Consider the following 57671-nt stretch of genomic DNA (forward strand, 5'->3'; position numbering starts at 1 on the left):
GCACAAGCTGATATCGTGATCAGTTCTACAAGCTCTGAACAGTTTATGATTACGAACGAAATGTTAAAATCAGTCGCACCGCATCGTAAATCTGATTCTTTAGTACTCATTGATATAGCGGTACCAAGAGATATAGAACCGAATATCGATGCCATTTCTGATAGCTTTACGTATGATGTTGACGATCTGAAAGGGCTTGTCGACGCGAACTTGAGAGAACGTCAACAAGCTGCAGCGCAAATTGAACAACAAATTCCAGGTGAAATCAATGCACATAATGATTGGGTCAACATGTTAGGTGTCGTACCTGTTATTCGTGCATTAAGAGAAAAAGCAATGAACATTCAAGCTGATACGATGGACAGTATTGATCGCAAATTACCTGATTTATCAGAGCGTGAACGTAAAGTGATCTCTAAACATACGAAAAGCATCATCAATCAAATGTTAAAAGATCCAATTAAACAAGCTAAAGAGTTGAGTAATGATAGAAAAAGCAATGAAAAATTAGAGCTCTTTCAAAACATTTTTGCCATCGAATCAGCTACAGAGGAGAAAAAAGAACAGCAAGCTTCCGAAGCTAAATCAAAGGCTAAATCAGAAGTAGGTCATGGTCGCATTTTAAGTTTTGAATAAGCTTCTAGCCATGGTGATGCTATGCAAGAAACACTATTTTTTAGATTTCATGAACTTATCTTATTCGTATATTTAATAAGTATATTTTGTTATTTCTATGATTTTATAACGAAGAATCATAGAATTAGACAAGTAGGGTTTATCACACTGGGGATTGTTTGGGTTTTACAAACAATCTCTTTGTCTATTTATATTAATATGTACCGTCATGCCTTATTAGGTAATGTCTTTGATGTATTATTCGTATTGACATGGTTGATTATTTCAATATCGATTGTCATATCTGTCATTAAACATTTAAATATATCTATATTTTTATTTAATCTCATCGGTTTCATTTTACTAGCGTTAACGACGTATCAACCATTACAAGGTCAAGCTGAAGGCGACCAGTTAAGACTCATTAATGAACTCTTATTTGTACATATTGGATTAGCGATTGTAAGTTATGCTTTGTTTGCTTTCGCTTTTGTGAATGCCATACTGTATTTGATTCAATATAATAATTTGAAGCGGAAGCAATTCAGTCAAGTTTACTTCCGTATTGCAAGTGTAGCAACACTGGAAAAAACAGTGTTCTATAGTTCATTAATTGGTTTTGTCATGTTGATATTTAGTATTATTTTAGGTGTACAATGGGGTTTGAATACACTAGGCAATCCAATCTTCATCGATTCGAAAGTGATATTGTCTCTAATTATTCTACTGTTGTACGGCTGTTATATTATACTAAGAATATATAAAGTATTAACGAAACATAAACTGATATATCTTAATATTGCTTTGTTCTGTTTATGTATGATTAATTTATTATTTGCCTCACATGTATCAAGCTTTCACCATTTAGCAGGGTGAATCCAAGCTGTTAATTGATTCATTTTAAAAGATTTGAGAGGAAGTGATTTATAGATGCGTAAGCTGATCGTCGGTTCGCGTAGAAGTAAGTTGGCGCTTAGACAAAGTCAACAATTTATCGATCAGTTGAAAGAGATTCAACCTGATCTCGATATCGAAATCAAAGAAATCGTCACTAAAGGCGACCGCGTAATAGATAAGCAATTATCAAAAGTGGGTGGAAAAGGCTTATTCGTCAAAGAAATCCAAAATGAATTGTTCGATCATACGATTGATTTAGCGATTCATTCACTTAAAGATGTACCAAGTGAGTTACCAGAAGGCTTAACACTCGGCTGTGTGCCAGATAGAGAAAATCCTTTCGATGCTTACATTGCGAAAAATCATACACCGTTAGATCAACTTCCTGCTGGTAGTATTGTCGGTACAAGTTCATTGCGCCGCGGTGCTCAAATTTTAGCGAAATATCCTGACCTAGAAATTAAGTGGATTCGCGGTAACATTGATACGCGCCTAAACAAATTAGAAACGGAAGATTATGACGCGATTATTCTTGCTGCTGCAGGATTAAAACGGATGGGTTGGTCAGATGACATTGTTACTACCTATTTGAACAAAGAAACACTTGTTCCTGCCATTGGTCAAGGTGCTTTAGGAATTGAATGCAGAGCAGATGACGAAGAACTTATCACACTTTTACAACAGGTGCACAATCAATCTGTAGCGCGATGTGTGACTGCTGAACGCACATTTTTAAAAGCGATGAACGGTAGTTGCCAAGTTCCAATTGGCGGTTATGCGACAGAAGAGGATGATGGCACCATCGAATTTACAGGTTTGATTATGTCTACGGATGGTAAAGAACGTTACCAACAAACAGAGCGTGGTAAAGATCCAGTTGCAGTTGCTGAAAAAGTGAGTACGATACTTAAAGATCAAGGGGCACATAAAATCATTGAAGCATTAAATGATGCAGAATCATAAATAAGGGTGAGAATTATGAATCCAGTTATAGTGATGACACATTCTAGCAAAATTGAAAGCAATGACGCGTCTCTCATGCACAAGCCGTTTATTAAAATTGAGCCGCTTACTTTCAATCAAACGCTTCTCAGTGTACACTATGACTGGATTATTTTTTCATCTAAAAATGCAGTCAAATACTTTAAACCCTATCTTTCCCGGTCACATTACAAACAAGTGGCTGTCATAGGTAAAAAAACAGCAGCATATTGTGAAAAAGAAGGTATTGCCGTAGATTTCTATCCGGCTGATTATTCACAAGAAGGTTTCTTAGCTGAATGTCCGATTCGTGCTGGAGAAAGTGTGCTCATTCCTTCAAGTAAAGCGGCGCGTCCTTATCTTGTGGAACAATTGCGTGACCGCGAAGTAGCAGTTGAAAAGATTGATTTATATCAACCACAACCCGATTTGGAAAATATTAAAACAGTCGTTCAGCTCATAAAAAATAATGAGGTTGTTGCTGTGACTTTTGCCAGTAGTTCAGCTGTCAGATATTTCTTTGATTATCTCGATAGTGCATCACTTCAATTTAATCATTATATAGTCATAGGTAAACAAACATTGCATACCATGCATCAATATGGACAATCTGCGATACAGGCAGATGAGCCTACCATCGATGCAATGATACAAAAAGCGAAAGAAGGTAAGCAGAATAATGGATTTTGATAGACATAGAAGATTACGTTCTTCTAAATCAATGCGCAATTTAGTTAGTGAAACACACGTACGTAAAGATGATTTGATTTATCCTATTTTTGTCGTAGAACAAGATGATGTGAAAGAAGAAATTAGTTCTATGCCAGGTATTTATCAAATCAGTTTAAACTTATTACATGAAGAACTTAAAGACGCTTATGATTTAGGCATTCGAGCTATTATGTTCTTTGGTGTGCCAAATGAAAAAGATCCTGAAGGTCATGGGGCATACGATGAACATGGTGTCATTCAAGAAGCGACTAGAATTGCAAAACAATTATATAGTGATTTATTGATTGTAGCAGATACGTGTCTTTGTGAATATACCGATCATGGCCACTGTGGCTTAATCAATGAACAAACGAAAGATGTAGATAATGATAGATCTTTACCATTACTTGTTAAAACAGCGATTTCTCAAGTAGAAGCAGGTGCAGATATTATTGCCCCAAGTAATATGATGGACGGCTTCGTCGCTAGCATTCGTAAAGGTTTAGATGACGCAGGTTATGAAAATGTACCGATTATGAGCTATGGCATCAAATATGCATCTAGCTTCTTTGGTCCATTTAGAGACGCAGCAGATTCTGCACCACAATTTGGCGATCGAAAAACATATCAAATGGATCCAGCGAATCGCCGTGAAGCTTTGAGAGAGCTTGAAAGTGATTTACACGAAGGCGCAGATATGATGATTGTCAAACCTGCACTCAGTTTCTTAGATATCGTGCGTGATGTGCGCAACCACACGAACGTCCCTGTTGTAGCATACAACGTGAGTGGCGAGTACAGCATGATCAAAGCTGCAGCTCAAAATGGTTGGATCGATGAAAAAGCAGTCGTCATGGAACAAATTAAATCTATGAAACGCGCAGGCGCTGATATTATTATTACTTATTTCGCAAAAGATATTTGCAGATATATTGATGAAGGATAATAGAGGAGGGAGTCATTTATGTCACGTTATGACAAATCAATTGAAGCAATGAAAAAAGCAGAACCCCTTATGCCTGGTGGGGTGAATAGTCCAGTAAGAGCCTTTAAATCTGTGGATACACCCGCTTTATTCATGGAGCATGGTGAAGGATCTCGTATTTATGATATTGATGGTAATGAATACATCGATTATGTATTGAGTTGGGGGCCACTCATTTTAGGTCACAAAAATCCACGTGTGATTGAGAAATTGCACGAAGCGGTTGATCGTGGTACAAGCTTTGGTTCATCAACGTTAGAAGAAAATAAATTAGCTGAACTTGTCATCGAACGCGTACCTTCTATTGAGAAAGTCCGTATGGTATCTTCAGGTACTGAAGCAACACTTGATACACTTCGTTTAGCGAGAGGCTATACTGGCAGAAATAAAATTGTGAAGTTTGAAGGATGTTATCACGGACATAGTGATTCACTCTTAATTAAAGCAGGCTCAGGAATTGCCACACTCGGATTACCTGATTCTCCAGGCGTGCCTGAAGGTACAGCGAAAAACACGATTACAGTACCTTATAACGACTTAGATGCGTTGAAAGTGGCTTTTGAACAATATGGCGATGACATCGCAGGTGTGATCGTAGAACCTGTTGCCGGCAATATGGGTGTCGTACCTCCGAAAGAAGGATTCTTACAAGGTTTACGTGATATGACAAACGACTATGGCGCATTGTTAATATTCGACGAAGTGATGACTGGATTCAGAGTCGGATACAATTGTGCACAAGGCTACTTCGGTGTCATTCCTGATTTAACTTGTTTAGGAAAAGTCATCGGTGGTGGCTTACCAGTTGGTGCGTTCGGTGGTAAAAAAGAAATTATGGATGAAATTGCGCCGGTCGGTACGATTTATCAGGCTGGTACTTTATCCGGCAACCCACTCGCTATGACAAGTGGATATGAAACACTCAGTCAATTAACACCTGAATCATATGAGCACTTTAATAAATTAGGTGACATCCTTGAACAAGGCTTGAAAGATGTCTTCGCGAAACATAACGTACCGATTACCGTTAATCGTGCAGGATCAATGATTGGTTACTTCTTAAACGAAGGGCCTGTGACAAACTTTGATGAAGCCAATCAAAGTGACCTAGAATTATTTGGTAAAATGTACGGTGAAATCGCGAAAGAAGGTATCTTCTTACCACCATCCCAATTTGAAGGTACGTTCTTATCTACTGCACATACTGAAGAAGATATTAAACAAACCGTTGAAGCCTTTGATCGCGCGTTAAGCCGAATCGTATAAGAAAGAGAAAAACGTCTGAGTACTATTAGGATGGCTCAGACGTTCGTTTTATATCCAAAACATTTATGAATCGACTATTGGAAGTTGGGTTATATGAAAAAACATTTATGGTTGAATAATAGTTTGCTGTTTCTCATGGCGGTTGCTATCAGTCTTACACTGCACTTTTTACATGTATTACTTCCATTTATGTTTGGTCCAATTATAGCTGGGATTATCTGCGTTAGAGTTTTAAAATTAGAAGTCAATTGGCCATCTTGGATTAAACTACTAGGAATGATTTTACTCGGAGTTCAAATCGGTACGACCTTTACGAAAAGTGTCATCGGAGACATTAAAGATGATTGGTTCTTCATCGTGTTGATGACTGTATTACTCATCGTGTTATCATTATTAATCGCAACGTTATTTAAGCGGATAGCACAGGTTAATTTTCAAACCGCGATGTTAAGTGTCATACCAGGGGCGTTGAGTCAGATGTTATTAATGGCAGAGGAAGATAAACGTGCCAATCTCATGATCGTGAGTTTAACACAGACGTCACGTATTATCTTTGTCGTCATTTTAATTCCGCTGATTTCATTTTTGTATTCAACGCCTAAGGAACAAAGTAGTGCTGGCGCATATGTGCAAGCACCGTTGACTGACGTATTATCGTTACAACATGTGTTAATTATTGGTGTTTTGATTGCGTTGGTTTACGTATTGATGAAGAAAATTCATTTTCCAACGAAAGAACTGTTGGCACCGATCATCGTGTTAATTGGTTGGAATCTGACGACGAACATGACATTTGCGTTGGATAGTTATATCATCGCTGCCGCTCAAGTGTTATATATGATCAGTATAGGGGTCCAAATTGCTCACTTACTCGATCAAATGAAAGGGCGCATTGCTGTAGCAATTACCTTACAAAATGTATTATTAATCCTCGTGACTTTCGTCATGGTTAATATCATTAGTTATTTCAGCAATCATGACATTAATAACTTGTTCTTAAGTGCAGCCCCTGGTGGTGTGAATCAAATCGTCTTAGTCGCAATGGAAACAGGTGGCGACGTCGCGATGATATCGAGTTATCATATATTTAGAATCTTTTTCATCTTATTTATTATTGCACCCTTAATTCAATTTATTTTGAATAAATTGGCAGCACAACGACGGTAAAGTTAGGTCGAAGCACTTTACATGCATTAAAACCATTCTGCAGGCGCTAAAGGTTTGTCCGTATGTGCAGGATTATGAGGACAACTTTCTAAATGGCTGTTATATAGGCCGGCTGCTTCTAAAAACGAAAATACAGTGACTGGCCCTAAAAAGCTAAAGCCATATGATTTTAAAGATTTTGATAACTGCGTCGCACGCGCGTCGACAGTGATGCGATCTTCAGGGGACTGGTAATGCATGTTGATCGGTTCGTGCTCCACAGTTTCCCATAAAAAGTTACTAAAGCTACCGTGTTGTCGTTCGATTTCCAAATAACCTTTAGCCTGGTTAACAATGGCTTCTAGCTTTTTACGATTATGGATGATATTTGGGAATGACATGAGTTGTGAGATATCGTCTTGAGTCATTTGCGCAATGCGAATCGGATCAAACTGATAAAATGCGTCTTCATAAGCTGACTTTTTCTTTAAGATGGTAAGCCACGAAAGACCAGCATGTTGTGATTCTAGAGCTATCAGTTTAAACAGTTTTAAACTGTCATAGCAAGGTCTGCCCCAAACTTCATCATGATATTTTAAATATAACGGATCTTTGGTATTAAACGCACAAGGATTCATAAAAGTTAGCGCCTCCTCATTGACTTATTGCAGGATTCATTATACTATAATATCGTAATTAAATAATGCGTTTTGGGAAGAGTAACTATTGATTATTTCTCAGAGAGTACACATAGAGCTGAAAGTGTATAGATGATCTGTAGCGAAGGTAGCCCACAAGATTTCTAACTGAACTTGATAGAGATAAATTAGGTTAGAACGTGTTTTGAGCGTTAATCATAACTATGAGTGCTTGAGTTTATGTCGTGTTATTATGGATAGACATGCTCTTGAATTTAGGTGGTACCACGGAATATCCGTCCTATTATTAATTTAGTAGGACGGATGTTTTTATTTTTAAGGAGGCAAAACGATGGAGATGAAACCTAAATATAACCCGCAAGAAGTTGAAGCAGGGCGCTATCAACAGTGGGTAGACAACGGTTATTTTAAAGCAACAAGAGACGAGAATAAACAACCCTATACAATTGTTATTCCGCCGCCCAATGTGACAGGTAAACTGCATCTTGGACATGCATGGGATACAACGTTACAAGACATCATCACACGTATGAAACGGATGCAAGGTTACGATACGCTATATTTACCTGGTATGGACCATGCCGGTATCGCGACACAAGCTAAAGTGGAAGCGAAATTAAACGAACAAGGTATCTCACGCCGTGATTTAGGTAGAGAGAAATTTTTAGAACAAGTTTGGGATTGGAAAGAAGAATATGCGTCATTTATCCGTAAACAATGGGCTAAATTAGGCCTTGGATTAGACTATAGTCGTGAACGCTTCACATTAGATGATGGTTTAAGTAAAGCGGTACGTAAAGTGTTTGTTGATATGTATAATAAAGGCTTAATTTATCGTGGAGAATACATTATTAACTGGGATCCAGTTGCACAAACTGCACTTTCTGATATCGAAGTCATTCACGAAGACGTTCAAGGTAAATTTTATCACTTCAAATATCCATATGCGGATGGAGATGGATACATAGACATTGCAACCACACGTCCTGAAACAATGCTTGGTGATACGGCGATTGTCGTGAATCCAGAAGATGATCGTTATAAAGATGTCATTGGTAAGAAAGTCATTTTACCTATTGTTGGTAGAGAATTACCTATCTTAGCTGATGATTATGTTGATATTGAATTTGGTAGTGGTGCGATGAAAGTAACACCTGCCCATGATCCAAACGACTTTGAAATTGGTAATCGTCATGATTTAGAACGCATCGTTGTGATGGATGAATCTGGTAAAATGAACGATAAAGCGGGCAAATACGAAGGTATGGATCGCTTCGACTGTCGTGAACAACTCGTTGAAGATCTGAAAAAAGAAGGTCTCGTTATTAAAATTGAAGAACATGAACATGCGGTAGGCCATTCTGAACGCTCTGGCGCTGTCGTAGAGCCTTATCTTTCTACGCAATGGTTCGTCAAAATGAAACCTCTTGCAGAACAAGCGTTAAACAATCAAAAAACAGATCAACGCGTAAACTTCGTACCTCCACGTTTTGAAAAAACTTTCAATCGCTGGATGGAAGAAATCAGAGATTGGACGATTTCACGTCAACTATGGTGGGGTCACCAAATTCCAGCTTGGTATCACAAAGAAACTGGAGAACTCTATGTCGCTGAGGAAACACCTGAAGATATTGAAAATTGGGAGCAAGATGAAGACGTATTAGACACATGGTTCTCTAGTGCGCTCTGGCCATTCTCTACACTCGGTTGGCCAGATGTTGAAGCAAAAGACTTCCAACATTATTATCCAACGAATGCACTGATTACGGGTTATGACATTATCTTCTTCTGGGTTGCACGAATGATTTTCCAAGGTGTGGAATTCACTGAGCAACGTCCATTTGAAGATGTCTTATTACACGGACTCGTGCGTGCGGAAGATGGACGTAAAATGAGTAAATCACTCGGCAACGGTGTCGATCCTATGGATGTCATTGATGAATATGGTGCGGACAGCTTGAGATACTTCTTAGCAACAGGTTCTTCACCAGGTCACGATTTACGTTATTCTACTGAAAAAGTTGAAGCCGTATGGAACTTCATTAATAAAATCTGGAACGCAGCACGATTCAGTATTATGAATATTGGTGATGACTTTAAAGTGGAAGATGTCGATCTTTCTGGTCAATTATCACTCGCAGATAAATGGATATTGACTCGCTTAAATGAAACGATTGAAACAGTGACTGATCTCAGTGATAAATATGAATTCGGTGAAGTTGGTCGTGCACTTTATAATTTCATTTGGGATGAATTCTGTGATTGGTATATCGAAATGAGTAAAATACCTATGAATGGCGACGATGAAGATCAAAAACAAGTGACACGTTCTGTATTGACTTACGTGTTAGACCAAACAATGCGTATGTTACATCCATTTATGCCATTTGTAACTGAACAAATTTGGCAAAACTTACCACATGAAGGTGAAACAATCGTAACGGCAGAGTGGCCACGCGTAAGAAAAGAGTTTATATTTGAAGATAGTAAAGAAACTATGGAACAACTTGTAGAAATCATTAAATCAGTAAGACAATCACGTCAAGAAGTTGAAACACCATTATCTAAAGCCATTCCTATTTTTATTCAAGCTAAAAACGACCAAGTCAAAGCAACATTGATCGATAACCAAAATTACATCGACCGATTCTGTCACCCAAGTGAATTAGTGATTGAAACATCTATTGATATACCAGAGAAAGCAATGACTTCAGTAACCGCAGCGGGAGATGTCGTGTTACCACTTGAAGGCTTAATCGACATGGACAAAGAAATTGCACGTCTTGAAAAAGAATTAGACAAATGGCAAAAAGAATTAGACCGTGTAAACAAAAAATTAGCAAATGAGAACTTTGTTAACAAAGCCCCAGAAAAAATCATTAACGAAGAACGTGAAAAACAACAGAATTATCAAGAAAAATATGATGGTGTTAAAGAAAGAATTAATCAATTGAAAGCATAGGAGTTTTAGTCATGAATTACCTAGATAGTTTATACTGGATACATGAGAGAACTAAATTTGGCGTTAAACCTGGAGTCAAGCGTATGGAATGGATGCTTGAAAGATTGGACAATCCACAACACAACATCAGAGGTATTCACGTTGGCGGTACGAATGGCAAAGGATCAACAGTTGCTTACCTCAGAGCTGCATTAGTAGATAATGGTTACGAGGTCGGTACATTTACTTCACCATTTATAGAAACTTTTAATGAACGTATTAGTTTAAATGGCGTTCCTAGCTCAGATGATGAAGTCGTTGAACTCGTACAAATTGTGAAAACAGTCAGTGAAGACATGGATGAACAAACAGATTTAGGTGTTGCGACAGAATTTGAAATTATTACTGCTATGATGTTTGTTTATTTCGGCAAACTTCATCCAGTAGATTTTGTTATTATCGAAGCTGGTTTAGGTATTAAAAATGATTCAACGAATGTATTTAATCCTATAATGGCAATATTGACGAGCATCGGTTTAGATCACACTGATATTTTAGGGGATACGTACATCGATATCGCTAGAGATAAAGGTGATATCGTTAAACCTCATATCCCTGTGATTTATGCCGTGAAAAACGATGATGCATTAAAAGTGATTCGTAGCTATGCAGAAGAACGTCACGCAACGCCGATTGAGTATGATCGTGATATTAATATCGTTTCAGAAGACGATGAGTTTACATATCGCTACAAAGATTATGAATTAGAAACGATCGTCCTTGAAATGGTTGGAGAACATCAAAAAGAAAATGCAGCATTAGCCATTACTGCTTTAATCGAATTAAATGAACGTAACTATATAGAGCTCGACTTTAACAAAATGATTGATGGTATTGAATCTGTTCATTGGACTGGCCGTATTGAACAAGTTAAAGAACAACCTTTGATGATTTTAGATGGTGCGCATAATACAGAAAGTGTTTCCGCACTCACTGATACAATCAAAAAATACTATCACAGAGATAAAATGGATATTCTGTTTTCAGCCATTAAAGGTAAATCAGTACGCAAAATGGCAGAAAACTTAACTGAAATCGCTGATCGCTTTTACATTACAGACTTTGAATTTCCAAAATCACTAACTAAAGAAGATATTTACCACGATGTTCCAAGTGATAATAAAGAAATGATCGATGACTATGTTTCCTTTATTGAAAATTACGATGGTGACGGTTTATTGATTACAGGTAGTTTGTATTTTATTAGTGAAGTCAAAGCGAAATTAAACTTTTAAAACAACTTCATTCAATGAATAGAGATTAGAAATCGGACTAACTGAGTATGCGTTATACCAGTTAGTCCGATTTTTTTTGTTTAAAAAATTTGATGTTGGAACTAGGAAACTTGATAGAGGTGACTGGATTTTTGGGAGGAGATATGTGCAGAATATGGGCTTACCGCAACTTAAAGTAAAAATTAGTCGAGGTAGTACATACAGATTATCTATATTTGATAAAAATGTTATAAAATATAATAGTTGTGTTATAATGTGTGAGAGGTGATGTGCTTGATTGTCCAACTACTGATGTTTCCCATTATTGTTAGTTTTTTATATCAGCTATGTAGCGTTGAACAACTATCTATCAAATATTTATCTTCAAGATCTCGTTGTGATTACTGCCAACGTCCTTTATCCACTTTAGAACTCATCCCCATTTTCAGTTATATCATTCAAAGAGGGCAATCACGTTGTTGCCATCAAAAGCTAAGTTTCCTATATCCGTTGGGTGAAACAATTTCACTTAGTGCCATCCCCTTATTAAACATGAAGCTTCCGATTACTTCCGAATTATTTCTCATTTTATTCTTCATGCTACTGACTTTGAGTATATTTGATATAGCCACACTTACTATTCCATTACACATGATTTTGATTTTTTCATTATGTTGCTATTTTTATAGTGACATACATTTCTCTAGTACGTTGCTCATGTTAATAGGCTTACATCTATTTTATTTTTGTAGTCAGCACGCCATCGGTTATGGCGATATACTCGTTTTTAGTGTGCTCGCGAGTTTCTTACCTCTCATGGTCTTTATTTATGTCTTTTTGTTTACCTTTATTATTGGTGGCATCGTTATACTCGCCTGGATGCTATTTAAACGGGAGGGGCTTACTCGTCATGTGCCACTTTTACCTTTTATCTTTCTTTCTTTTTGTTTTGTTATGTCTCAATATTCATCTTTATATCAAGGAGGTTTTTTTATTTGAAAATTAACGAACTTGCTACATCACAAAAACCTAGAGAGCGCTTATTAAATTACGGTGCTGCATACCTTTCCCATGCAGAATTATTGGCGATATTGCTTAATACTGGGAGAAAAGGTGTGTCCAGTTTAGAAATCGCCAATGAACTGTTACTCAGCGTAGAAAATTTAAAAGAAATTAAACAGTTATCGATCGATGAACTAAAAACGTTTAAAGGCATCGGTTTATATAAAGCTGTTATATTGAAAGCAGCTTTTGAATTAGGAGAACGTATGCATTCTGGAAGTGTTGATGAGAAAATAAAGATCACTTCTCCAAATGATGTGGCTCAATTTATGATGGGTAAATTACAAGATTTAACGCAAGAGCATTTTGTTGTATTATTTTTAAATGCGAAAAATATAGTCATTAAACAAAAGGTGATTTTTATAGGGACACTTACCAGTTCGGTCGTGCATCCACGAGAGGTCTTTCATGAAGCGATTAAAGCGTCGAGTCATGCGATTATCGTCGTACACAATCATCCTTCTGGAGATGTCACACCCTCGGAAGCTGATAAAGTCACTACTTCAAGACTTAGACAGTGTGGTGAAGTTTTAGGTATTGATGTATTAGATCACATTATCATCGGAAATCAGAAGTATTTGAGTCTGGTTGAAGCGGGTTTATTTGAATAGAATATGCAACGTTTGTGAATGGGGAAAGTGTTTAATCTGATAAGTATCCATAACTTAATTACCACTTCGTGATTTATTTCGTGTATAATGTCAGTGAAAAATAGTACAAATGAGGTGTAATGATTGAGTGCGATCATGCTGATTGGATTAATATTTCCGGTGATATACTTGATGCAACTTGTGCGTAAACGTATCTCCATCAATTGGAAAAGAACGGGTATAGCTATCGGTTTATCATTGCTTGGAATGACACTTACCACAGTGATTATGATTGTAGCAGTAGATATCGAAGCATCAATATGGATGTTCTTTATCGCAAATTTAATTGTGGGATTTGTTTGGGGCTTAATTTTAACTGGATGTTATTACGTATACCAAATACTTTCACAAAAGATAAATTAGTACTTCTGAGAGTCATGTAAGGAATCTTTGGTGAACATAAAGAGGGAGCATATGTGGCGCTGAAATATGTATGAACTCATATGTAAAGTGATATGATCACTTTCTATCCAACGATTATATGCTCCCGAGAGGTTTATTTAATTTTAGTTATGATTTAGTTTAATATTTTGAATATCGATGATTTATCCTTTAAAACGCATTCAGGTCTTTTATAAGTTCCAATTAGATGTATTGAGATATTCATTGTAGTGATCGAGTAACCACATCACACCTTGATAAGCTAAATATATACATAAGACAGCAACCGCTATTGAAATCAATACTCTAAGTAGAGAAAGACCAACCTTGAATAGCAGGATAACTAAAAGTGCAATTAAGATTATGATTAGTATATTCATTTTTTCACCTCTTAATATTGATTATATTTAAGTTCATGTATGTTTTCATCGGTCTATAGTTTTGAGTTATGTCATGCTGTGGTCTGATGCATGTTTTTAATCATTTGAGTAAAATGTACTATGATAAAAGAGGAGGCGCGTCTATCATGCGATTTATATTAAGATTAATTAAAAATATCATAGCAATCGTAGCGATTATCTTGATCATATATCTCGCATTGCGTTATGCGCCATTTTTGAAGGATCAGCCGTGGAATCCTGTTAATGAACATGAACGACCTATTGTCCAAGAACAACAAGCCTCTCATGGTGAAAGTGGTGGTACACGGTACATCGTTAAAGAAAATGATATCCTCAATAATATCCCATTAAGCCAAGTGAGAAAAGTATTTGAATGGCTAGATAAATCAGAGTTCATGTCGGTTACTGGATTAGAACGAATGGGCTATAATGATGAATATCTAGCGGGACAACGTGAAAATGAATACATTATTTATAAATTCGGCTCAGATTCACTAAGAGTATATGCCACTGAACTTGAAATGCAACAAGATCTACAAGAATTAGATGAATACATACCTTTAAAATATAAAGAAGCGTATGAGTAATGTGATTGAATTCTCAATTCAAGTGCGTTAGCCTGATAATGAAAAAGCTAAAAAGGTTGGTGACTAATTCATGAGTGAACAATCAAAAGCAAAACAAGCTGATGAACAAGCTAAAGCACAAAATTTATTTGCGCGTTGGAGAAAAGACGAAACGCTATATAAAGAAGATGAGAAAAAAGAAGAATCATCTTCTGATGAAGAATCAAAAGACGATAACTAATATAAAATGAAACATGAATGGTTATAAAAACGGCGCATTTGTTTTTAAGATGTGCCGATTAAAAGGGAGCAAGCCAATACAATGAAAGTGAGCATGGTTCAACTTCTAAAGCGTGATACGGTATAGAATGAGTGACTTTCATTTTGGGTTTGCTCCCACTTTCTATGTGATTAGAAGTGTGAACAATAGAATTTAACGTACAAAAATTGTTATACTATAGCTTAGCGATAAAGACAGTCACGGTCTTTTAAAACACATAGTAATGTAATTTATATGAGGATTATATACTTTTACTTTTGAATCCTTACAACGTTTCGATAATTATATTTTACAAATTAAAGTAGACTAAATTATATTAGTAGTATTAAGGTCAATCTTCGCTTTTAAATACATATGAGGATTTTGAATATGAGCATTTGGTTTGTCTTGTGCGATATAGACAACTCATTTCATGTATATCAATATTCATATCTACTGACTGTGTGGATGTACCGTGTTATAGAAATTTGAACTGTTAATTGAGGTGTTTAGATTGTTAAAGTTTTTCAGAAATAACAAACTGATTGTTATTTTGTGTGCAATTATCGTATTTATTGCCTTAATTGGACTTTCCATTCGTTCACAGAATCAAACCTCTGCGGAACAATATGTGAGTGACTCCGTATCAGTGGGTCAAAGGGTTGTCGGTTATCCAATCCAATTTGTCAAAGGCTCTATTGAAAATTGGTTACAAAATGATGATTCAGGAGCGGATTCCAATCGAGTTAAACAATTAGAGGCCGAAAATGAACGCCTAAAAGCGGAAAATAAGAAATATAAAAATGAATTAGATATGGATGACATCTCAGAATACGACCCAATTTCAAGCACAGTTATTGCTAGAAATCCTGATCAATGGATGAATCGATTTGTCATTAACAAAGGTGCTAAAGCTGGCGTTAAAACAAACATGGCTGTGATGACCACCGAAGGACTTGTGGGTCGTGTAACGAAAGTGAATCAGTTTTCATCTCAAGTTGATCTAATTTCTACGAATACTCGAAGCAATCGTTTATCGGTAGATATTCAAAATGATGGTGAAAACGTATTTGGCTTAATTGATCACTTTGATGAAAAAAATGAAGAACTCGTTATTACTGACATCAATAATAAAGATAAAATTGATAAAGGCGATAAAGTCGTTACAAGTGGTCTTGCAGATCAACTACCAAGCGATCTTTATGTAGGAGAAGTAACCAAAGTATCAAACGATGATTATGGTTTATCTAAAGAGGTTCGCGTGAAAACAGGCGCTAATTTAGGTGATTTATCTCATGTTTATGTCGCTAAACGTGATGACGACACAGTAGCGAATGACGAAAGTGGTGGTCGTTAATGCGCGCCCTTTATTACTTCTTGATTGGCGTCTTGGTATTTTACTTAGATGCTGCGATCAGTCTGATTGTGCCGATGCATATCGGTACGAAAGATATTATTTTTGTACCACATCTCACACTGATGTACTTACTGTTGTTAACGATTTACCGTAGTTTCGGTGTTGGTCTCATCATGTCAGTGGTTCTTGGACTCGTAACCGACTTATACTTTGGTAGTTTCTACGGTTTATACTTATTTGGTTATATCTTGTTCGTAGTCATATTTGATCAATTCTTCAAAACGTTTTACCGTGACCGCGTCATGTTATTTGTTTTGACATTAATGAGTGTATTGTTCTTTGAAATCTATACGGCGATCATTTATGGTATGTTAGATTTGATTACATTTGATCTATTTGATTTTATATTATTCCGTCTCATACCAACGATGATTATTAATCTCGTGTTACTGATTATCATGGAACCATTGCTCAATAAATTCTTTCATAAAATACAGCTGAATATTGACAGTAAAAAAAGATGATGCTAAACTACAGTAGTTGAGTAGTTTATAGCTACATACAACCGCTCAATTTCAGGTTTAAGTACATGTGATGTCACCTGTTCTTGGCGTGACTTATAATATAGGAGGTGCAAAGTATGTTTGCTATTATCGAAACAGGCGGAAAACAAATTAAAGTAGAAGAAGGTCAAGAGATCTTCGTTGAAAAATTAGACGCTAACGAAGGTGATGAATTCACTTTCGACAAAGTATTATTTGTAGGTGGAGATTCTGTTAAAGTTGGTGCGCCAACAGTTGAAGGTGCTTCAGTAAACGCAACAGTTAACAAACAAGGTCGCGGTAAAAAAATTACTGTATTCACTTACAAACGTCGTAAAGACTCTAAACGTAAACAAGGTCATCGTCAACCTTACACTAAATTAACTATTAACAAAATCAACGCTTAATTATGATTACTGTTGATATTACGTTAAATGATGAAGGTCAAGTCTATGAAGTGATTATGGATGGTCATGCGGACTACGGTTCACATGGTCAGGACATAGTTTGTGCTGGTGCTTCAGCCGTATTATTCGGTAGTATTAATGCCGTGATGGGCTTAACAAACGAAAAGCCAGATATAGATTACGACGATGATGGTGGGCACTTCCATTACAGAAGTGTAAATACAAATGATGAAAAAGCGCAATTAATTCTTCAAGCGATGTTAGTATCGCTTCAAACGATTGAAGAAGAATACAATGAAAATATTAGATTAAATTATAAGTGAGGTGCTACCTAATGCTAAAATTAAACTTACAGTTCTTCTCTTCTAAAAAAGGGGTAAGTTCTACAAAAAACGGTCGTGACTCTGAATCAAAACGTTTAGGTTCTAAACGTGCTGATGGCCAATACGTAACTAGCGGATCTATTTTATACCGTCAACGCGGTACTAAAATTCATCCTGGTGAAAATGTAGGTCGCGGTGGCGATGATACATTATTCGCTAAAATCGACGGCGTTGTAAAATTCGAACGCAAAGGTCGCGACAGAAAACAAGTTTCTGTATATTCAGCAGCTGAGTAATCTGTTTCTTGTTAACACCAGAAGTCATCACTTCTGGTGTTTTATTTTTGCTATATTTTCTATGAAACAAACTAATGATATAATTAAATGAATACATCATATAAAAAAAGAGGTGAGCAACATGTTCGTCGATCAAGTTGAAATATCTTTAAAAGCTGGCGACGGGGGTAACGGAATTACAGCGTATCGCCGTGAAAAATACGTCCCATTTGGAGGACCCGCTGGCGGTGATGGAGGCGATGGTGCTTCCGTTGTTTTTGAAGTAGATGAAGGGCTAAGAACACTGCTCGATTTTAGATATCAAAGACAATTTAAAGCTAAAAAAGGTGAAAATGGCCAAGGTAGTAACATGCATGGTAAAAATGCGGAAGATCTTATATTGCGTGTGCCACCAGGTACGATTATCAGAAATCAGGAAAACGGAGAAGTACTTGCAGACCTCGTAGAAGGAGGTCAACGTGCGGTCGTAGCTAAAGGAGGACGTGGCGGACGCGGAAATTCTCGCTTTGCCTCACCTCGAAATCCTGCGCCCGATTTTAGTGAAAATGGTGAACCTGGAGAAGAAATTGATATCACACTTGAATTGAAGCTGCTTGCTGATGTTGGCTTAGTTGGTTTCCCAAGTGTCGGTAAATCTACATTACTTTCTATTGTCTCTAAAGCCAAACCCAAAATCGGAGCTTATCATTTCACAACAATTAAACCTAATTTAGGTGTAGTTTCAACTGCGGATGATCGCAGCTTTGTGATGGCAGATTTACCAGGTTTAATTGAGGGTGCTTCAGATGGCGTAGGACTTGGTCATCAATTTTTAAGACACGTGGAACGTACGAAAGTCATCGTGCATATGATAGATATGAGTGGCTCAGAGGCTCGCGATCCTTTTGAAGATTATCAAATCATTAATAAAGAATTACGCGCATATGAAGAGCGCTTAGAAGATCGACCTCAAATCGTAGTCGCAAACAAAATGGATATGCCTGATGCTGAAGACAATTTAGCGTTATTCAAAGAAGAACTCAATGATGAAGATGTGCAAATCATTCCATTGTCTACGTATACGCATGACAATATCGATACATTATTATATGCGATTGCAGATCAACTCGAAAAAGTGAAAGATGTCGACTTTACGAAATCAGAAGATGAACCAGGTGTGAACCGTGTACTTTATAAACACACACCAAACCAAGACAACTTCACGATTACACGTGATGATGACGGTGCTTATGTAGTAAGTGGTAAATCCATTGAACGTATGTTCAAGATGACTGATTTCAATAGTGATCCGGCAGTGAGACGCTTTGCGCGTCAAATGCGCTCAATGGGTATTGATGATGCATTGCGTGAACGTGGCTGTGAAAATGGAGATATCGTAAGAATTCTTGGAGGAGAATTCGAATTTGTTGAATAGAGGTGTATCAAATGGATAAAAAAGATTATAGTTCTTTCTATTTAATACGCGAAGATGTACTACCTGAGTCTGTAGTGAAAACACTTCAAATCAAAGAAGCTTTGAAAAATGATCCGAATTTATCGATTTTTGAAGCAGTGAAACAATTCGATTTATCTCGTAGTGCATTCTATAAATATAGAAATACCATTTTCCCAATTGATGAGAAAATGTCTAGTACACGTGAATTCACTATCATTCTTTATGTGAATGATATCGTCGGTGTGCTCGCCCGTGTACTTAACACGTTATCCAATTTACGCCTCTCTGTCTTAACCATTCATCAAAGTATTCCTATGGAAGGCCGTGCAACGATCACGCTTTCTTTAGATGCACAAGGTACAGATTTAGAATTTAATGACGTGGTATCTACATTACGAAATATTAACCAAGTATCTAGAGTCGAATTGATAAGTATGACAATGTAAAGGATGAAGATTCAATGTATGCATATATTAAAGGAACATTAACGCAATTATTTCCTACGCATGTCGTAGTAGAAACGACTTCAGGTGTGGGCTATGAAATACAAACGCCGAACTCTTATCGCTTTCAACGCTATTTAGATCAAGAGGTGACAATCTATACTTCATTGATCGTGCGTGAAGATGCGCAGTTGCTCTATGGTTTTATGAATGAAGAAGAAAAAGAAATGTTCCTCAATTTGATTAAAGTGACGGGAATAGGTCCGAAATCAGCGTTAGCTATTCTTGCCTCTAGCACACCAAATGAAGTAAAATATGCCATTGAAAACGAAAATGATAGTTATCTGACGAAATTCCCAGGTATTGGTAAGAAAACTGCACGTCAAATTGTGTTAGATTTAAAAGGGAAAGTCATCATTTCTGAGGAAGATAGCGGTGCATTACTTAACGATCAAACAGTTGAAACTGGTGGTCAATCACCAATCGTCAAAGAAGCATTGCTAGCACTTGAAGCACTCGGATACTCTAAACGTGAATTGAACAAGGTAGAAAAATCACTGGTTTCTGAACCTGTTGAAAGCGTTGATGAAGCCGTCAAAAAAGGGCTTCAATTACTCGTACATTAAATATAAGTAGAGAAAGGGGGATACAACAATGGATGATAGAATGGTCGATCAATCTTTGCACGATGATGAATCCAATTTTGAACTATCGTTACGACCTCATTATTTAAAACAATATATCGGACAAAAGACGATTAAATCTAATTTAGAAGTATTTATCAAAGCAGCAAAATTAAGAGAAGAACCGTTAGATCATGTCTTATTATTTGGTCCCCCTGGATTAGGTAAAACGACATTATCCCATATCATTGCTAATGAATTAGATGTGAATATTCGTACGATTTCTGGCCCCTCCATTGAACGACCAGGTGATTTAGCAGCTATTTTATCAGGTCTACAACCAGGCGATGTGCTATTCATTGATGAGATCCATCGTTTGAGTAGCGTGGTTGAGGAAGTGCTTTATCCAGCTATGGAGGACTTTTATTTAGATATCGTCATTGGTAAAGGTGAAGAAGCACGCAGTATCCGTATCGATTTACCACCCTTTACATTAGTTGGTGCAACGACGCGTGCAGGTAGTTTAACTGCGCCGTTAAGAGATCGTTTTGGTGTACATTTAAGATTAGAATATTATCAAACTGATGAATTAGAAGATATTATCTCACGTACAGCGGATGTACTAGATACAACCATTGATAAAGAAAGCGCACGTGAACTTGCGAAACGGAGTCGAGGTACTCCTCGTGTGGCTAACCGTTTGTTAAAACGTGTGCGTGATTTTCAACAAGTTGAAGAAGACGACTATATCAATATTGATATTACAAAAAAAGCCTTACATTTATTACAAGTGGACGACATGGGCTTAGATCATATCGATCATAAAATGATGAACTGTATTTTAGAACAGTACAAAGGTGGTCCTGTTGGTTTAGATACAATTGCCGTATCTATCGGTGAAGATCGCGTCACGATAGAAGATGTATACGAACCGTTTTTGATACAGCAAGGTTTTATTGAACGGACACCTCGAGGACGTAAAGCAACTCCGTATGCTTACGAACATTTTGGGCACAGCGAAAGTGGAAAGAGGGAATAAAGTGAATATAGAAGATTTTGACTACCCATTACCGGAATCGCTCATCGCACAAACCCCTTTAAAAGAACGCGATGAAAGTCGTTTGTTGGTGATGGATAGAGAAACCGGGGAAGTGAGTCATCATACATTTAAAGATATCATTTCATATCTTAAGCCTGGCGACACACTTGTATTGAACGATACGAGAGTGATGCCAGCCCGCTTATTTGGTCTTAAAGCAGGCACAGGTGCAAAAGTTGAAATGTTGATGCTGACACAACTTGAAGGCAATGATTGGGAAGTGTTACTTAAACCAGCCAAACGTATTAAAGTAGGAGATAAACTATCATTTGGTGATGATAAAATAGTTGCCGAATGTATCGAAGTGCTTGAACAAGGTGGACGCATCATGCGTTTACATTATGATGGTATTTTGCAAGAAAGACTCGACGAATTAGGTGAGATGCCATTACCACCTTATATCAAAGAGCGCTTGGATGACCCTGAACGCTATCAAACAGTTTATGCCAAAGAAAATGGTTCTGCTGCAGCACCGACTGCTGGTTTACATTTTACTGAAGCATTATTAGATGAAATTAAAGAAAAAGGCGTTAATATGGCGTTTATTACCTTACATGTCGGTTTAGGTACCTTTAGACCGGTCAGTGTAGAAAATATAGACGATCACGAAATGCACAGTGAGTATTATCAAATGACACAAGAAACTGCCGATTTATTAAATGAGACAAGAGCAAAAGGTAACCGTATTATCGCAGTGGGTACAACGTCAACTAGAACGTTAGAAACGATTCGTTCTTCGGAAGACCAATTCGTAGCGAAAAGTGGTTGGACTGACATTTTTATTTATCCTGGATATGAATTCAAAGCGATTGATGGATTAATCACGAATTTCCATTTACCTAAATCCACACTTGTGATGTTAGTCTCAGCATTCAGTACACGAGAAAATATTTTAAATGCATATCATGAAGCGGTTCAACAATCATATCGTTTCTTTAGTTTTGGCGATGCGATGTTCATTATATAAGGATTGAAGGGAGATAAATTATGCCTGCAGTAACATACGAGCATATAAAGACATGTAAGCAATCAGGTGCACGGCTTGGAATCGTCCACACACCGCATGGTTCGTTTGAAACACCGATGTTTATGCCAGTCGGAACACAAGCGACTGTAAAGACGATGAGTCCTGAAGAATTACATGAAATGGACACTAAAATTATTTTAGGAAATACGTATCATTTGTGGTTGCAACCTGGAAATGATATCGTTAGAAAGAGTGGGGGATTACACCAATTTATGAATTGGGATGGTCCAATACTGACTGATTCTGGAGGCTTCCAAGTCTTCAGTTTAAGTAATTTACGAAAAATATCTGAAAAAGGCGTAGAATTTAGACACCATAAAAATGGATCTAAATTATTTTTAAGTCCTGAAAAATCAATGCAAATTCAAAATGATTTAGGATCAGACATTATGATGGCATTTGATGAATGTCCACCTATGCCTTCAGAATATCAATATGTGAAAGACTCTTTAGAGCGTACTACACGATGGGCAAAACGTTGTTTAGAAGCACATCAACGCCCTGAAGACCAAGCACTATTTGGCATTATCCAAGGTGGAGAATACAAAGACTTGAGAAAGCAAAGCGCTAAAGAATTAGTAGCTTTAGATTTTCCAGGTTACGCTATCGGTGGTTTATCTGTCGGTGAGCCTAAACCAGTGATGTACGATATGGTAGAATACACACAACAATTTATGCCTAAAGATAAACCGCGTTATTTAATGGGTGTCGGTTCTCCCGATGCATTAATTGAATGCAGTATTAGAGGTATGGATATGTTTGACTGTGTACTGCCTACACGTATTGCTCGAAATGGAACGTGTATGACTTCTCATGGTAGAGTAGTCATTAAAAATGCTAAGTATGCAGATGATCTTGGACCGCTTGATGATAATTGTGATTGTTATACTTGTCGCAATTATAGCAGAGCATATTTAAGACATCTTATCAAAGCAGAAGAAACTTTCGGTATACGTCTTACTACTTATCATAACCTATATTTTCTGCTTAAATTGATGGAAAATATTCGTCAGGCGATCAGAGAAGATCGTTTGCTCGATTTTAAAGAAACGTTTTTCGAACAGTATGGACTTAATGTAGACAACCCAAAAAACTTTTAAGGAAGGGAATATTTCATGCAACTTACTTCATTATTAATACCGATTTTATTAATCGTTGTATTTTATTTCTTATTAATCAGACCGCAACAAAAACGAGCTAAACAACACCGTGAAATGGTTAACCAATTACAATCAGGTCAAAACGTAACTACTATCGGCGGTATCAAAGGTACTGTACGTAGTGTAGACGAAACTGTTGTCGTATTAACTCTTAACAACGGTGGTACAGAAATCACACTTGAAAAACAATCAGTTAGACAAGTTGATCCATCATAATCAGTGAATAAAGGCGAAGGTTGATTCAAAATGCTCAGTCGGGTTTTCTAGGAAAGTTAACCCACAGTAAAATGTGAATCAACACGCCTCACTAAAGACAAAAAGTTATAAAAAGAGGCTGGAACGATTAAATTCCAGCCTCTTTTATTATATTCCGATAACCCTTGAGCTGATGGTTGTTTCTTTAGCTGCATAGAGTAATGTGTTATGATGTTAAGCGGCGAGTAAAAAACAATGTTGAATTTAACTTGCGCAACACTTAACTTTTCGATTATTCTTAATACATAAGTAAATAATGAGGTGTTCATGTGAAGAAAAGTAGTAGAATAATTGCTTTCGTATTAATCGTAGTCCTATTGTTTGCTGGGATGGGACTTACATATAAGAAAGTAGTTAAAGATGTTAACTTAGGCTTGGACTTACAGGGTGGATTTGAAGTCCTTTATCAAGTTAACCCTCTTAATGACGGGGATAAAATTGATAATAAAGCCGTCACCGCAACATCTAGAACATTAGAACAACGTGTCAATGTGCTTGGTGTCTCTGAACCTAAGATTCAAGTTGAAGAAAATAACCGTATTCGCGTTCAATTAGCTGGGGTTCAAAACCAATCGCAAGCACGTGATTTGTTATCTTCACAAGCCAATTTAACAATCCGAGATGCAGACGATAATGTTAAACTGACTGGTAAGGATATCAAACAAGGCTCAGCAAAACAAGAGTTTAAACAAGATACGAATTCGCCAGCAGTAACTTTTAAATTAAAAGATAAAGAGAAATTTAAAGAAGTTACCGAAGAAATATCTAAGAAAAAAGAAAACATTATGGTCGTATGGTTAGACTTCGAAAAAGGTGATTCTTACCATAAAGAAGTAGCCAAGGACGAACCGAAATATGTTTCAGCTGCTACAGTAGATCAACCGATCAATTCTGATAGCGTAGAAATTTCAGGTGGTTTTTCAGGTAACGAAGGTGTCAAAGAAGCTAAACAAATTGCTGAATTATTAAACTCTGGTTCACTACCTGTTAAATTAGATGAAATCTATTCTAACTCAGTAGGTGCACAGTTTGGTCAAGATGCATTGGATAAAACAATCCTTGCTGCTGCGATCGGTATCGCATTAATCTACATCTTTATGGTTGGATTCTATAGATTACCAGGTATCGTTGCAGTCATTGCATTAACGACTTACATCTACTTAACATTAGTCGCCTTTAATCTAATATCCGGGGTGCTTACATTACCTGGTTTAGCCGCACTCGTCTTGGGTGTAGGTATGGCCGTCGATGCGAACATCATCATGTATGAACGGATCAAAGACGAACTCAGGGTTGGACGAACGCTTAAACAGGCATACAAAAAAGCCAACAGCAGCTCATTCTTAACCATTGTCGATGCGAACTTAACAACAGTGATCGCAGCTGCCGTACTGTTCTTCTTTGGTGAAAGTTCAGTTAAAGGTTTCGCTACTATGTTACTTCTTGGTATATTAATGATCTTTGTTACAGCCGTATTCTTATCAAGAATTTTACTTTCATTACTGGTTTCATCCAACTTCTTCAAAAAACGTCCTTGGTTGTTCGGTGTGAATAAAAATAAAATTCATGATATCAACGAAGGTATCGATGTGCATCAATTGAAAACATCATTTGAACGTTGGGACTTCATGAAACTCGCTAAACCATTATTTAGTGCAAGTATCATTGTCATTATTATTGGTGTTACCATATTATCAATCTTTAAACTTAACTTAGGTATCGACTTCTCAAGTGGTACCCGCGTTGACTTCAAGTCAGATAACGCCGTAACGCAACCAAAAGTCGAACAGGTATTAAAATCAAAAGACTTTGATCCAGACCAAGTCACGTTAAGTAACGATGGTAAAAATGCTACCGCACAATTCAAGAAAGATTTATCTAAAGATCAAGTATCAGACATTAAAGATGTGATACATGATGAATTCGGTAACGATCCAACCGTCAATACCGTTTCACCAGTCATTGGTCAAGAGTTAGCTAAAAATGCGATGTTAGCATTGATGTATGCTGCGATCGGTATTATTATCTATGTAACCTTCAGATTCGAATGGCGCATGGGTCTTAGTTCCGTGCTCGCGTTACTTCATGATTCATTCATGATTATCGCGGTATTTAGCTTATTCAGAATCGAAGTTGACATCACATTTATCGCTGCCGTGTTAACGATTGTCGGTTACTCAATTAACGATACGATTGTTACGTTTGACAGGGTACGTGAGAACTTACGCAAAATGCGTGTCATTACGAAACCAGAACAAATTGATGATATTGTGAACCGTTCAGTAAGACAAACGATGACGCGTTCAATCAATACTGTGCTTACAGTTATTGTTGTGGTGATCGCTTTACTCATCTTAGGTGCTTCAAGCATCTTCAACTTCTCATTAGCATTACTCATCGGTTTAATTTCTGGTGTGTTCTCATCTGTATTTATTGCCGTACCACTTTGGGGCATCATGAAAAAACATCAATTGAAAAAATCTGATGACCATAAATTAGTGGTTCATAAAGAAAAACGTAAAAACGAAGAAAAAATATTAGTATAAGATGTTTAAGAGGTCGAGTATCTCTCTGAAATGTTGGTTGATATATTCATCAACATACACGCTCACTAAACTTTAGCTTGCGTTGGAGGTAACGTTGAACAATAATATGTTAACGTCACGTCAATGCAGGCTATGGCCAAAGCGTTTCAGAGGTGCGACCTCTTTTTTATTATCTTTAAGACGACGTGCGTAAATTCTCGAATTGTAAGTACTTTTTATTTAGCGAGATATTATGTATAATTGCTTGTGGAAAAGAGGGAGCGTAGCATGATTAAACCAAAATATCATTGGGATACAAAATCAACAACAGCAACGATCTCTGATGAAATATCAGAACAATTTAAACTCACTCCTATCGTTAAAAAAGTACTTGAAAGTAAAGGAATTACAGAACAACAAGAGATTGCTCATATTTTAGAGCAGCCGACTCCAGAACATGATGTCAATCTACTGAGTGATTTAGATAAAGCAGTAGAACGTATTAATCACGCAATAGATCAAAATGAAATGATATTGGTCTATGGAGATTATGATGCGGATGGTGTGACATCTACGACGATCTTAGTCACGACGCTACGTGAATTAGGTGCACATGTGGGATGGTACATACCAAATCGTTTTTCAGAAGGTTATGGACCGAACGAACTCGCTTTTAGAAATGCACATGACGAAGGCGTATCTCTTATCATTACTGTGGATAACGGAATCCAGGGACACCAACCTATTGAAGTTGCACAATCCTTAGGTGTCGATGTAATTGTGGCAGACCACCACGAAATTGGAGACACGTTGCCAGCAGCTTATGCGATTGTACATCCGATGCATCCAGAGTTTGATTACCCATTTAAATACTTATGCGGAGCCGGTGTTGCTTACAAATTATCGCAAGCGTTACTCACTGATCCACCTGAGAAATTTAAGGCTTTAGCAGCAATTGGAACGATAGCGGATTTGGTTTCATTAACAGATGAGAATCGTACAATTGTCAAAGAAGGATTAGAAGTCTTAAATACGCATTGTCCTGAATCGATCAAAGCAATCTTAGCGCAAGCAAGTTATAAAGATGAGATTACTGAAGAGACGATTGGTTTTGTTATTGGGCCGCGTTTAAATGCAGTGGGTCGATTAGAAGATGCAGCGATGGCAGCGGAGTTGCTCATGGCTGAAACAGAGGATGAAGCTACATTTTTAGCGGAACAAGTTGAGTTCTTTAACCAAGAGCGTAAAAATATTGTTTCACAAATTGTAGATGAAGCGATGGAAATGGCCGAATCACAAGTTGATCAAGGCAACCAATTTCTCCTCTTAGCAAAAGAAGATTGGCATGAAGGTGTATTAGGTATTGTAGCTTCACGCATCGTTGAAACATACAGTTTACCGACGATTTTGTTGAATATAGATACTGAGCAACAACATGCGAAAGGCTCAGCACGTAGTATTGAACAAGTTTCCATGTTTGATATATTAAATGAACATGCCGATTTAATAGATAAATTTGGTGGCCATCATATGGCAGCAGGGATGACATTAGCAATTGATCAAGTAGAGCCATTAAGAAAAGCGCTAAACGATAGTATGGAACGCATTACAGCATCCACTTCTTTAGTGCCTACAAAAAATGTAGATGTAAAACTATCTGAAGCAGATATTTCAATCAAAAACATTCAAGACATCTATCGTTTGAGACCTTTTGGCACAGATTTTTCAAGCCCTTGTTTTGAACTACAAGATGTGCCAATGATACAAGCTAAAGCGATTGGACAAGAAGGTAAGCATTTGAAGTTGACGCTCGGTGATTCACACTTACAAGCGCTTTATTGGAATAATGGGAACTTAATTAGAGAACTAGAAACGCAACAACCTATAGATATTATCGGCACCTTACAAATCAACGAATGGAATGGACATCAATCTCCTCAATTTATCATAGATGATTTAGGAACCAATCAACTACAGATACTAGATTATCGCAGTAAAAATAAATGGAATCAATTTGATCAAGACATGTCTGATGTCGCATTTCTCATTCATCCTAAAAGCGAGAAATTAGCAGACAATTATTATTACTATGGTGAAGAGATTGAACAGCATTATGATAAATATGTTTTTAGAGATCTACCAGCTAAATTGGAAGATGTTGAGAAAACGCTCCAACATGTTGATTTGTCTCAAATCTATCTAGAATTAAAACACGATCAATCCATTTATTTTGAAGGCATGCCGAAGATTGATACATTTAAAAATTGCTATAAAGCATTATTGAAAAAAGGCGAGTTACACTTAGCACAAGATGGTATGCCATTATGCCGATTCTTAAATGTAAAACCGAATATATTGATGTTTATGTTAAAAGTATTTTTAGAACTTGGATTTATTCAAAATGAAGAAGATCGTATCGTTGTCAATCAACAGACAGAAAAGAAAAGCATTGAATCAAGTCAGTTATATCAAGCGAGATTGCAACGAATTGAAGTAGAACAATTGCTCCTTTATGAAGATTTTGCGAAACTGAAAGCATGGATAAAGTCAGAGCTAACTGTTAATTAAGTAGGAGGAAATGACAATGGATTTAAAACAATATGTTTCTGAGGTTCAAGATTGGCCTGAAAAAGGAGTGAACTTCAAAGATATTACTACAATTATGGATAATGGGGAAGCTTATGGTTATGCGACAGACCAAATCGTACAATATGCTCAAGATAAAGAAATTGATGTTGTCGTGGGACCAGAAGCGCGTGGCTTTATCATCGGCTGCCCAGTCGCATATTCTATGGGCATTGGATTTGCCCCAGTGAGAAAAGAAGGCAAATTACCACGTGAAGTGATCAAATATGAATATGAGTTAGAATATGGAACAAATGTGTTAACGATGCACAAAGATGCGATCCGTCCAGGACAACGCGTACTCATCACAGATGATTTATTAGCGACAGGTGGGACAGTTGAAGCGGCGATTAAACTAGTAGAAAAACTCGGGGGCATCGTAGTCGGTATCGCATTTATTATCGAGCTTAAATATTTAAACGGTATTGAACGTATTAAAGATTATGATGTTATGAGTTTGATTTCATATGATTCTTAATAGCGTAAGTGCTACATAAAAAGGCTAGGGTCTACACCCTGGCCTTTTCTAGTACAAAGGGGCATCAAATCACATGATAGTGATTCTATCAAACAGAGTTGGGAGTCAGTAAAGTGATCTATCTACTCTGTGTCGGACAATTTTATGATTACTGTTCTATTTCGAACTTATTTATTTATTTTTCTAGATGTAGTATCATAGAACTATTATTTCAATAAAAATAGAACGAAGTACCCTTGAGAGGGGGACGCTCCCTAACATCTAGTTATTGAACCCGCATATACAGCGTAAGAAATGATTTATAGTTAAGAGAATAGAGGTGTTTGTAATGAATAATGAATATCCATATAGTGCAGATGAAGTGTTGTATAAAGCCAAATCATATTTAGCTGAAGAAGAATATGAATATGTTTTAAAAAGTTATCATCTTGCTTACGAAGCACATCAAGGTCAATTTCGTAAAAATGGGTTACCTTTTATAATGCATCCTATTCAAGTCGCGGGTATTTTAACTGAGATGCATCTAGATGGTCCAACAATCGTAGCCGGCTTCCTTCATGACGTTATAGAAGATACGAGCTATAGCTTTGATGACGTAAAAGAAATGTTTAATGAAGAAGTCGCTGTCATCGTCGATGGTGTGACGAAATTGAAGAAAGTAAAATATAGATCTAAAGAAGAACAACAAGCTGAAAATCATAGAAAATTATTTATCGCGATTGCTAAGGATGTCCGAGTCATCTTAGTTAAACTTGCAGACCGTTTACATAATATGCGGACGCTTAAAGCTATGCCTCGCGAAAAACAAATTAGAATTTCTAAAGAAACATTAGAAATCTATGCACCATTAGCACACCGATTAGGGATCAATACGATTAAATGGGAATTAGAAGATACTGCACTCCGTTATATAGATAGTGTGCAATATTTCAGAATCGTTAACTTAATGAGAAAAAAACGTAGCGACCGTGAAGCATACATCAGTAAAGCAATCGATCGTATACAAGCCGAACTCGATCGTATGAATATTAAGGGTGAAATTAGTGGTAGACCGAAACATATCTACAGCATTTACCGTAAAATGGTGAAACAGAAAAAACAATTCGATCAAATATTTGATTTGTTAGCGATTAGGGTCATCGTGAATTCAATCAATGACTGCTATGCCGTTCTTGGTTTAGTCCACACATTGTGGAAACCGATGCCAGGGCGCTTTAAAGACTATATTGCCATGCCGAAACAAAACATGTATCAATCGTTACACACAACCGTTGTCGGTCCGAATGGCGATCCGTTAGAAATACAAATTCGTACATTCGAAATGCATGAAATCGCTGAACATGGTGTTGCCGCGCACTGGGCATACAAAGAAGGCGTTCAAGTTAATGAAAAGACACAAGCGTTTAACAATAAACTCAGCTGGCTCAAAGAACTTGCTGAAACAAATAAGACTGCAACAGACGCAGAAGAATTTATGGAATCACTTAAATTTGATTTACAAAGTGATAAGGTTTACGCATTTACACCAGCAAGTGACGTCATGGAATTACCGTACGGTGCGGTACCAATTGATTTCGCTTACGCTATACATAGTGAAGTAGGTAATAAAATGATTGGTGCCAAAGTCAATGGTAAGATAGTGCCAATTGATTATGTGTTACAAACTGGCGATATCGTTGAAATAAGAACAAGTAAACATTCTTATGGCCCAAGTCGCGACTGGTTGAAAATAGTTAAATCTTCCAGCGCGAAAAATAAAATCCGCAGTTTCTTCAAAAAACAAGACCGCTCATCTAATATAGAAAAAGGTAAATTTATGGTAGAAGCGGAAATTAAAGAGCAAGGCTACCATGTTGAAGATGTTTTAACTGAAGATAACATCGGTGTCGTGAATGAGCGCTACAATTTTGCTAATCATGATGATCTCTATGCGGCAGTGGGATTTGGTGGTATCACTGCGACACAAGTCGTCAATAAACTCACGGAAAAGCAACGTATATTAGATAAACAAAAAGCACTCAATGAAGCACAAGAAGTTAACAAATCCATGCCGATTAAAGAAAACATTGTCACAGATAGTGGTGTTTATGTTGAAGGTATTGAAAATGTGCTAATTAAATTATCCAAATGTTGTAACCCAATTCCGGGAGATGATATTGTAGGATATATTACGAAAGGTCACGGCATCAAAGTACATCGCACCGATTGTCCTAATATCAGAAATGAAAAAGAACGACTCATCGATGTTGAATGGGTTAAATCTCGTGATACAACACAGAAATATCAAGTAGATTTAGAAGTATCTGCATATGATAGAAATGGTCTTCTAAATGAGGTCTTACAAGCAGTGAACGCGACGAAAAGTCAGCTTATCAAAGTTTCTGGTCGCTCAGATGTCGATAAAAATGCTATCATTAACCTGAGCATCATGGTTAAAAATGTAAATGATGTCTATAAAGTTGTAGATAAAATCAAACAGCTTGGTGATGTTTATACCGTAACTAGAGTATGGAATTAGAGGTGCAATAGAAATGAGAATTGTGTTACAAAGAGTCAAAAAAGCTTCTGTAACAAATGAAGAAATCAACAACCAAATCGAACAAGGTTATTGTTTACTCGTCGGCGTAGGTCAACATTCTACTCAACAAGATGCCGATGCATTAGCTAAAAAGATCGCGAATGCAAGATTATTCGAAGATGAAAATGGTAAATTAAATCTCAATATTAACCAAGTTGACGGTGAAATACTTTCTATTTCTCAGTTTACACTCTATGCAGATGTGAGAAAGGGGAACCGTCCTGGTTTTACAAATGCGATGGATCCAGAAGCTGCGAATGAATTGTACGAATACTTTAACGATGCTTTGCGTAGCTATGATTTAAATGTATTACCTGGTCAGTTTGGAACAGATATGTTGTTCGATATTGAAAATGATGGACCTGTGACCATTATTTATGAAAGTCAGGATGGCAAAGTGATATGACAAAGATCAAGCGTTGGTTAACGAAATATCATATGTTCAATGTGCCAACACTCATCGTTGCAATTGCGTTCATTCTTTTTGTTATTTTGCTTTTCCCGTTTTTAAATTATAATGATAAAGACAGCGGTAAGATTTACGTTACCGAAGACGCTGAAATTCGCACTGGGCCGAACGCGTCTTATCCTGAACTTTATCCCATCCATAAAGGTGAGCATTTTAATAAACTCGGTGAAAATGGCAAATGGATTGAAGTTGAATCTTCAGATGGCAAGCGTAAAGGATGGATTGCAGGTTGGCATACCAACTTGAATATTGCGAAAGATAAAACGCAAAATGAAAATCCACTCGAAGGTAAAACGATTGTACTCGATCCAGGACACGGTGGTGAAGACCAAGGTGCTTCAAGTAATACTGAGAATAAAAGTTTAGAAAAAGTCTCAACGTTAAAAACAGCGAAAGAGTTAAAACCATTGCTTGAGAAAGAAGGCGCTAAAGTCAAAATGACGCGCACAAAAGATGAATATGTGAGCCTAGGTGATCGAAACCTTAAGGGTGACGTGTTTATCAGTTTGCATAATGACGCCTTAGATTCAGATAATGCGAACGGTGCTACTGTTTTCTGGTTTAAAAAAGATCAAGCAGCCCTTGCTGAAACGTTGAATCAAAGTATTCAGAAGAAAGCCTTATTTAGTAATCGAGGTGCAAGACAGCAAAATATTCAAGTATTAAGACAAACGAATGCACCGGCTGTCTTATTGGAGCTTGGATATATCAGTAATCCTACTGATGAAAAACTCATCAATAACAAACTACATAGACAAATTATCGAACAAGCGATTGTAGACGGGTTACGTAATTATTTCATGGAATAAAGGACTTGCAAATTATAAAAAAACTCGTTATGATAATTAAGAATAATATATTTAAAACCGTACGTATTCTTGGGTGATTATTCACAATAAGGTAGCACAAATTGATTTGTGTGTAGAGACGTAATTCTTGGCTGAAAAATTACGCTGCGTAGTATAAATCATGGACACAAGAAGAGGTGCTTTAGTAACTTAAAGCCGTGTAACGAACGTTATTCGTCAAGAGTGGGTTATAATTAATTATAACCAATTAGGGTGGCAACACGGAATTTCGTCCCTTGTATGACATGAGCGTCATGCAAGGGCTTTTTTATTGCAAAAAGGAGTGATTGGTCGAATGATAAAAATCCCTAGAGGCACACAAGATATTTTGCCAGAGGAAACGAAAAAATGGCGCTATATTGAAAACAAATTACATGAACTAATGAAACTATATAATTATAAAGAAATTCGTACGCCAATGTTTGAAAGTACAGATCTTTTTGCACGCGGTGTAGGTGATTCTACCGATGTCGTTCAAAAAGAAATGTATACATTTGAAGATAAAGGACAACGTAGCATGACATTGCGTCCAGAAGGTACAGCTGCAGTCGTTCGTTCTTACATTGAAAATAAAATGCACGGTAATCCAAATCAACCGGTGAAACTTTATTACAATGGACCGATGTTCAGATACGAACGAAAACAAAAAGGCCGTTATCGTCAATTTACACAATTTGGCGTAGAAGCAATTGGTGCTGAGAACCCAAGTATTGATGCTGAAGTGCTTGCGATGGTCATGCACATCTATGAGTCATTTGGACTAAAACACTTAAAACTAGTCATCAATAGTATTGGAGATATCGATTCTCGTAAAGCTTATAATGATGCGTTAGTCGATCACTTTGAACCTGTGATTCACGAATTCTGTGATGATTGTCAGGCACGACTTCACACGAATCCGATGCGTATCCTAGATTGCAAGGTCGATCGTAATCATGAAGCGGTACAAAATGCACCTAGCATTACGGAATACTTGAACGATGCTTCACAACAATACTATGAAGAAGTAAAAGCGCATCTTGATGATTTAGGTATTCCATATGTAGAAGATCCTCATTTAGTTAGAGGTCTTGACTATTATACACACACAGCATTTGAACTGATGATTGATGACCCTAATTATGATGGGGCAATTACCACTTTATGTGGTGGCGGTCGTTATAACGGCTTGCTTGAATTACTCGACGGTCCGTCAGAAACAGGCATCGGCTTTGCACTAAGTATCGAACGCTTGCTCATGGCTTTAGAAGAAGAGGGCATCGAGTTAGATGTGGAAGAAGATTTTGATTTATTTGTCGTGACAACAGGAGAAGATGCAGACCGTTATGCAGTTAAACTTTTAAATCAATTACGTCATGATGGTATTAGTGCAGATAAAGATTACATGTCACGTAAAATGAAAGGTCAGATGAAACAGGCCGACCGATTAAATGCACGTTATACCATCGTGATCGGGGACAGAGAATTAGAAAATAAACAAATTGATATTAAAAATATGGATACAGGTGAATCTGACACTGTTCAGTTAGATAAAATCGCTGATTATCTCAAAGCACATAAATAAGGAGATTGATAAGAAATGAGTAAACGCACAACGTATTGCGGATTAATAACAGAATCGTATTTAGATGAAGAAGTGACATTGAAAGGTTGGGTACACAATCGTCGTGATCTTGGCGGTCTTATTTTCGTAGACTTACGTGACCGTGAAGGTTTTGTACAAGTTGTTTTTAACCCTTCATTTTCAAAAGAAGCGCTCGAAGTCGCTGAATCTATTCGTTCTGAATATGTCGTAGAAGTAACTGGTATCGTTAAAAAAAGAGATGCAGAAACAGTGAATCCTAAAATTCCTACTGGTCAAGTAGAGGTCCAAGTTTCAAGCATCGAAATTATTAACAAATCTGAAACACCACCGTTTGCGATTAACGAAGAAAATCAAAACGTAGATGAAAATATTCGATTGAAATATCGTTACTTAGATTTAAGACGTCAAGAATTGGCCCAAACGTTCAAAATGCGTCATCAAATCACTCGTTCTATTCGTCAATATCTTGATGAATCAGGCTTTTACGATATTGAAACTCCAGTATTAACAAAATCTACGCCAGAAGGTGCACGCGACTATCTCGTACCATCTCGTGTACATGAAGGTAAATTCTATGCACTGCCTCAATCACCACAAATCTTTAAACAATTGTTAATGATTAGTGGTTTTGATAAATATTACCAAATCGTCAAATGTTTCCGTGACGAAGACTTACGTGCAGACCGTCAACCAGAATTTACACAAGTGGATATGGAAATGAGCTTTGTCGATCAAGAAGACGTGATTGAAATGGGTGAAGCAATGCTTCAAAAAGTCGTGAAAGATGTGAAAGGGAAAGACATTCCTACACCATTCCCTCGCATGACTTATGATGAAGCGATGGCACGCTACGGCTCAGATAAACCAGATACACGCTACGGTATGGAATTGATTGATGTATCAGAATTAGGTCACACAATGGACTTTAAAGTGTTTAAAGGCGCAGTGGACAGCGGTGGCCAAGTCAAAGCAATCGTTGCTGAAGGTGCAGCAGATCAATATACACGTAAAGATATCGATGGCTTAACTGAGTTTGTAAACATCTATGGTGCAAAAGGATTAGCTTGGGTAAAAGTCGTTGAAGACGGATTAAGTGGCCCAATTGCACGATTTTTTGAAGACGAACATATTGAAACATTGAAACAATTAACAGGTGCAAAAGCAGGCGACTTAGTCTTATTCGTCGCTGATAGTAAAGATGTGGTTGCACAAAGTTTAGGTGCGTTACGTCAAAAACTTGCGAGAGATTTAGACTTAATCGACCCTGAAAAATTAAACTTCTTATGGGTGACTGACTGGCCATTATTAGAATATGATGATGAAGCACAACGTTATGTGGCAGCACACCATCCATTTACTTCACCTAAACCAGAAGACATCGAAAAATTAGATGATGAACCTGAAAATGCGCAAGCAAATGCGTATGACGTCGTGCTCAACGGCTATGAACTCGGCGGTGGTTCAATCAGAATCCACGATAGAGCATTACAATCTAAAATGTTTGAAGTGCTCGGATTTACAGAAGAACAAGCACAAGAACAATTTGGCTTCTTACTCAATGCATTTAAATACGGCGCTCCTCCACATGGCGGTATTGCATTAGGACTAGACCGATTAGTTATGTTGCTTACAGGACGTACTAACTTAAGAGATACGATTGCATTCCCTAAAACAGCCTCTGCAACATGTCTCTTAACTGATGCACCAGGGGAAGTTTCTGATGCGCAACTTCAAGAATTATCATTACGCATTAGACACTAATTAGACACTAAATTCAGGGCTTTATTTCTTGCTTATGTGGCTGTATGTGTTATGATGATAGGCACAAGATAGATATCTGTAGTGTTCGTAAGTTTGCTTTTTATTTGGGCCTAACACTCTTTGATCCGGGAGCCCAATAGGTTTTCTTGCGGCGCACATGCCTCACATTGAGGACTTGCAAACCAAGAAACAGGGCACTCACCTGTACACAGCAGGCCGAATGATCAAGCTATTACAACTACGGCATCAACGGAGTCTATCGGCACGTAAGGCTTTTGCCTTACGTGTTTTTTTATGGTGATTTTAAAAAAGGAGCAGTTGAATACACTCATATATTTACTTCTTTCTTCTTTGAGAAAATCATGCTTTGTTTAGTTAAACCGAAAAAGAGAGCCTATCATTAGAAACGATAGACTCTCTTTTTTAATTACGTTAAGATGTATATTTTTACCTCAATTGAGTGTTAGTTATTTTCTTTTTGTGATTGCATTAAGTTATCATATATCGTTTTGAACTGCTGTTCGCTTTTAGACGTCGTTTTAGGTTCGTAGTAAATTTTATTTTTCAATTTATCAGGTAAGTACTGTTGTGGCACAAAACCATTATCATAGTTATGCGGATATTTATACCCAATCGCACGGCCGAGTTTTTTCGCGCCGGAATAATGACCATCTTTAAGATGATCGGGAATTTGACCGACATTGCCTTTACGGATATCACTGAGTGCTGCATCGATGGCTGAAATACCTGAGTTTGATTTGGGTGAGAGACAAAGTTCTATCACAGCTTGACTGAGTGGTATACGTGCTTCTGGGAATCCAAGTCTTTCCGCTGCTTCAATTGCTGCAAGTGTACGTTGACCTGCATTCGGTGAAGCTAATCCAATATCCTCAAAGCTGATGACGAGTAATCGACGCGCAATCGTTGGTAAGTCTCCAGCTTCGATTAAACGTGCGAGATAATGAAGGGCAGCGTTGACGTCACTCCCTCTAATTGATTTTTGAAATGCGCTCATCACATCATAGTGCATATCGCCATCTTTATCGCTGACGAACGCGCCTTTTTGCAGACAATCTTTCGCATCTTGAAGGGTGATATGACGGGTACCATCTGTTTCATCCGCACTTAATACAGCGAGTTCTAAGGCGTTTAACGCGCTGCGGACGTCACCTTGACTTTGAGTAGAAAAATATTCCATCGCATCTTCGTCAACGGTTGCTTGATACTGACCTAATCCACGGTCTTCATCCTCTAATGCGCGATCTAAAGCGGTGCGAATATCATCATCTTCTAATGGATAGAGTTCAAAGATTTGTGCTCTTGAACGAATGGCCGGATTAATGGCATGATAAGGATTGGAAGTGGTTGCTCCGATTAAGATAATTTTGCCGCTTTCTAAATGAGGTAATAAGAAGTCTTGTTTCGCTTTATCAAGTCGATGAATTTCGTCGAGTAATAAGACGACTTGACCTGACATTTTAGCTTCCTCTACGATATATTGCATATCTTTTTTAGTATTTGTTACGGCATTCAGTTGTCTGAATTTACTTTTCGTACTCCCAGAGATCGCTTTAGCGATACTCGTCTTACCAATACCTGGCGGACCATAGAAAATCATTGATGATAAGCGTTCTGTTTCAACCATTCGTCGTATGATTCCTTTAGGTCCTACGAGATGTTGTTGTGAGAGGATTTCATCAATGTTATTCGGTCTCATTCGAAATGCAAGTGGTTCATTAGTCACTTCGTTCACACCTTTCTCATTCTATATTAACGTAAAAAATGATAGAATGGGAATAAATAGTTTTAAAATAAGACAGTTAGAGAGGTTATATAATGAAGATATCAACAAAAGGGAGATATGGATTAACATTAATGATTTCCTTAGCCAAAAAAGAAGGGCAAGGTTGTATATCATTAAAATCTATAGCCGAAGAAAACAATCTTAGTGATTTATATTTAGAACAACTTGTAGGCCCCTTAAGAAATGCAGGGCTCATCAGAAGTGTACGCGGTGCTAAAGGCGGTTACCAATTACGAATAGCTGCAGAAGACATTACAGCTGGTGATATCATTCGTTTATTAGAAGGACCGATTACTTTTGTCGAAAGTATCGATTCGGAACCCCCAGCACAAAAAGAACTCTGGATTCGCATGAGAGATGCAGTGAGAGATGTATTAGATAATACGACGTTAAAAGATTTAGTTGATTATAAAGAAACAGATAATCTCGATGGCTACATGTTTTACATTTAAATGTTGACATCTTCAACTCGATTATATAAACTACCCATATTCAATGAACTTTGCTCGAAAGGTACCTTTTTAACGATGCATACTTAGTAATTGAATGGTTAAGTAATCAAGTAACTACACTTTTTAATATTTGCGTTAAAAACATGTAAATTTGAATGTTTTTAGTTGATTTTTTAAGAGAAAATGTGTAAGTTATAATTACTTAATGAAAGATCATAAAAAATTGATAAATAAAGAATTAAAAATTATGTTTAACATTCAATGGCTGTGGTATTATCTGTATATACAGTCAAAGGAGGAATTACTTATGGCAGAGGAAAACAAAAAATTAGAACAAGCAAAAGGTAACGTGAAAGAAACAGTTGGTAACGCAACTAACAATAAAGATTTAGAAAAAGAAGGTAAAGAAGACAAAGCTTCTGGTAAAGCTAAAGAAGTCGTTGACAACGTAAAAGAAAAAGCTAACGACGTTATTGATAAATTCAAAAAATAATTTTAGCTTACTGACCAAAAAATCATAGAGTTATTTTATATTTGAAGTAGCCTCGATGATTAAATCATTGATTTTAAAAAACAACGTGAATACAAATTGAATGACTGTATGAATTGAGAGGCTAGAACCTATTGCGTTCTAGCCTCTTAAATTTTGTATTACGAATGAAAAAGTCCGCTTATACAAATTGTTCGATTTTGTATAAACGGACTTCTTCATTTTTAACTAATTTCTATTTCTTAACTTTATTTTTCATCAGTTAATGCACGTTTTAAACGACTGTATGATTCTTTTTGTAGATCTTGATCATAAATATAACTGACAACCATTAATTCATCGAAAGAACCATAATGATCCATAAATGCATTTAATTGTTCTTTGACCGTATCCTCTGAACCAATCAATGAAGTACGGAAACGTTGTTGCGCAAGTTCATATTCTCTTTCAGTAAGCACACTACGTAAATCTTCTGTGGGTGGTTGAACAGGTTGCATTTTACCACGAAGAATACTAATCATCACTTGTGCCTGTGTAGAGGCTAAGTATTGAGCTTGTTCATCCGTTTCTGCAACAATCGCATTTAAGCAGACAATCATATAAGGTTGATCTAACACATCAGAAGGTTGGAATAATTCTTTATAGATTTGAATTGCGTCTTTCATTTGTTGTGGTGCAAAGTGTCCAGCAAAGACATAAGGTAATCCTTTTCGAGCTGCTAAATGCGCTGAGTCAGTTGAAGATCCCAATACATATAAAGGAATATCTTTTCCTGCAGCTGGATAAGCTCTGACATAAGCTTGTTTATTTTCAGGACTGAAGAAGGTTTGAAGTTCTTCTATCTCTTCAGGAAATTGATACACACCATTGTGTTGATCACGACGTAGTGCACTTGCGGTCATCATATCTGTACCAGGCGCACGTCCTAAACCTAAGTCTACACGGTTAGGAAATAGTGTTGCCATCGTTCCAAATTGTTCTGCGACAACGAGAGGTGCATGGTTGGGCAACATAATACCGCCAGAACCCACACGTATATGATCGGTATGTTCTAAGGTGTGTTGAATTAATAGAGCTGTGGCAGAACTAACTAAATTAGGGGCGTTATGGTGTTCCGCAATCCAATAACGTTCATATCCTAAGTCATCAAGGTGTTGTGCGAGAGATACCATATCGTTTAAAGCATCTGCATCATCTTGTCCATCACGTACAGGAACAAGATTAAGCGCAGAAAGTTTCAAATTCTCCATTCAATGACACTCCTTCTTCTACAATTATTATAATTATAACAATGAAATGTTGCCACCCGTAAAATATTGCTCACTCTTGCACTCTGCATAATTTCTGTTAAAATTTTACAAGTGTAAAAATGGCAATTTAAATATAAATACTATAATGTATCTTTCATGAATGGTTAAAATATAAGCAATTTTAGAATGGTGAATCGTACAGTTAAACATCTTTTTTAATCTATTTATTCATAAACTGTCAACTAGAAAATTCATATATATGGTGCTATGATAGGGATAATGATTTTAAAAATGAGGAGTGTCAAACCCATGGAAGTTTATCTTGATTATGCAGCGACGACGCCAGTGCGTCCGGAAGTCATAGACAAAATGATGAATATTTATCAAAGTCATTACGGTAATCCTTCTTCGATCCATACGGTAGGAAGAGATGCACGTAAGTATTTAGATGAATCCCGTCGTACAGTTGCGAAATTGATTGGTGCTTCACCTAAAGAAATTATCTTTACGAGTGGCGCAACTGAATCTAGTAACACTGCGATTAAGGGCATCGCATATGCTAATCAAGCAAAGGGTAAGCATCTCATCACGACTAAAATAGAACATCATTCAGTACTCCATGTGTTCGAACAATTAGAACGTGAAGGGTTTGACGTAACGTATTTAGATGTGAATGAAGAGGGCATCGTCGATTTAGATCAATTACGCGAAGCGCTAACCCCTGAGACTACACTTGTTTCAATCATGTTTGTCAATAATGAGGTCGGCACGGTGCAACCTATGTATGACATCGATCAAATCGTGTCTGAATCTAACGCATTATTACATGTCGATGCAGTACAAGCCGTGGGACATTTAGACATTAATATGGAAGATTTTAATATCGACGCTATGAGTATCACGGCACATAAGTTTGGCGGTCCTAAAGGTGTAGGTGTGCTTTATGTTAAAGCCGAAACGCCGATTCAATATAGTCAGTTTGGTGGCGAACAAGAAACCAAACGTCGCGCAGGTACTGAAAACTTACCGCAAATTGTTGGGTTAGCTGAGGCGATGAACTTAGCTGTTAGCAATATGGATGAGAATAATGTACATTTAATGAATTTAAAAAATCAATTTTTAGTCACTTTACAAGAAAGAGCTATTCCATTTGAACTGAATGGTTCTATGACGAATGCCACAGGACATGTGGTTAACTTATATTTTCCATTTATAGATGTAGAAACGTTGCTCACATTATTAGATTTAGCACAAGTATATGTTTCAGCGGGTTCAGCATGTACCGCAGGATCAATGACACCGTCTCACGTATTAACAGCGATGTACAATGATGAAGATCGCGCAAACCATTCTGTGCGTTTTAGCTTTAACGAATTAACGACTGAAAAAGAAATTAAGACGGTAGCTGCAGAAATCCATAAAATATATCATCGATTTAGGGAGGTTAATTAATTGTCAAATCAAGATACAAGAGTAGTTGTAGGCATGTCTGGTGGCGTAGACAGTTCTGTGACTGCCTACTTGTTAAAAGAACAAGGATATGAAGTCATTGGCATATTCATGAAAAACTGGGACGATACAGATGAAAATGGTGTATGTACCGCAACAGAAGATTATAATGATGTAATCGAAGTTTGTAATCAGATTGGTATACCATACTACGCTGTTAACTTTGAACAAGAATATTGGGATAAAGTGTTCACTTATTTCTTAGATGAATATAAAAAAGGACGTACGCCAAACCCAGACGTGATGTGCAATAAAGAAATTAAATTTAAAGCTTTCTTAGAACACGCTTTAAAACTAGGTGCTGATTACGTAGCAACAGGTCATTATGCACGTATTCGTCGCCATGATGATGGACACGTTGAAATGTTACGTGGTGTAGATAATAATAAAGATCAAACGTATTTCTTAAACCAACTTTCCCAAGAACAGTTATCTCATGTGATGTTCCCAATCGGAGACATGGATAAAAAAGAAGTGCGTCGCATCGCTGAAGAACAAGATTTAGCAACTGCTAAGAAAAAAGATTCAACCGGTATATGCTTTATTGGGGAACGTAATTTTAAATCATTCTTATCTCAATATTTACCTGCACAATCCGGTGAAATGCGTACACTTAGCGGTGAGAAAAAAGGCATGCATAGTGGGTTAATGTACTATACCATTGGTCAACGTCATGGTTTAGGCATCGGAGGCGATGGAGATCCATGGTTCGTCGTTGGTAAAAATCTAGCTGACAATGTGCTTTATGTGGAACAAGGTTTTGACCATGATGCACTATATAGTGATTATTTAATCGCATCTGATTACTCTTTTGTTAATCCGGTCGACCTAGAACAGGGCTTCGAATGCACAGCGAAATTTAGATATCGTCAAAAAGATACAAAAGTTTTTGTTCAACGAGAAAATGACAAAGCCTTACGCGTCACATTTGATCAACCTGTTCGTGCCATTACACCAGGACAAGCGGTGGTCTTTTATGATGGAGATGTGTGCCTAGGTGGTGCAACAATCGATGTAGTCTATAAAAACTCTGGTCAACTCAGTTATGTATTATAAGTTGTGTATGTAAAATTAAATGTAAGCTTCATAAATAGGACGAGACAATCAAACAGTCTTGTCCTGTTTTGTCTTTTCACACATGTGTTTAAGTGCATGTTATAATGAAATGTAAGAAATGAGGTATTTCAGTGGAACAACAACAGATTTATCAATTAATCAAAGATGGCAAGGTTGAAGAGGCATTACAATCGCTCTTTGATAACATTGAAGCAAATCCAAAAGAAGTCGAAAATTATATTAATGCAGGTATTTTGATCGCAGAAGCGGGTGAAGTAGAACACGCAGAACGATTCTTCCAACGTGCGATTACATTAGATCCTGAGAATGGTGCGATTTATTATAACTTGGCGAATGTTTATTACAATGAAGGCCGCTTTAACGAAGCGATTAAATTGTATCAACAAGCACTTCAATTCAATATAGAAAAAGTAGACGCGAACTATATGATTGGTATGTCATTTAATCAGTTGGGCGCTTTCAGAGAAGCGATGCCATTTCTAATGACCGCAGCTGAATTAGAACCCAATAAAGATGCGGAAGTACAATTCCAATACGGTTTGGTGTTATGCCATTTAGAAATGTTTGAAGCGGCAGTAAAACAACTTAAATTGGTCTTAGAAATAGACAGTGAACATGTCGACGCACTCTACAATTTAGGCTTAGCAACATACATGTTAACGGAAGATACAACGCAAGCGATGCCATATTTTAAACAAGCAGTTGATATTGACCCTAAACATGTCATGAGTCAACATGCGATTAAAACATTTGAACAATTAGCTGAAGAGGAGGACTAACATGAAGGAAGGCCCTACATTGTTCGAGCAAACGACAGTGAAAGGCACTGTCGACACAATTGTATTCCAAAATAAAGATAATTTTTATACTGTGTTAAAAGTAGAGCCGATTGAATCAGATGAAACGTTTGACTCAACGCCAACGGTTGTAGGGTTCTTTCCTGACATTGTAGAAGGCGATGTTTATACTTTCAAAGGGCAAATTGTTAATCACCCTAAATATGGTAAACAATTGAAAGCTGAAACGTTTGAAAAGGAACTACCTCAAACGAAAGAAGCGATAATCAGTTATTTATCTAGTGATCTTTTTAAAGGTGTAGGCAAAAAAACAGCTCAAAGTATTGTCAATGCACTAGGGGAAAATGCCATTAACGACATATTGAACGATGAAACATTACTGTCTAAAGTGCCTGGGCTCTCTAAAAAGAAACAACAACAAATTGCTGCACAAATTAACTCAAACCAAGAAACAGAGAAAATCATTATCCGACTCCATGATTTAGGTTTTGGACCTAAATTAGCAATGAATATTTATCAAACATATATGAGTGATACGTTAGAAATCGTAGAGAAAAAGCCTTATCAATTAGTTTATGATGTGAAAGGGATCGGATTTAATAAAGCAGATACGCTCGCACGCAATATCGGCATTGCTTTCGACGATCCAGAGCGCATTAAAGCAGGTTTACTTTATGTGCTAGAAGAAGAATGTGTGAAACAAGGCCATACCTGCCTTCCAACGTCTTATGTTTATGAAATGACGCAAGATATGTTGTCTCAACCTCCTGAAGAAACGATTGAAGCTTCGTTAGTTGAAAGTATGACTCAAGAGTTGATTGAGGAATCCAAATTAATTGAACACGAAGATCAACTGGCCATACCTAGCCTCTATTACTCTGAATTAAAGAGTGTCCAAACACTTTACCGCGTCTTTAGTTATACACATAAAATGACAGAATTTGAATTATCAGATTTACAATTACATATCGGAGAAATTGAGGAACAACAAGAAGTGAGTTATGCCGCTTTACAAAAAGAAGCATTACAAACCGCGATAAATACGAAGGTCATGTTACTCACAGGTGGCCCTGGTACGGGTAAAACGACAGTTATCAAAGGTATTGTTGATCTTTATGCAGAAGTTCATGGTATTTCACTCGACTACGATGATTATAATGAAGATGATTATCCGGTGGTGCTCGCAGCGCCTACAGGTAGAGCTGCCAAACGATTAGCCGAAGCGACAGGATTAGAAGCGATGACGATTCACCGTTTAATCGGATGGAATCAAGATACACAACCCGAAGATATTTTAGACCATGAGATCAACGCTCGTTTGATAATTATTGATGAAATGTCAATGGTAGATACATGGTTGTTCCATCAATTTATGAGCGCAGTCCCGTTAGATGCTCAAATCATTTTTGTCGGAGATGAAGATCAGCTGCCTTCTGTCGGTCCAGGGCAAGTATTCAAAGATTTAATTGAATCGAAAGTCGTACCACGTGTGAATCTAACAGAGGTATATCGTCAACAAGATGGGTCTAGTATTATTGAACTCGCGCATCATATTAAACTTGGACAACCGATTGATATTACAAAACGATATCACGATCGGAATTTTATCAGATGTGGTGCAGAACAAATTCCTAACGTCGTCGAACAAATCGTATCGAATGCTGTGACGAAAGGTTACGATATGAGTGATATACAAGTATTGGCACCGATGTATAAAGGTTCAGCAGGGATTAAAAAGCTCAATAAAGTACTACAAGACATTTTAAATCCGAAAGCGAAAGACTCACGTGAAATCGAGTTTGGTGATGTGGTCTTTCGTAAAGGCGATAAAGTATTGCAGCTCGTCAACCGACCAAACGATAACATCTTTAACGGTGATATTGGTGTTATCGTTGGTGTGTTCTGGGCTAAAGAGAACGCATTGAATAAAGACGTGTTAGTCGTTGATTTTGAAGGTAATGAAATTACGTTTACACGTCAAGATTTAATGGAATTAACCCATGCTTATTGTACTTCAATTCATAAGTCACAAGGTTCGGAGTTTCCAATCGTTATTATGCCGATGGTGAAACAATACTATCGGATGTTGCAAAAACCGATTCTTTATACAGGTTTAACGAGAGCGAAACAATCACTCGTGTTACTTGGTGATCCTCAAGCCTTTGACATTGGCCTGAATACAGAAGGAAAAGCTCGGATGACACAACTCTGTACATTCTTAAAACAATACTTCGGTGAAGAGGAAGACAATAGTTCAGAAGAAAGTGATTCAGTAGCCACGGAAGAAGAAAGTGATGATGCTGAGACCCCGACACAAGAAGCTAACTTTGTATTGACGGAAACGAATATGTTCAGTATCGATCCAATGATTAACATAGGAAAAGTTACGCCTTATGACTTTAATGATGATTGACTTTAAGCTAGAAAATCAATACAATAAGACTATAAAATTGATTTATATAAAGATATTGATGTATTTGAAAGCATAAACGCATCAGACAAATGAGATCAAAACATGAAGACGAGTAAACTTTTACTACGCGCACAGAGATGTATCGGTTGCTGAGAGATACAGCTAGTGAAGTTGAACGCTACTTGATGTCAAATTCATAAATAACTAATGAGAGATAAGTTTGAGGCGTATTGACGTCACGACTTATAATTAGGGTGGTACCGCGAATGTTCGTCCCTTCAGTGAGGATGAGCATTTTTTTATGCTGTAAAAAATGGAGGATGAGAAAAGAATGAAAAACTTAAAAGCGAGCGAGATACGACAAAATTTTATTGACTTTTTCGTGGATAAAGGTCATATGGTTGAACCATCTGCTTCACTCGTTCCAATCGATGACGATTCATTACTATGGATTAATTCAGGTGTGGCGACACTAAAAAAATATTTTGATGGTCGTGAAACGCCACGCTTACCTCGTATTGTGAATTCACAAAAAGCAATTCGTACGAACGATATTGAAAACGTAGGATTCACTGCACGTCACCATACATTCTTTGAAATGTTAGGTAACTTTTCAATCGGGGATTACTTCAAAAATGAAGCGATTATCTATGCGTGGGAATTCTTAACAGACGAGAAATGGATGGCAATTGAACCAGAACGTCTATACGTTACAATTCATCCGGAAGATACAGAAGCTTACCGCATTTGGCACGAAGATATCGGACTTGAAGAAAGCCGTATCATCCGTATTGAAGGAAACTTCTGGGATATCGGTGAAGGACCATCTGGTCCAAACACTGAGATTTTCTATGATCGTGGTTCTGAATACGGTGCAGATGATCCAGAAGAAGAAATGTACCCAGGTGGCGAAAATGAACGCTACCTAGAAATTTGGAACTTAGTCTTTAGTGAGTTCAATCATAATAAAGATCATACGTATACACCGCTACCAAATAAAAACATTGATACTGGCATGGGTCTTGAACGTATGGCTTCTATTTCTCAAGATGTGCGTACTAACTATGAAACAGATTTATTCATGCCAATTATTCATGAAGTTGAAAAAATGGCGGATAAAAAATATCTAGAAAATGATACGTATGACATTGCATTTAAGGTCATCGCTGATCATATTAGAACGATCTCATTTGCAATTGCAGACGGTGCGTTGCCTGCGAATGAAGGACGTGGCTATGTCTTAAGAAGATTACTACGTCGTGCCGTGCGTTTTAGTCAATCCCTTGATATCAATGAACCATTCTTATATCAATTGGTTGATATTGTCGCTGATATTATGGAACCATACTATCCAAACGTGAAAGAAAAAGCAGACTTTATCAAACGTGTGATTAAATCAGAAGAAGAGCGTTTCCATGAAACACTTGAAGATGGTTTAGCTATCCTCAATGAACACATTGTGAACGCGAAAGAAACAAATAGTGAAATCGACGGTAAAGATGCGTTTAAACTTTATGATACGTATGGTTTCCCAATCGAACTCACTGAAGAGATCGCTGAGCAAGAAGGACTAACCATTGATATGGATACATTCGCTGCTGAAATGGATAAACAACGTGAACGTGCACGTCAAGCGCGTCAAAATTCACAATCTATGCAAGTTCAAAGTGAAGTATTGAAAAATATCCAAACTGATAGTCAATTCGTGGGTTACGACGTGATGGATCATGACACAACATTGACAGACATCATTTACAATGGTGAAGCAGTGGATCAAGCTGAAGCTGGCCAAGTTATCTATTTCGTATTGAGTGAAACACCATTTTATGCAGTGAGCGGTGGACAGGTTGCAGACCAAGGTACGGTTCAAAGTGATGCCTTTGAAATTGCAGTAACTGAAGTAACGAAAGCACCGAATGGACAAAATCTGCATAAAGGTGAAGTTCAATTTGGCCAAGTGAAAACAGGTAGTGCAGTTAAAGCAACTGTCAATCACGATGAACGTCGTTCTATTAAGAAAAACCACAGCGCGACTCACTTATTACATGCGGCGCTTAAAGAGGTTTTAGGTGATCATGTTAACCAAGCTGGTTCATTAGTAGAACCTGATCGTTTACGTTTTGACTTCTCTCATTTTGGTCCGATGTCACAAGAAGAAATTGATCAAGTAGAACGCCGTGTTAACGAAGAAATCTGGAATAGTTTAGATGTATCAATCAAAGAGATGCCAATCGATGAAGCAAAAGCAATGGGTGCGATGGCACTTTTCGGTGAAAAATATGGCGATATTGTTCGTGTCGTAGATATGTCACCATTCTCTATTGAACTTTGTGGTGGTATCCACGTAAGTAATACGTCTGAAATTGGTTTATTCAAAATCATGAGTGAATCAGGAACAGGTGCAGGTGTCCGTCGTATCGAAGCACTCACAGGTAAGGCTGCATTCTTATACTTAGAATCTATTCAGGACAAATTCAACGCTGTTAAACAACAAGTTAAAGCCAAAGCTGACGACCAAGTTTACGATAAAATAACGCAACTTCAACAGCATGACAAAGATTTATCAAAACAAGTGGAACAGTTGAATAAAGAAATAACAAGCCTGAAAATGGGTGACATTCAAGGTCAAGTTGAAGAAATAAATGGCTTCAAAGTCCTCGCAACACAAGTTGAAGTCGCTAATAGTAAAGCCATCAGAGAAACGATGGATGACTTTAAATCTAAACTCCAAGATACAATCATCATCTTAGTAAGTGATGTCGGTGGTAAAGTATCATTAATAGCAACGGTTCCAAAAGATTTAACAGACCAAATTAAAGCCGGTGACATTATCAAAGAAATGGCGCCTGTTGTAGGCGGTAAAGGTGGCGGACGACCTGATATGGCACAAGGTGGCGGTTCCCAACCTGAGAACATAACAGAATCATTACGTTTCATTAAAAATTATATTAAATCGCTATAACTCTCTATCCGTCTCGTGTAAAATGGAGACGTGTTAAATATATGCGTATCATTCTTATGCATTATAAAGGAGTGTTAATATGGCAAACTTTGATAAAACAATGAAATTTGATTATGAAGAAGTTCCAAAAGACGAAGTCAAAAAAGTACTTCTTAATGTCTACCAAACGCTAGAAGAACGTGGTTACAATCCGGTCAATCAAATCGTAGGCTATCTACTTTCTGGAGATCCCGCTTATATTCCACGTCATAATGAAGCTAGAAATCAAATTCGACGTATTGATCGTGACGACATTATGGAAGAACTCGTGTCACATTATTTAAAACAAAATTAGAAATAGGATTATATGTTAAAGCAAAAAATTATTGGATTAGATGTTGGAAGTAAAACTGTAGGCATAGCAATTAGCGATCTGATGGGATGGACCGCACAAGGATTAGATACACTCCATATTAATGAAGAAAAGAACGAACTAGGAATTGATCGACTCGTTGAGATCATAGAGAATGAAAATGTTGGGACAGTTGTCATTGGACTGCCCAAAAATATGAATAATTCTATTGGCTTTCGTGGTGAAGCTTCGTTACAATATAAGGAACAGTTGCAAAAAGCAATGCCCACTTTAGAAATCATCATGTGGGATGAGCGTTTAAGTACAAAAGCAGCTGAACGATCACTACTAGAAGCTGATGTATCAAGACAGAAAAGAAAGAAAGTCATTGATAAAATGGCTGCCGTATTTATACTGCAAGGTTATTTAGATTCTATACAATAAAAGGAGAGATTATCAATGGCTGAACATAATCACGATGCAGAATTACGCGTTAATAATGAAGAAGAATTACTCACACTATACGATGAAAATGGCGATGAAGTCTTATATCGTAAAATGCTTGAATTTTATCATCCTGAATTCGAAAAGGAATACGTTATTCTTGCAGAAGAAGGCGCAGAAGCGGACGATGATGATTTAATCGAGCTCATTCCTATGATTAACGAAACAGATGAAAGCGGTGACGGTGGTAAATTGTTACCCGTTGAAACTGATGAAGAATGGAATATGATTGAAGAAATCGTCAACACTGAATTGGATGACGAAGAAGACGCATAAGACAAAAAAACGTGTGAATGAATGTGAGCGGAGCAGAAGGAAGCAGAACGTGAGAAACTATCTTATTAATAAGGTTTCGAGCAGATGCAGATTCCTACTCCGCTCGCTTTTATTTTTATGTCGATATGTTCGGATAACGATATGATTTTGAAAAAGTATGTGAACAGATTAACGATTAGGATATATTTAATATAGTAAAGTAAATGAAAATATGATAAAATGTTTAGAGTTAATTTGTACGAGCAATGTTTTGAGACATGACCAAAGAGCAAAAATGTTAAAATAAGACTTTAATCCATTGTATGCTCACCCTAATTTTGGCGGTCTTGCGCTCATGGATGACATCACGAATGTGAACGTAAGACAGATAATGAAAAGATATCATATAATCAGTCAGCAATGTTTGGCTGGTTTATTTTATTATATTAAATTGTATTTTGAATATTAAAGGAAGATACGAGATGGACCATAATCAACACTATTTATTAGAGCTACTTCAACACAATGATAATGACATTGAATCACTGCGTCCTTATGCCGAAGACAATCATGTACCGATTGTAGATAAACTGACGCTTGAGTTAATGAAGCAACTGATTCGGTTGCATAAGACGTCGTACATACTTGAAATTGGTACTGCGATAGGTTATAGTGCGATGCATTTTGCTTCTGTATCACCGAATATAGAGGTGACCACGATTGAACGTGATGAAACGATGCAGCAACAGGCAAAACAAAACATCACACAGTTCGATTATGATGAACAAATTCGTCAAATCCACGGCGATGCGTTGGAAGTGATGGATCAAGTTGCAGACCGCACATATGATATGATTTTTATTGATGCAGCAAAAGCACAGTCACAGAAATTTTTCGAACGCTATACACCATATCTACGTGAAGGTGGTCTTGTTATTACAGATAACGTGTTATATCACAATTTCGTAGCGAATATCGATGAAGTCAAGTCACGTAACAAACGTCAAATGGCGAAAAAAATCAATGCTTATAATGAATGGTTAATGGAACAATCTCAATACGCAACGACTTTCTTAAATATGGATGATGGCGTAGCAATATCTATAAAAGGAGCGTCTGTATGACAGAATTATTAGTAACACCCAAATCTCTGGAACATATTGAAACATTAATCGATAAAGGCGCAGATGCATTTGTGATCGGAGAACAAAAATTTGGTTTACGGTTAGCAGGTGAATTTAACCGCGAAGCGATGGAAGAAGCGGTTGATTTAATTCATCAACACGGAAAAAAAGCTTATGCTGCGGTAAACGGTATTTTTCATAACTATCATTTGAATGCATTAGAAGATTATATACATTTTCTTCATGAAATACGTGTGGATCGCATTATCTTTGGGGATCCTGCTGTTGTCATGTATGTAAAAAATGAAGATAACCCAATCCCACTTCATTGGGATGCTGAAACGTTGGTAACTAACTATTTCCAATGTAACTATTGGGGTAAAAAAGGTGCTAGCCGTGCCGTGCTTGCAAGAGAATTAAGTTTAGAAGAAATCTTGAATATTAAAGCAAATGCTAATGTAGAAATTGAAGTTCAAGTCCACGGCATGACGTGTATGTTCCAATCTAAACGTATGCTGTTAGGTAATTATTATACATTCCAAGATAGACAAATGAAAATTCAACGTTCTGATGACGACCATGATTTGTTACTATATGATGAAGAGCGTGAAAACATGTATCCTGTGTTTGAAGATTGCAACGGTACGCATATCATGTCACCGAATGATATTTGCTTAATAGAAGAACTTGAACCGTTATTTGAAGCCGGTATCGACGCATTGAAAATCGATGGTGTACTTCAAACAGAGGAATACATCAATGTATGCACGGAACAATATCGGGAAGCGATCGATCTTTATGAAGAAGATCCAGAAGCTTATGATGATGAAAAATTCATGCTGGTAGATCCAATCGAAGCCATTCAAACAGAACATCGACCATTTGATGAAGGTTTCTTATATAAACAAACTGTATATTAAGGAGGATTGTCTGTGAAAACGTTAGAAAAAGCGCCCGTCGCAACGAAAGCCAAAATGAAAAAGCCTGAGCTATTGGCCCCAGCAGGTAATCTTGAAAAATTAAAAATTGCAGTTCATTATGGGGCAGATGCCGTATTTCTAGGTGGACAAGAATATGGATTGAGATCAAATGCAGACAACTTTACAATAGAAGAAATTGCAGAAGGCGTGGCTTTTGCTGAACGTTACGGTGCGAAAATTTATGTAACGACAAATATTATTGCTCATGACGAAAATATGGAAGGCTTGGATACGTACCTCAAGTCACTTGAACAAGCTGGTGTACATGGAATTATCGTTGCAGATCCATTAATTATAGAAACATGTAAAAAGGTTGCACCTCGTTTAGAGATTCATCTTTCTACGCAACAATCATTATCTAATTATAAAGCAGTAGAATTTTGGAAAGAAGAAGGCTTGGATCGAGTCGTGCTTGCACGTGAAACAGGTGCGATGGAAATGCAAGAAATGAAAGATAAAGTCGATATTGAAATAGAAGCATTTATTCACGGTGCGATGTGTATCGCTTATTCAGGACGTTGTACGTTAAGTAATCACATGACTGCACGCGATTCTAATAGAGGTGGCTGTTGCCAAAGTTGTCGCTGGGACTATGATTTACTTAAAATTGATGACGACGGCGAGCTAGATTTATTGTATGATGAATCTGACGTGACACCATTTGCGATGAGTCCAAAAGATTTGAAATTAATCGAATCAATTCCTAAGATGATGGATATCGGTATTGATTCATTAAAAATAGAAGGGCGTATGAAATCAATACATTATATCGCCACTGTTGTATCAGTTTACAGAAAAGTGATCGATGCGTATGCAGCAGATCCTGACAACTTTAAGATTGACCCTAATTGGCTCATTGAACTAGATAAATGCGCAAATCGTGACACTGCACCTGCCTTTTTTGAAGGCACACCAGGATATGAAGAGCAAATGTTCGGTAAAAGAGAACAATCAAAAATGTCTAAATATGATTTTTGTGGTTTAGTATTGGATTATGATGAAAATACTCAGATCGCAACGATACAGCAACGGAATCATTTTAAACCAGGACAAGAAATAGAATTTTACGGTCCAGAAATTGATACCTTTAGACAGGTCGTCGATGCGATTTATGATGAAGAAGGTAACGAGCTAGATGCTGCGCGACACCCATTACAAATCGTTCAAATCAAAGTCGAACATCCACTCTATGCAAACAATATGATGAGAAAGGAAATTGGACAATGAACGGAACGACAATAATCGGAATCGCAGGCGGTTCAGGCTCTGGGAAGACAACCGTTACAAACGAAATTATGAAAAATCTTGAAGGATATAGCGTTGCTTTACTCGCTCAAGATTACTATTATAAAGATCAATCTCATTTAACATTTGAAGAGAGATTGGAAACCAACTACGATCACCCATTTGCATTCGATAACGACCTCTTGATTTCGAATTTACTGGACTTGCGTAGAGGTAAAGTCGTCAATGTACCGACATATGATTACACCAATCATACACGCAGTAGTGAAACGATTACATTTGAACCTAAAGATGTTATCATAGTGGAAGGTATTTTCACCCTTGAAAACAAAACATTACGTGATTTAATGGATGTAAAAATATATGTCGATACCGATGCAGACTTGCGTATCCTCAGACGTCTCATCCGAGATACAGAAGAACGCGGTCGCTCTATGGAATCAGTGATCAACCAATATTTAAACGTCGTTCGACCTATGCATAATCAATTCATCGAACCGACGAAGAAATATGCAGATATCATTATTCCAGAAGGTGGCAGTAATAAGGTTGCTATCGATATTATGACGACGAAAATACAAACATTAGTCAGTAAACAATAAATAAAGTAAAGGAAGATGACACTATGGAAAATCAAAAACAATATCCAATGACTCGTGAAGGTTATGAAAAACTAGAACAAGAATTAGAAGAATTAAAAACAGTTAAAAGACCAGAAATCGTAGAAAAAATTAAAGTGGCACGTTCTTTCGGGGACCTTTCTGAGAACTCTGAGTACGATGCAGCTAAAGATGAACAAGGCTTCATTGAACAAGACATTCAACGTGTTGAAAACATGATCAGATACGCTGTAATCATTGAAGATAACGGCGATAACAACGTTGTTCAAATCGGTAAAACAGTTACATTTGTTGAGCTGCCAGGGGACGAAGAAGAAAGCTATAAAATTGTAGGTTCTGCAGAAGCAGACGTATTCAATGGTAAAATTTCTAACGAATCACCTATGGCACAAAGCTTAATTGGTAAACACTTAAACGATGAAGTACGTGTAGCTTTACCAAATGGTGCTGAAATCGATGTTAAAATCGTAGGTATTGAATAAAAAGGATATTTTTCCCGAACAAACATCACATTTGTTCGGGAATTTTTACATATTTTGGCTACTTGGATACATAATGATGCTTTATATGAACGCATATAGTTGATAAGATAACGAAATAAAAATAGAATAGTACATGTGACTTTTAAAATTACTGGGATAAAGGTGTGACAAAAGTCAGAATGTTCTAAATGGAACGAAATATAATTTCTATGTATTACACTTCCGTGATACAATAAGTATACATTATGCAATTCAATAACTAATCTTTATTAAACAATTAATATTGTAAGATGATATAATTAGCTTGTATTGTATATTTTAAAGTTCACTAAGGACTTAAAAGGGGGATTTCTTTTTGGACTTTAAAGTTATTAACGAAGAAACGATTATGATTTATTTCGAAGAAGAAATAGATCCCAAAACATATGATAAAGTTCAATTACTTGTAAATTACATACATAAACAACAACATGAAGCAATCATTGAAACGGTTGCTTCTTATAGAGCGGTGATGTTAATCATTGATATGACTGTGAGCACGCCACAAGCTGTGCTTGAGTCATTAGACATTTCTGAAGCTCAATTGGAAAGCATGGCAGATGAAAAATCTTCTGCTCGTGTGATTCATTTACCTGTCTGCTATGGCGATGAATTCGGACCAGATATCGAAGCAGTTGCTGAACACAACGATCTTTCAACAGAGGAAGTGATTCGCTTACATACAGCAAATAAGTACTTAATATATATGTTAGGTTTTATGCCAGGATTTCCGTTTTTAGGTGGCTTAGACACAAGACTTCATACACCAAGACGTTCAGAACCTAGAACTAAATTAGAAGCAGGTTCAGTTGGTATTGCGAACAATCAAACTGGATTGTATCCAAGTGCTTCTCCAGGAGGCTGGCAAATTATCGGTCGTACCCCAGTTAAAGTACTGAATATGGAGCAAGATCCGATGGTCATTTATCAACCTGGAGATTACATACAATTCTATGCAATCGATCAAGAAACATATGATGAAATCATTGCTGCACAAGAGAACGGCGAACAAGTGATGGAAAAGTGGGTGAAAGTTAGTCATGAGCATTAAAATTGTTAAACCTGGAATGTTTTCAACCATACAAGATCTAGGACGTTTTGGTTATCAGGATCAAGGCTTTTCAACCGCTGGTGCACTTGATCCATTACATTACCAACTTGGTCAAGCACTGATTCACAATGATGGACCAGCGATTGAATGTGCGGTGATTGGGCCAACGATACAGTTTTTAGAACCGAATACGTTTGTCATTACGGGAGCACATTTTAAAGCTACCTTAAATGATCAACCTGTAACTAATCAAAGTGTGATCATGGCTGAGAAAGGCGATGTGCTCGCATTGAACCAAGCGGTAGAAGGTGTCAGAGCTTATATCCACTTCGCCAATCCGATTGACGTGCCACGTGTGGCTGGTAGCTATTCTACGCATACACGAAGTGGTATAGGTGGTTATCAAGGACGCGTATTAAAAACAAATGATATCATTCAAGTGAGTGAGCACGAAGGCTATCACAAATATGCAGGGTTGAGTTCTGATGTATCACTACTACCTGAAGATCAATCACTATTTCATATTATTGAAGGCCCACAATTCGATGCCTTTTCTGATGAGGTCAAGGAAGCGATCGTCAACAATGATTTTACGATTTCAGAACAAGCAGATCGCATGGGTTACCGTTTACAAGGCGTGAATTTAGCGCCAGAAAGCAGTGCAGATATCATCTCTGAACCTGTTGCATTAGGTAGTATCCAAGTACCAAATGATGGGAACCCTATTATTTTACTCAATGATAAACAAACGGTAGGAGGCTATACTAAGATTGCGACAGTTTGCAAAGCAGATCTGCCATTCCTAGCTCAGAAAAAGCCTGGAGATACGATTCACTTTGAGTGGATATCTACAGAAGAAGCCACAAAGCGATATAATGAAAAAATTCAAGCTTTCAAAGAACAATTAAATCAAATAGACACAACGCCGTTATTTACTTTGTCTCAGTTAAGAACGACGTCTCAAAGATTACAAAAATTGTTACGAGGAGAATAGAAAATGAATTTTGAACAAGTAGAAAAAATAATTAAATTAGTTAAAGACAATGAAGTACAAAAATTTAAATACAAAGATTATGAACATGAAATTGAATTAGATTTCACTCAAGATAATCAACAAGCTACACAAACAATAGAACAAACTTCAACAGCTGCCAACAATGAGAATAGTGCTCATTCATCTTCAAGCGATCAAGCATCAGCAGCTTCAGATGATCTTAAAGAAATTAAAACACAAATGGTCGGTACATTTTATCTTCAAGATGAAAAAGAACTCACTGATCCAGTCGTAAAAGTCGGAGATCAAATTAATGAAGGAGACATCGTAGGCTACATCGAAGCAATGAAAGTCATGAATGAAGTTACGAGCGATGTTTCGGGAACAATAGAAGAAATCCTTGTCGACCACGGATCTAATGTGGAATATGATCAGACGATTATCAAGGTAAAATAATTAACTTTTGACAATTGGGGGCGAAAGCAGTGTATCGTTGTTTAATCGCAAATAGAGGAGAAATCGCAGTTCGTATTATTCGAGCCTGTCGAGAAATGAATATTGAAACAGTAGCAGTTTATGCTAAAGGTGATGAATCTAGTTTACATGTCAGCCTAGCTGATCAAGCGGTATGTATTGGAGATGCGAATCCTTTAGATAGTTAC

Annotated in this window: 57 protein-coding genes, 1 other RNA gene and 2 other annotated features (2 of these 60 running past the window's edge); of the genes, 54 read left to right on the forward strand and 4 right to left on the reverse strand. The window is 37.1% G+C overall.

Translation table 11 applies throughout. The annotated features are described in order from the left end of the window. The 7 genes from hemA to ACSBRB_RS00905 all read left to right on the forward strand — a co-directional run. On the forward strand, positions 1 to 636 hold the final stretch of the coding sequence (gene hemA / locus ACSBRB_RS00875; protein WP_435031195.1) for a glutamyl-tRNA reductase. It extends 720 nt beyond the left edge of the window; the window shows 636 of its 1356 coding nt (coding positions 721-1356); its start codon lies off the left edge, out of view; its stop codon occupies positions 634 to 636. A 21-nt stretch (positions 637 to 657) separates the two neighbouring features. Next, positions 658 to 1491 (forward strand): cytochrome c biogenesis protein CcsA, encoded by an 834-nt coding sequence (gene ccsA, locus ACSBRB_RS00880; RefSeq protein ID WP_435031196.1) that lies wholly within the window; start codon positions 658 to 660, stop codon positions 1489 to 1491. Between the two features lie 54 nt (positions 1492 to 1545). Next, the gene (gene hemC, locus ACSBRB_RS00885; RefSeq protein WP_435031197.1) at positions 1546 to 2475 is read left to right on the forward strand and encodes a hydroxymethylbilane synthase; all 930 of its coding nucleotides are present in this window, start codon (positions 1546 to 1548) and stop codon (positions 2473 to 2475) included. Positions 2476 to 2490: 15 nt separating this feature from the next. Further along, positions 2491 to 3183 carry a uroporphyrinogen-III synthase gene (locus ACSBRB_RS00890; protein WP_435031198.1) on the forward strand — a complete coding sequence of 231 codons (693 nt, stop codon included), beginning with the start codon at positions 2491 to 2493 and terminating at the stop codon, positions 3181 to 3183. Continuing rightward, positions 3173 to 4150, forward strand: a complete 978-nt coding sequence (gene hemB / locus ACSBRB_RS00895) for a porphobilinogen synthase (protein WP_435031199.1) — start codon at positions 3173 to 3175, stop codon at positions 4148 to 4150. Before ACSBRB_RS00890 ends, hemB begins: the two co-directional genes overlap by 11 nt. An 18-nt stretch (positions 4151 to 4168) precedes the next feature. Further along, entirely contained in the window at positions 4169 to 5455 is a 1287-nt protein-coding gene (gene hemL, locus ACSBRB_RS00900) for a glutamate-1-semialdehyde 2,1-aminomutase (RefSeq protein WP_435031200.1), read from the forward strand. Positions 5456 to 5548: 93 nt separating this feature from the next. After that, a complete protein-coding gene (locus ACSBRB_RS00905) occupies positions 5549 to 6622 on the forward strand; it encodes an AbrB family transcriptional regulator (RefSeq protein ID WP_435031201.1) in 1074 nt (357 codons plus the stop codon). A 26-nt stretch (positions 6623 to 6648) separates the two neighbouring features. Here ACSBRB_RS00905 and ACSBRB_RS00910 read toward each other — a convergent pair whose 3' ends face one another. After that, positions 6649 to 7239: a DNA-3-methyladenine glycosylase I gene (locus tag ACSBRB_RS00910; RefSeq protein ID WP_435031202.1), complete on the reverse strand. Its 591-nt coding sequence runs from the start codon at positions 7237 to 7239 to the stop codon at positions 6649 to 6651. A gap of 65 nt (positions 7240 to 7304) precedes the next feature. Next, positions 7305 to 7546 (forward strand) — a binding site (T-box leader). Between the two features lie 45 nt (positions 7547 to 7591). On the opposite strand from ACSBRB_RS00910, the gene ACSBRB_RS00915 reads away from it, so the two are divergent. The 5 genes from ACSBRB_RS00915 to ACSBRB_RS00935 all read left to right on the forward strand — a co-directional run bounded on the left by ACSBRB_RS00915 (position 7592) and on the right by ACSBRB_RS00935 (position 13550). Next, positions 7592 to 10222, forward strand: a complete 2631-nt coding sequence (locus ACSBRB_RS00915) for a valine--tRNA ligase (RefSeq protein ID WP_435031203.1) — start codon at positions 7592 to 7594, stop codon at positions 10220 to 10222. Between the two features lie 11 nt (positions 10223 to 10233). Then, entirely contained in the window at positions 10234 to 11496 is a 1263-nt protein-coding gene (locus ACSBRB_RS00920; protein ID WP_435031204.1) for a bifunctional folylpolyglutamate synthase/dihydrofolate synthase, read from the forward strand. Between the two features lie 291 nt (positions 11497 to 11787). After that, positions 11788 to 12474: a prepilin peptidase gene (locus ACSBRB_RS00925; protein ID WP_435031778.1), complete on the forward strand. Its 687-nt coding sequence runs from the start codon at positions 11788 to 11790 to the stop codon at positions 12472 to 12474. After that, positions 12471 to 13148 (forward strand): RadC family protein, encoded by a 678-nt coding sequence (gene radC / locus ACSBRB_RS00930; protein WP_435031205.1) that lies wholly within the window; start codon positions 12471 to 12473, stop codon positions 13146 to 13148. The genes ACSBRB_RS00925 and radC overlap by 4 nt, the downstream gene beginning before the upstream one ends. Positions 13149 to 13271: 123 nt before the next feature. Continuing rightward, a complete protein-coding gene (locus tag ACSBRB_RS00935; protein ID WP_435031206.1) occupies positions 13272 to 13550 on the forward strand; it encodes a hypothetical protein in 279 nt (92 codons plus the stop codon). Positions 13551 to 13759: 209 nt separating this feature from the next. Here ACSBRB_RS00935 and ACSBRB_RS00940 read toward each other — a convergent pair whose 3' ends face one another. Then, positions 13760 to 13948 (reverse strand): hypothetical protein, encoded by a 189-nt coding sequence (locus ACSBRB_RS00940; RefSeq protein ID WP_435031207.1) that lies wholly within the window; start codon positions 13946 to 13948, stop codon positions 13760 to 13762. A gap of 146 nt (positions 13949 to 14094) precedes the next feature. Between ACSBRB_RS00940 and ACSBRB_RS00945 the strand changes: the two genes are divergently transcribed. The 23 genes from ACSBRB_RS00945 (at position 14095) to ssrS (ending at position 36890) form a co-directional block, all read left to right on the forward strand. Then, a complete protein-coding gene (locus tag ACSBRB_RS00945) occupies positions 14095 to 14556 on the forward strand; it encodes a DUF4930 family protein (protein WP_435031208.1) in 462 nt (153 codons plus the stop codon). A 70-nt stretch (positions 14557 to 14626) separates the two neighbouring features. Continuing rightward, positions 14627 to 14776, forward strand: coding sequence for a hypothetical protein (locus tag ACSBRB_RS00950; protein WP_435031209.1), 150 nt, complete (start codon positions 14627 to 14629; stop codon positions 14774 to 14776). A 532-nt stretch (positions 14777 to 15308) separates the two neighbouring features. Beyond that, entirely contained in the window at positions 15309 to 16151 is an 843-nt protein-coding gene (gene mreC / locus ACSBRB_RS00955) for a rod shape-determining protein MreC (protein ID WP_435031210.1), read from the forward strand. Next, complete coding sequence (gene mreD / locus ACSBRB_RS00960; RefSeq protein ID WP_435031211.1) at positions 16151 to 16675, forward strand: rod shape-determining protein MreD; 525 nt, start codon at positions 16151 to 16153, stop codon at positions 16673 to 16675. The genes mreC and mreD overlap by 1 nt, the downstream gene beginning before the upstream one ends. A gap of 29 nt (positions 16676 to 16704) precedes the next feature. After that, positions 16705 to 16779, forward strand: a sequence feature (ribosomal protein L21 leader region). A gap of 12 nt (positions 16780 to 16791) precedes the next feature. Next, entirely contained in the window at positions 16792 to 17100 is a 309-nt protein-coding gene (gene rplU / locus ACSBRB_RS00965) for a 50S ribosomal protein L21 (RefSeq protein ID WP_435031212.1), read from the forward strand. 2 nt (positions 17101 to 17102) lie between these two features. Beyond that, positions 17103 to 17423 carry a ribosomal-processing cysteine protease Prp gene (locus ACSBRB_RS00970; RefSeq protein ID WP_059107204.1) on the forward strand — a complete coding sequence of 107 codons (321 nt, stop codon included), beginning with the start codon at positions 17103 to 17105 and terminating at the stop codon, positions 17421 to 17423. Between the two features lie 11 nt (positions 17424 to 17434). Next, positions 17435 to 17719 carry a 50S ribosomal protein L27 gene (gene rpmA / locus ACSBRB_RS00975; protein ID WP_059107205.1) on the forward strand — a complete coding sequence of 95 codons (285 nt, stop codon included), beginning with the start codon at positions 17435 to 17437 and terminating at the stop codon, positions 17717 to 17719. 121 nt (positions 17720 to 17840) lie between these two features. Further along, positions 17841 to 19133, forward strand: coding sequence for a GTPase ObgE (obgE, locus tag ACSBRB_RS00980; RefSeq protein WP_435031213.1), 1293 nt, complete (start codon positions 17841 to 17843; stop codon positions 19131 to 19133). A gap of 11 nt (positions 19134 to 19144) precedes the next feature. Then, on the forward strand, positions 19145 to 19600 hold the full coding sequence (locus ACSBRB_RS00985; RefSeq protein ID WP_059107207.1) for an ACT domain-containing protein: 456 nt from the start codon (positions 19145 to 19147) through the stop codon (positions 19598 to 19600). A gap of 14 nt (positions 19601 to 19614) precedes the next feature. Further along, positions 19615 to 20223 (forward strand): Holliday junction branch migration protein RuvA, encoded by a 609-nt coding sequence (gene ruvA, locus ACSBRB_RS00990; protein WP_435031214.1) that lies wholly within the window; start codon positions 19615 to 19617, stop codon positions 20221 to 20223. 28 nt (positions 20224 to 20251) lie between these two features. Beyond that, the gene (ruvB, locus tag ACSBRB_RS00995; RefSeq protein WP_435031215.1) at positions 20252 to 21259 is read left to right on the forward strand and encodes a Holliday junction branch migration DNA helicase RuvB; all 1008 of its coding nucleotides are present in this window, start codon (positions 20252 to 20254) and stop codon (positions 21257 to 21259) included. 1 nt (position 21260) lies between these two features. Beyond that, positions 21261 to 22286, forward strand: a complete 1026-nt coding sequence (gene queA, locus ACSBRB_RS01000; protein WP_435031216.1) for a tRNA preQ1(34) S-adenosylmethionine ribosyltransferase-isomerase QueA — start codon at positions 21261 to 21263, stop codon at positions 22284 to 22286. A 20-nt stretch (positions 22287 to 22306) separates the two neighbouring features. Next, complete coding sequence (tgt, locus tag ACSBRB_RS01005; protein ID WP_435031217.1) at positions 22307 to 23446, forward strand: tRNA guanosine(34) transglycosylase Tgt; 1140 nt, start codon at positions 22307 to 22309, stop codon at positions 23444 to 23446. A gap of 15 nt (positions 23447 to 23461) precedes the next feature. Beyond that, positions 23462 to 23722: a preprotein translocase subunit YajC gene (gene yajC, locus ACSBRB_RS01010; protein WP_059107212.1), complete on the forward strand. Its 261-nt coding sequence runs from the start codon at positions 23462 to 23464 to the stop codon at positions 23720 to 23722. Between the two features lie 308 nt (positions 23723 to 24030). Then, on the forward strand, positions 24031 to 26307 hold the full coding sequence (gene secDF, locus ACSBRB_RS01015; RefSeq protein WP_435031218.1) for a protein translocase subunit SecDF: 2277 nt from the start codon (positions 24031 to 24033) through the stop codon (positions 26305 to 26307). Positions 26308 to 26574: 267 nt separating this feature from the next. Continuing rightward, on the forward strand, positions 26575 to 28854 hold the full coding sequence (gene recJ / locus ACSBRB_RS01020) for a single-stranded-DNA-specific exonuclease RecJ (RefSeq protein WP_435031219.1): 2280 nt from the start codon (positions 26575 to 26577) through the stop codon (positions 28852 to 28854). 16 nt (positions 28855 to 28870) lie between these two features. After that, complete coding sequence (locus tag ACSBRB_RS01025) at positions 28871 to 29389, forward strand: adenine phosphoribosyltransferase (protein ID WP_435031220.1); 519 nt, start codon at positions 28871 to 28873, stop codon at positions 29387 to 29389. A 328-nt stretch (positions 29390 to 29717) separates the two neighbouring features. Next, a complete protein-coding gene (locus ACSBRB_RS01030) occupies positions 29718 to 31907 on the forward strand; it encodes a RelA/SpoT family protein (protein ID WP_435031221.1) in 2190 nt (729 codons plus the stop codon). Positions 31908 to 31920: 13 nt separating this feature from the next. Next, a complete protein-coding gene (gene dtd / locus ACSBRB_RS01035; protein WP_435031222.1) occupies positions 31921 to 32373 on the forward strand; it encodes a D-aminoacyl-tRNA deacylase in 453 nt (150 codons plus the stop codon). Next, a complete protein-coding gene (locus ACSBRB_RS01040; RefSeq protein WP_435031223.1) occupies positions 32370 to 33245 on the forward strand; it encodes an N-acetylmuramoyl-L-alanine amidase family protein in 876 nt (291 codons plus the stop codon). The genes dtd and ACSBRB_RS01040 overlap by 4 nt, the downstream gene beginning before the upstream one ends. Positions 33246 to 33579: 334 nt before the next feature. Continuing rightward, positions 33580 to 34848: a histidine--tRNA ligase gene (gene hisS / locus ACSBRB_RS01045; RefSeq protein WP_435031224.1), complete on the forward strand. Its 1269-nt coding sequence runs from the start codon at positions 33580 to 33582 to the stop codon at positions 34846 to 34848. A gap of 15 nt (positions 34849 to 34863) precedes the next feature. Then, on the forward strand, positions 34864 to 36630 hold the full coding sequence (gene aspS / locus ACSBRB_RS01050) for an aspartate--tRNA ligase (RefSeq protein ID WP_435031225.1): 1767 nt from the start codon (positions 34864 to 34866) through the stop codon (positions 36628 to 36630). A 70-nt stretch (positions 36631 to 36700) separates the two neighbouring features. After that, positions 36701 to 36890: non-coding RNA, 6S RNA (gene ssrS / locus ACSBRB_RS01055), on the forward strand. Between the two features lie 203 nt (positions 36891 to 37093). Here the strand turns inward: ssrS and ACSBRB_RS01060 are convergent. Continuing rightward, complete coding sequence (locus tag ACSBRB_RS01060) at positions 37094 to 38374, reverse strand: replication-associated recombination protein A (protein WP_435031226.1); 1281 nt, start codon at positions 38372 to 38374, stop codon at positions 37094 to 37096. Between the two features lie 92 nt (positions 38375 to 38466). Here ACSBRB_RS01060 and cymR point away from each other — a divergent pair, with 92 nt between their 5' ends. Both cymR and ACSBRB_RS01070 read left to right on the forward strand, forming a co-directional pair. Then, positions 38467 to 38886 (forward strand): cysteine metabolism transcriptional regulator CymR, encoded by a 420-nt coding sequence (gene cymR / locus ACSBRB_RS01065; RefSeq protein ID WP_059107222.1) that lies wholly within the window; start codon positions 38467 to 38469, stop codon positions 38884 to 38886. A 307-nt stretch (positions 38887 to 39193) separates the two neighbouring features. After that, entirely contained in the window at positions 39194 to 39379 is a 186-nt protein-coding gene (locus tag ACSBRB_RS01070; protein ID WP_059107223.1) for a CsbD family protein, read from the forward strand. Positions 39380 to 39624: 245 nt separating this feature from the next. Here ACSBRB_RS01070 and ACSBRB_RS01075 read toward each other — a convergent pair whose 3' ends face one another. Next, positions 39625 to 40626, reverse strand: a complete 1002-nt coding sequence (locus ACSBRB_RS01075) for an LLM class flavin-dependent oxidoreductase (protein WP_435031227.1) — start codon at positions 40624 to 40626, stop codon at positions 39625 to 39627. Positions 40627 to 40935: 309 nt separating this feature from the next. Here ACSBRB_RS01075 and ACSBRB_RS01080 point away from each other — a divergent pair, with 309 nt between their 5' ends. The 17 genes from ACSBRB_RS01080 to ACSBRB_RS01160 all read left to right on the forward strand — a co-directional run. Beyond that, the gene (locus ACSBRB_RS01080; RefSeq protein WP_435031228.1) at positions 40936 to 42078 is read left to right on the forward strand and encodes a cysteine desulfurase family protein; all 1143 of its coding nucleotides are present in this window, start codon (positions 40936 to 40938) and stop codon (positions 42076 to 42078) included. Further along, on the forward strand, positions 42079 to 43191 hold the full coding sequence (gene mnmA / locus ACSBRB_RS01085) for a tRNA 2-thiouridine(34) synthase MnmA (RefSeq protein ID WP_435031229.1): 1113 nt from the start codon (positions 42079 to 42081) through the stop codon (positions 43189 to 43191). It abuts the gene before it with no gap. A gap of 131 nt (positions 43192 to 43322) precedes the next feature. Next, complete coding sequence (locus ACSBRB_RS01090; protein ID WP_435031230.1) at positions 43323 to 43991, forward strand: tetratricopeptide repeat protein; 669 nt, start codon at positions 43323 to 43325, stop codon at positions 43989 to 43991. Between the two features lies 1 nt (position 43992). Beyond that, a complete protein-coding gene (gene recD2, locus ACSBRB_RS01095; RefSeq protein ID WP_435031231.1) occupies positions 43993 to 46422 on the forward strand; it encodes an SF1B family DNA helicase RecD2 in 2430 nt (809 codons plus the stop codon). A 331-nt stretch (positions 46423 to 46753) separates the two neighbouring features. Beyond that, positions 46754 to 49384: an alanine--tRNA ligase gene (gene alaS, locus ACSBRB_RS01100; protein WP_435031232.1), complete on the forward strand. Its 2631-nt coding sequence runs from the start codon at positions 46754 to 46756 to the stop codon at positions 49382 to 49384. A gap of 79 nt (positions 49385 to 49463) precedes the next feature. Continuing rightward, entirely contained in the window at positions 49464 to 49718 is a 255-nt protein-coding gene (locus ACSBRB_RS01105) for an IreB family regulatory phosphoprotein (protein ID WP_059107230.1), read from the forward strand. Positions 49719 to 49730: 12 nt separating this feature from the next. Next, complete coding sequence (gene ruvX / locus ACSBRB_RS01110; protein ID WP_435031233.1) at positions 49731 to 50159, forward strand: Holliday junction resolvase RuvX; 429 nt, start codon at positions 49731 to 49733, stop codon at positions 50157 to 50159. Positions 50160 to 50174: 15 nt separating this feature from the next. Further along, positions 50175 to 50495, forward strand: a complete 321-nt coding sequence (locus ACSBRB_RS01115; RefSeq protein ID WP_435031234.1) for a DUF1292 domain-containing protein — start codon at positions 50175 to 50177, stop codon at positions 50493 to 50495. Positions 50496 to 50956: 461 nt separating this feature from the next. Then, on the forward strand, positions 50957 to 51598 hold the full coding sequence (locus ACSBRB_RS01120; protein WP_435031235.1) for an O-methyltransferase: 642 nt from the start codon (positions 50957 to 50959) through the stop codon (positions 51596 to 51598). After that, a complete protein-coding gene (locus ACSBRB_RS01125) occupies positions 51595 to 52518 on the forward strand; it encodes a peptidase U32 family protein (protein ID WP_435031236.1) in 924 nt (307 codons plus the stop codon). The genes ACSBRB_RS01120 and ACSBRB_RS01125 overlap by 4 nt, the downstream gene beginning before the upstream one ends. 54 nt (positions 52519 to 52572) lie before the next feature. Continuing rightward, a complete protein-coding gene (locus ACSBRB_RS01130; protein ID WP_435031779.1) occupies positions 52573 to 53805 on the forward strand; it encodes a peptidase U32 family protein in 1233 nt (410 codons plus the stop codon). Then, positions 53802 to 54425, forward strand: a complete 624-nt coding sequence (gene udk, locus ACSBRB_RS01135) for a uridine kinase (RefSeq protein ID WP_435031237.1) — start codon at positions 53802 to 53804, stop codon at positions 54423 to 54425. Before ACSBRB_RS01130 ends, udk begins: the two co-directional genes overlap by 4 nt. A gap of 23 nt (positions 54426 to 54448) precedes the next feature. Next, positions 54449 to 54925 (forward strand): transcription elongation factor GreA, encoded by a 477-nt coding sequence (gene greA, locus ACSBRB_RS01140; RefSeq protein WP_059107237.1) that lies wholly within the window; start codon positions 54449 to 54451, stop codon positions 54923 to 54925. A gap of 355 nt (positions 54926 to 55280) precedes the next feature. Beyond that, positions 55281 to 56015 carry a 5-oxoprolinase subunit PxpB gene (pxpB, locus tag ACSBRB_RS01145; RefSeq protein ID WP_435031238.1) on the forward strand — a complete coding sequence of 245 codons (735 nt, stop codon included), beginning with the start codon at positions 55281 to 55283 and terminating at the stop codon, positions 56013 to 56015. Next, positions 56005 to 57009 carry a 5-oxoprolinase subunit C family protein gene (locus ACSBRB_RS01150; RefSeq protein WP_435031239.1) on the forward strand — a complete coding sequence of 335 codons (1005 nt, stop codon included), beginning with the start codon at positions 56005 to 56007 and terminating at the stop codon, positions 57007 to 57009. Before pxpB ends, ACSBRB_RS01150 begins: the two co-directional genes overlap by 11 nt. A gap of 3 nt (positions 57010 to 57012) precedes the next feature. Beyond that, complete coding sequence (locus ACSBRB_RS01155; protein WP_435031240.1) at positions 57013 to 57465, forward strand: acetyl-CoA carboxylase biotin carboxyl carrier protein; 453 nt, start codon at positions 57013 to 57015, stop codon at positions 57463 to 57465. 29 nt (positions 57466 to 57494) lie between these two features. Then, on the forward strand, positions 57495 to 57671 hold the start of the coding sequence (locus ACSBRB_RS01160; RefSeq protein WP_435031241.1) for an acetyl-CoA carboxylase biotin carboxylase subunit. It continues 1182 nt past the right edge of the window; 177 of the gene's 1359 nt are visible here — the first part of the coding sequence; it begins with the start codon at positions 57495 to 57497; the stop codon falls past the right edge of the window.

The sequence above is a fragment of the Staphylococcus auricularis genome (genome assembly GCF_051172115.1).
Taxonomy (GTDB): Bacteria; Bacillota; Bacilli; order Staphylococcales; family Staphylococcaceae; genus Staphylococcus; species Staphylococcus auricularis_A.

Bases quoted from the DNA above. Each gene is read 5' to 3' on its own strand.
- ccsA (WP_435031196.1), top strand. From the start codon at position 658: ATGCAAGAAACACTATTTTTTAGATTTCATGAACTTATCTTATTCGTA.
- hemC (WP_435031197.1), top strand. From the start codon at position 1,546: ATGCGTAAGCTGATCGTCGGTTCGCGTAGAAGTAAGTTGGCGCTTAGA.
- ACSBRB_RS00890 (WP_435031198.1), top strand. From the start codon at position 2,491: ATGAATCCAGTTATAGTGATGACACATTCTAGCAAAATTGAAAGCAAT.
- hemB (WP_435031199.1), top strand. From the start codon at position 3,173: ATGGATTTTGATAGACATAGAAGATTACGTTCTTCTAAATCAATGCGC.
- hemL (WP_435031200.1), top strand. From the start codon at position 4,169: ATGTCACGTTATGACAAATCAATTGAAGCAATGAAAAAAGCAGAACCC.
- ACSBRB_RS00905 (WP_435031201.1), top strand. From the start codon at position 5,549: ATGAAAAAACATTTATGGTTGAATAATAGTTTGCTGTTTCTCATGGCG.
- ACSBRB_RS00910 (WP_435031202.1), bottom strand. From the start codon at position 7,239: ATGAATCCTTGTGCGTTTAATACCAAAGATCCGTTATATTTAAAATAT.
- ACSBRB_RS00915 (WP_435031203.1), top strand. From the start codon at position 7,592: ATGGAGATGAAACCTAAATATAACCCGCAAGAAGTTGAAGCAGGGCGC.
- ACSBRB_RS00920 (WP_435031204.1), top strand. From the start codon at position 10,234: ATGAATTACCTAGATAGTTTATACTGGATACATGAGAGAACTAAATTT.
- ACSBRB_RS00925 (WP_435031778.1), top strand. From the start codon at position 11,788: ATGTTTCCCATTATTGTTAGTTTTTTATATCAGCTATGTAGCGTTGAA.
- ACSBRB_RS00940 (WP_435031207.1), bottom strand. From the start codon at position 13,948: ATGAATATACTAATCATAATCTTAATTGCACTTTTAGTTATCCTGCTA.
- ACSBRB_RS00945 (WP_435031208.1), top strand. From the start codon at position 14,095: ATGCGATTTATATTAAGATTAATTAAAAATATCATAGCAATCGTAGCG.
- ACSBRB_RS00950 (WP_435031209.1), top strand. From the start codon at position 14,627: ATGAGTGAACAATCAAAAGCAAAACAAGCTGATGAACAAGCTAAAGCA.
- mreD (WP_435031211.1), top strand. From the start codon at position 16,151: ATGCGCGCCCTTTATTACTTCTTGATTGGCGTCTTGGTATTTTACTTA.
- rplU (WP_435031212.1), top strand. From the start codon at position 16,792: ATGTTTGCTATTATCGAAACAGGCGGAAAACAAATTAAAGTAGAAGAA.
- ACSBRB_RS00970 (WP_059107204.1), top strand. From the start codon at position 17,103: ATGATTACTGTTGATATTACGTTAAATGATGAAGGTCAAGTCTATGAA.
- rpmA (WP_059107205.1), top strand. From the start codon at position 17,435: ATGCTAAAATTAAACTTACAGTTCTTCTCTTCTAAAAAAGGGGTAAGT.
- obgE (WP_435031213.1), top strand. From the start codon at position 17,841: ATGTTCGTCGATCAAGTTGAAATATCTTTAAAAGCTGGCGACGGGGGT.
- ACSBRB_RS00985 (WP_059107207.1), top strand. From the start codon at position 19,145: ATGGATAAAAAAGATTATAGTTCTTTCTATTTAATACGCGAAGATGTA.
- ruvA (WP_435031214.1), top strand. From the start codon at position 19,615: ATGTATGCATATATTAAAGGAACATTAACGCAATTATTTCCTACGCAT.
- ruvB (WP_435031215.1), top strand. From the start codon at position 20,252: ATGGATGATAGAATGGTCGATCAATCTTTGCACGATGATGAATCCAAT.
- tgt (WP_435031217.1), top strand. From the start codon at position 22,307: ATGCCTGCAGTAACATACGAGCATATAAAGACATGTAAGCAATCAGGT.
- yajC (WP_059107212.1), top strand. From the start codon at position 23,462: ATGCAACTTACTTCATTATTAATACCGATTTTATTAATCGTTGTATTT.
- recJ (WP_435031219.1), top strand. From the start codon at position 26,575: ATGATTAAACCAAAATATCATTGGGATACAAAATCAACAACAGCAACG.
- ACSBRB_RS01025 (WP_435031220.1), top strand. From the start codon at position 28,871: ATGGATTTAAAACAATATGTTTCTGAGGTTCAAGATTGGCCTGAAAAA.
- ACSBRB_RS01030 (WP_435031221.1), top strand. From the start codon at position 29,718: ATGAATAATGAATATCCATATAGTGCAGATGAAGTGTTGTATAAAGCC.
- dtd (WP_435031222.1), top strand. From the start codon at position 31,921: ATGAGAATTGTGTTACAAAGAGTCAAAAAAGCTTCTGTAACAAATGAA.
- ACSBRB_RS01040 (WP_435031223.1), top strand. From the start codon at position 32,370: ATGACAAAGATCAAGCGTTGGTTAACGAAATATCATATGTTCAATGTG.
- hisS (WP_435031224.1), top strand. From the start codon at position 33,580: ATGATAAAAATCCCTAGAGGCACACAAGATATTTTGCCAGAGGAAACG.
- aspS (WP_435031225.1), top strand. From the start codon at position 34,864: ATGAGTAAACGCACAACGTATTGCGGATTAATAACAGAATCGTATTTA.
- cymR (WP_059107222.1), top strand. From the start codon at position 38,467: ATGAAGATATCAACAAAAGGGAGATATGGATTAACATTAATGATTTCC.
- ACSBRB_RS01070 (WP_059107223.1), top strand. From the start codon at position 39,194: ATGGCAGAGGAAAACAAAAAATTAGAACAAGCAAAAGGTAACGTGAAA.
- ACSBRB_RS01075 (WP_435031227.1), bottom strand. From the start codon at position 40,626: ATGGAGAATTTGAAACTTTCTGCGCTTAATCTTGTTCCTGTACGTGAT.
- ACSBRB_RS01080 (WP_435031228.1), top strand. From the start codon at position 40,936: ATGGAAGTTTATCTTGATTATGCAGCGACGACGCCAGTGCGTCCGGAA.
- recD2 (WP_435031231.1), top strand. From the start codon at position 43,993: ATGAAGGAAGGCCCTACATTGTTCGAGCAAACGACAGTGAAAGGCACT.
- alaS (WP_435031232.1), top strand. From the start codon at position 46,754: ATGAAAAACTTAAAAGCGAGCGAGATACGACAAAATTTTATTGACTTT.
- ACSBRB_RS01105 (WP_059107230.1), top strand. From the start codon at position 49,464: ATGGCAAACTTTGATAAAACAATGAAATTTGATTATGAAGAAGTTCCA.
- ruvX (WP_435031233.1), top strand. From the start codon at position 49,731: ATGTTAAAGCAAAAAATTATTGGATTAGATGTTGGAAGTAAAACTGTA.
- ACSBRB_RS01115 (WP_435031234.1), top strand. From the start codon at position 50,175: ATGGCTGAACATAATCACGATGCAGAATTACGCGTTAATAATGAAGAA.
- ACSBRB_RS01120 (WP_435031235.1), top strand. From the start codon at position 50,957: ATGGACCATAATCAACACTATTTATTAGAGCTACTTCAACACAATGAT.
- ACSBRB_RS01125 (WP_435031236.1), top strand. From the start codon at position 51,595: ATGACAGAATTATTAGTAACACCCAAATCTCTGGAACATATTGAAACA.
- ACSBRB_RS01130 (WP_435031779.1), top strand. From the start codon at position 52,573: ATGAAAAAGCCTGAGCTATTGGCCCCAGCAGGTAATCTTGAAAAATTA.
- udk (WP_435031237.1), top strand. From the start codon at position 53,802: ATGAACGGAACGACAATAATCGGAATCGCAGGCGGTTCAGGCTCTGGG.
- greA (WP_059107237.1), top strand. From the start codon at position 54,449: ATGGAAAATCAAAAACAATATCCAATGACTCGTGAAGGTTATGAAAAA.
- ACSBRB_RS01150 (WP_435031239.1), top strand. From the start codon at position 56,005: ATGAGCATTAAAATTGTTAAACCTGGAATGTTTTCAACCATACAAGAT.
- ACSBRB_RS01155 (WP_435031240.1), top strand. From the start codon at position 57,013: ATGAATTTTGAACAAGTAGAAAAAATAATTAAATTAGTTAAAGACAAT.